The organism is Actinomadura rifamycini DSM 43936, assembly GCF_000425065.1.
Classification (GTDB): Bacteria; Actinomycetota; Actinomycetes; order Streptosporangiales; family Streptosporangiaceae; genus Spirillospora; species Spirillospora rifamycini.
The window spans coordinates 53939-111315 of the sequence record NZ_AULB01000024.1 but is presented as its reverse complement, the minus strand read 5'-3'; the positions used below and the strand labels follow the sequence as shown (position 1 = coordinate 111315).

Here is a 57377-nt window from a genome sequence, read left to right as displayed (position 1 = left end):
GCACACCGACGCCGTCCAGGCCGCCGGGACCCTCCCCGTGTCGTTCGCCGCGAGCGGCGTCCAGGCCCTCACCCTCACCGGCCACAAGCTCGGCGGCCCGCTCGGCGTCGGCGCGCTCCTGCTCGCCAAGCCCAAGGAGCCGCTGCACCTCGACCCCGTGCCCCTCCTGCACGGCGGCGGCCAGGAGCGCGACGTCCGCTCCGGCACCCTCGACACCCCCGCCATCGCCGGCTTCGCCGCCGCCGTCGAGGTCGCCGCGCGGCGCCGCGCCGCCGAGGCCGACCGCCTCGCCGCCCTCCGCGACCGCCTCATCGAGGCCGTCCGCGCGGCCGTCCCCGACGCGGTCCTGAACGGCGACCCCCGCGACCGCCTCCCCGGCAACGCGCACTTCTCCTTCCCCGGCTGCGAGGGCGACGCGCTGCTCATGCTGCTGGACGCCCGCGGCATCGCCTGCTCCACCGGTTCGGCGTGCTCGGCCGGCGTGTCGCAGCCCAGCCACGTCCTCACGGCGATGGGCGCCGGTCCCGAGCGCGCCCGCGGCTCGCTCCGCTTCACCCTCGGCCACACCTCCACCGAGGCCGACGTCAAGGCCCTCGCCGACGCCATCGGCCCCGCCGTCGAACGGGCCCGCCGGGCCGGCCTGACCTGACCGCCCGCACCTGACCCGGCCGCACCTGACCGGCCGCCGGGGACCGCCGCCCGACGGCGGCCTCCCGGCCCCGCCCGCCGTCGGGCCAGGTTTGAGCACCGCCTCCTCGGGGACGGCTTTGCCGTTCGTTGACCGAGGATTGCGAGGACCGAGAGCGATGGCGAGCGTGGCGGACGGCGGCGCGGTGCGGAACGCGGGACGCAGGGCGGCGGGACACCCGTGGTTCCACCGGCTGTCCCGGGTGGGGCTGGCGGCGCGCGGGTTCCTGTACGTGCTGATCGGGGTGCTGGCGCTCCAGATCGCGTTCGGGAACGGCGGCGAGGAGGCCGACCGGAGCGGCGCCCTGACGACCGTCGCCGACAAGCCGGGCGGGACGGTCGTGCTGTGGCTCATGACGGCCGGGTTCGCCGCCCTCGCGCTCTGGCAGTTCGCGGAGGCGCTGTACGGGCGCCCCGTCCCGGACGGACACAAGGCGCACGAGCGGCTCGGATCGGCCGGGCGCGGGCTCCTCTACGCGGCCGGGTTCGCGGCGATGCTCGGGTTCATGCTCGGGCACCAGGGCGCGTCGAGCGACCAGCAGTCCAGGACGTTCACGGCGCGGCTGATGGCGGAGCCGGGCGGGCGCTGGCTCGTCCTCGCGGTCGCCGCCGGGTTCGTCGGCGTCGGCGGGTACGTCCTGTACGCCGCCGCGCGCCGCAAGTTCCTGGACGAGCTCAAGGTCGGTCAGATGGGGCGGCGCGCGCGCCGCGCCGTCGAGCCGCTCGGGGCGGTCGGCAACGCGGCGCGGGGCCTGGTGATCGGCGCGGCCGGGGTGTTCCTCGGCTACGCGGCGGTCAGCTACGACCCGGGGAAGGCGCACGGGCTGGACGGCACGCTCCGCGAGTTCGCCGGGACGCCCGCCGGGGCGTGGGGGCTCGTCGCCGTCGCCCTCGGCGTGGTGGTCTTCGGCGTGTACTCGTGCTGCGAGGCGCGCTGGCGGAAGGTGGAGGCCGTCCGGCCCGGTCAGGGCCGGTAGGGGGCCAGCGCCTTCCAGCCGGGGTCGTTGGTCGAGGAGACCTTCGCCTTGCCCTCCGCCCAGCCCGCGGCGAGCTGGTCGAGGTCGCCGACGACGCCCGAGTCGGGGTCGGCGTACAGGTGGAAGACGCGCAGGCCGTCGCCCGTCTCCCGCACGGCCAGCACCGCCCGGTCGCCGAGCTTGGCGAGCTTCTTCTCGAACGCGTGCAGCGCCCCCGAGGACGGCTCGACCGGCAGCCGGTCGGGGTTGCTGTGCCGGTACGGGACGGTGATCGCGACGTGCAGGTCGCAGAGCGGGTAGTCCTGCCGGTGCAGGGGGAACCGCGCGCCGACCCGGGCGGGATGGCCGCGCGGCGTGCGGCCCTCGCCGCTCAGCCACGCGGGCTCGCCGAACGGCTCGGCGACCTGCTCGACGACCGCGCCGAGCATCGCGGGCGGCAGCGCGTCGATCGGCGCCTCCATCGCGATCGTCACCTCGCCGACCCAGCGGGCCACGTCGTCCTCGCCGAGCGCCCAGTCGAGGACGTGCGACGCGACCTGCCGCTGCTGCTCCTCGGGGACGAACAGGAAGTCGGGGTGGTACGCGGTGATGTGCACCTTCGCCCGTCCGGCGTCGGCCCGCATGCCGAGCCGCACGTACTCCAGGTCGAACTCGTGGTCGCCGAGGACGAGGTCCTGGGAGAGCATCTCCGGGTCGGCCTGGCGGGCGGGGTGGAAGCTCCAGTCGCCGGACGTCTTGGGCGCGGCCCGCACCCACCGCTCGGCGAGGCCGCGCAGTTCGGCGTCGCCGCCGCCGGTCAGCGTCAGCGAGGGCGCCCGGTCCTCGGCGCCGCCGATCTCCCACTGCAGCCCCGGGTGGATCCTGTGGACGCGGCGGGACAGCTCCTCGACGATGTCGGCCGACAGCCCCTCGCCCGGCGGCTCGCCCGGCTCCTGCTCGTCCGTCGGACCGGCCGCCAGCGACGACTCGATCGTCGGGCGCGCCTGGCCCCACCATTCCCAGAACTCGCCGACCGCGGGCGGTGCGGTGGCGGACGTGTCGCGCGGACGGCGGAAGATTCCCACCTGTACGTCTCTTCCTTGTCGTGGGGTGACGGGGTCCGGGCCTTCACGGAGCCCGCAGCGTAACCCTACGCGAGCCGCCGGACGATCCGTCGCCGCGTCCCCGCGGCGTCCTGTTCGTCCCGCGGCGCGCCCGTCCGCGCCGTTAACCCGATGTGGGCGGGGCCCCGCAGCGCGTACGCTCGAAGGACTATGACTCTGCGCGTACTCGCCGCCATGTCGGGCGGCGTCGACTCCGCCGTGGCCGCCGCCCGCGCCGCCGAGGCCGGGCACGACGTCACCGGCGTCCACATGGCCCTGTCCAGCAATCCGCAGTCGTACCGGACGGGCGCGCGCGGCTGCTGCACCCTGGAGGACTCCCGGGACGCCCGCCGCGCCGCCGACGTGATCGGCATCCCGTTCTACGTCTGGGACCTCGCGGAGCGCTTCCACGAGGACGTCGTCGAGGACTTCGTCAGCGAGTACGCCGCGGGCCGCACCCCGAACCCGTGCCTGCGCTGCAACGAGAAGATCAAGTTCGCCGCGCTGCTCGACCGCGCGACGGCCCTCGGCTTCGACGCCGTCTGCACCGGCCACTACGCCCGGCTGGAGGACGGCGTCCTGCGCCGCGGCGTCGACGCGGGCAAGGACCAGTCGTACGTCCTGGCCGTGTGCACGCCCGAGCAGCTCGCGCACGCGCTGTTCCCGCTGGGCGACACCGCGAAGGCCGACATCCGCCGCGAAGCCGAGCGGCGCGGCCTCCAGGTCGCCGACAAGCCCGACAGCCACGACATCTGCTTCATCGCCGACGGCGACACCCGCGGCTTCCTCGCCGAGCGCCTCGGCACCGCGAAGGGCCCGATCGTCGACGCCGACGGCAACGAGGTCGGCGAGCACGACGGCGCGTACGCGTACACGATCGGGCAGCGCAAGGGCCTGCGCATCGGCACCCCCGCGCCCGACGGGCGCCCCCGCTACGTCCTCGACATCTCGCCGGTCACGAACACCGTCACCGTCGGCCCCCGCGAGGCCCTCGACGTCCGCGAGATCACCGGCGAGCGCCCGATCTGGCTGAGCGAGCCCCCCGCCGGGCCGTTCGGCTGCCAGGTGCAGCTCCGCGCCCACGGCGAGGTCCACGACTGCACGGCCGAACTCGACGGCGACGTCCTGCGCGTCCGCCTCCGCGCCCCCGCGCGCGGCGTCGCGTCCGGCCAGGCCGCCGTCCTGTACGAGGGCGACCGGGTGCTGGCCTCCGCGACGATCGCCGAGACCGCCCGCGTCCCCGCCTGACCGCCCGTCCGCGGAAGCGGGGCCGCCGTCCCGGACGCCCGCGGCCGGTGGCGGCGGGACGCGCCGTCAGTACGATGCGGCTCTGGCGAGTCTCTGGAGGGTGCCGTGAAGTTCGGTGTGTCCACGTTCGTGACCGATGAGGGCATCGCGCCGGCGGCGCTCGGGCGGGCGCTGGAGGAGCGCGGGTTCGGGTCGCTGTTCCTGGCCGAGCACACGCACATCCCGGTGAAGCGGGAGTCGCCGTGGCCCGGCGGCGCCGAGCTGCCCCGCATCTACTACCGGACGCTCGACCCGTTCGTCGTCCTGTCGGCGGTCGCGAGCGTGACGGAGCGGCTGCGGCTCGGCACCGGGATCGCGCTGGTCGTCCAGCGGGACCCGATCATCCTGGCGAAGGAGGTCGCGTCCCTCGACCTGGTCTCCGGCGGGCGCGCGGTGCTCGGCGTCGGCGCGGGCTGGAACCGGGAGGAGATGCGCAACCACGGCACCGAGCCGAAGACCCGGATGCGGCTGCTGCGCGAGCGCGTGCTGGCCGTCAAGGAGCTGTGGACGAGCGAGGAGGCGGAGTTCCACGGCGAGTTCGTCGACTTCGACCCCGTGTTCAGCTACCCCAAGCCCGTCCAGGACCCGCACCCGCCCGTGCTGATCGGCGGCGCGGGCCCGACCACCTTCGACCGCGTCGCCGAGTTCGGCGACGGCTGGATGCCGATCTACGGACGCGGCACGGACGCCCTCGCCGCGCAGATCGCGGAGCTGCGGGAGCGCGCGGGACGGCGCGTGCCGGTCACGGTGTTCGCCGCGCCCGGCAAGCCCGAGGCCGTCGCGGCGCTCGCGGACGCCGGAGCGGACGAGGTGCTGTTCAACCTCAGGACCGAACCGGAGGACGAGACCCTCCGCCACCTCGACCGCCTCGCGCGCCTGCTGTGATCGCGCGCCGCTAGGCTTTGCCGCGTGAACGACTATCCGTGGGGGGTCGGGGCGGCGACCGGGGTGGGCTCGTATCCGGGCGACGATCCGGAGGAGGTCCTCCGGACCGTGCTCGGGGAGGTGCCCGAGCTGCCGCACCTGCCGGAACTGCCCGCGCGCGGCCCCGGCGCCGACATGGTCGGCCGGTCCGCCGGCCTGCTGGTGGACCTGCCGGTCCACCTCGAGCCGTCCGGGTGGCGGTTCTCCGACCGCCCCGGCCGCGACACCGTCCGCACCCGCGACCACCTGGCGCGCGACCTCGACGTGCTGGAGGAGGTCGCGGGGACGCACGACGGGCCGTTCAAGGTCCAGGTGTGCGGCCCGTGGACGCTGGCGAGCACCATCGAGCTGCGGCACGGCGACCGCGCGATCAAGGACCCGGGCGCCGTCCGCGACCTGGCCGCGTCGCTCGCCGAGGGCGTGGCGGCGCACGTCGCGGACGTCCGGCGGCGCCTGCCCGCGGCCCGCATCCTGCTCCAGCTGGACGAACCGGCCCTGCCGGCGGTGCTCGCGGGAACGGTCCCGACGGCGAGCGGGTTCGGGCGCCTGCGCGCGATCGAGGAGCCGGTCGCCGAGGACGTCCTGCGGCGGACGATCGACGCGGCCTGCGCCGACGGCGCCGCGTACCCGCTCGTCCACTGCTGCGCCCGGAACGTCCCGTACGGGCTGCTGCGCCGCGCGGGCGCGCAGGCGCTCTCGATCGACCTGCGGCACGTGCCGAGGCGCGACGACGACGCCGTGGGGGAGACGATCGACGCGGGCGTGGGCCTGCTCCTCGGCGCGGTCCCGGCGACCGACGCGGCCCTGCCGCCGCTGCGCGCGACGGCCGAGCCGGTCCGCGAGCTGTGGCGGCGGCTCGGGTTCCCGCCCGCGCGGCTGGCGCGCCAGGTCGTCGTCACGCCCGCCTGCGGGATGGCGGGAGCCTCGCCCCGGTACGTCCGGGAGGCCCTGAAACGCTGCCGCGACACGGCGCGGATGCTGTTCGAAGCCGCCTGACCGCCGCCCGGGGCATAGCCCTGCGGAGCGGAGGGCGGCGGTCAGGCCGCTTTTGCCGGGGGGTAGGGGTCGTCCCCCCACAGTGACCTCGAAGAGTAGGGCGCGCCCCCTGCCGGATTGTCGGTGGCAGCGGGGAAAATAGGGGCATGACCACGAGCGATGGTGTTCCCAGCGAGGCACGGCAGCGGCATCTGGAGCTGAGCGAGCGGATCGACGAGGGCAACTACCGCTACTACGTCCTCGACCGGCCCACGCTCTCCGACGCCGAGTACGACCGCATGATGCGGGAGCTGGGGGAGCTGGAGGAGCGGCACCCCGAACTGGTCACGCCCGACTCGCCCACCCAGAAGGTCGGCGCGCCGATCACCACCGACTTCGCGACCGTCGCGCATCTGGAGCGGATGCAGAGCCTCGACAACGCGATGAACGCCGACGAGCTGCTCGCCTGGGACGAGCGCGTCGTCAAGGAGGTCGGCGAGGTCGCGGGCTACCTGTGCGAGCTGAAGATCGACGGCCTGGCGATCGCGGTGACGTACGAGCGGGGGCGGTTCGCCCGCGCCGTCACCCGCGGCGACGGGCGCACCGGCGAGGACGTCACGCACAACGTGCGGACGATCGCCGACCTCCCGGGCCGCCTCGCGGGGGACGGCTGGCCGGACGTCCTGGAGGTCCGCGGCGAGGTCTTCCTGCCCGTCGAGGGGTTCGAGCAGGTCAACACGGCCCAGGTCGAGGCGGGCAAGGAGCCGTTCGCCAACCCGCGCAACGCGGCGGCCGGGTCGCTGCGGCAGAAGGACCCGCGGGTCACCGCGAAGCGGCCGCTCGGCATGCTGGTCCACGGGTTCGGCGCCTGGGAGGGCGGGACGCGGCCGCAGAGCCAGTCCGGGGCGTACGAGCTGATGCGCGCGTGGGGCCTGCCGGTCAGCGACCGGTACAAGGTCGTCGGCGGGATGGACGCCGTCCGCGAGTACATCGCCGAGTACGGCGAGCACCGGCACGACCCCGCGTACGAGATCGACGGGGTCGTGGTGAAGGTCGACCAGTTCGCGCTGCAGCGGCGGCTCGGCTCGACGAGCCGCGCGCCGCGCTGGGCGATCGCGTGGAAGTACCCGCCGCAGGAGGTCAACACCCGGCTCCTCGACATCAAGGTCGGCGTGGGCCGGACCGGCCGCGTCACCCCGTACGGGGTGATGGCCCCGGTGAAGGTCGCCGGGTCGACGGTCGAGCGGGCGACGCTGCACAACGCGGGTGAGGTCGTGCGCAAGGGCGTCCTGATCGGCGACACGGTCGTCCTGCGCAAGGCCGGGGACGTCATCCCGGAGATCGTCGCACCCGTCACGGCCCTGCGGGACGGCTCGGAGCGCGAGTTCGCCATGCCGACGCACTGCCCGGAGTGCGGCACCGAGCTGGCGTACGAGAAGGAGGGCGACGCCGACATCCGCTGCCCGAACGCCCGGTCGTGCCCCGCGCAGCTGCGGGAGCGGCTGTTCTTCGTCGCGAGCCGCAACGCGCTCGACATCGAGGCGCTCGGGTACGTCGCGGCGACCGCGCTGACGCAGCCGCTGGAGCCGGCCGACCCGCCGGTGAAGAACGAGGGCGACCTGTTCCACCTGACCGTGGACGAGCTGCTGCCGATCAAGAGCCTGGTGCTTGACCCCGACAGCGGCACCCCGAAGATCGATCCGAAGACGGGGGAGCGGAAGGAGGTCACGTTCTTCGCCAACAAGGAGGGGGAGCCGAAGAAGACGGTCGGCGTCCTCTTCGAGGAGCTGGAGAAGGCGAAGAAGCAGCCGCTGTGGCGGGTGCTGGTGGCCCTGTCGATCCGGCACGTCGGGCCGTCCGCCGCGCGCGACCTGGCCCGCGAGATGGGCTCGATCGACGCGATCGCGAACGCGACCGAGGAGGAGCTCGCGGCGGTCGACGGCGTCGGCCCGACGATCGCGGCGTCGATCACGTCCTGGTTCGCGGTCGACTGGCACCGCGAGATCGTCGACAAGTGGCGCGCGGCGGGCGTCCGGATGGAGGACGAGGGCGCCGCGGGCCCGCGCCCCCTGCAGGGCGTCACGGTGGTGATCACCGGTTCGCTGGAGGCGTACAGCCGCGACTCGGCGACCGAGGCGGTGCAGCGGCTCGGCGGCAAGGTGTCGGGGTCGGTGTCGAAGAAGACGGGGTTCGTGGTCGTCGGTGACAGCCCCGGGTCGAAGTATGACAAAGCGATGAAGCTCGGCGTGCCCGTCCTGGAGGAGGACGGCTTCCGGGTTCTCCTGGCGGACGGGCCGGAAGCGGCCAAAAAAGTCGCTGTCAGTGCGGAAGAGTGACGAAATGTGGTTGACCGGGGCCCACCAGCTTTGCGTTACTCAGGGGTACACTTTCACTACCCACCGGAGAGGGGCGGGCGCGACCCGGGCATAACGGAACGTACGCAACCGGTTTCGCGAAGTTCGTCGGAGGTCGTACTCTCCCTCTCATCACGACACACCTGAATCACCGGACGTATCACCCGGGGGTGTCCCCGCGGTACGGCACGTCCGGTTCCGGGGGACGTCCCCCGCGAATCCCCCCGAGGATGGTGATGAAGGACCCGAACAACACGCGGAACACGGCGCCGCGCCGCGGTTCCCCGTTGTGGATCTACATCGTCGTCGTCATCGTGCTGGGCATCGTGGCGGGCGGCTCCGCCTTCGCCGGGCTCACCGGTCCCGACCTGGACGCGCTCCTCGGCAACCCCGTCTTCTGGATCCTGGGCTGCTTCATCGTCTTCGGCGAGATGCGGCCGATCATCACCCCGGGCTCCACCGAGAACAACGGCGCCACGACCTCCACCACGTTCGCGTTCGCCGCGCTGCTGTACGCGGGCCTCCCGGTCGCCGCCGCCCTCCAGGCCGTCGCGGTCGTCACCTGCGGCATCTTCCGCGGCCGCACCACGCACCGGATCGCGTTCAACGTCGCCCAGTACACCCTCAGCCTCGGCGCCGCCCAGCTCGCGCTCGCCCTCACCGGCGACCTCGCGACCCCGTCCGCGCTCTGGGTGCCGGACGGCTCCGACCTGCCGGCCATCGCCCTCGCCGGGACCGTCTACTTCATCTGCAACGACACGCTCGTCGGCGCCGCCGTCGCCCTGCACGAGCGCGTCTCGCTGCTGAAGGCCATGCGGTTCGACTTCGGCTACCAGGTCCTGGTCCACCTCGCGCTGCTCGGCCTCGCCCCGCTGATGGTCGTCGCGATGGACCGCTCGGCCGCGTTCGTCCCGCTGATCGTGCTGCCGTTCATCGCCGTGTACCTGAACGCGTCCGTGTCCGTCCGGCGCGAGCACCAGGCCCTGCACGACGCGCTCACCGGGCTCCCGAACCGCAAGCTGCTGATCGTCCGCACCGAGGAGGCGCTCGCCGAGGCCCGCGGCGAGGACGCCCACCGGCACCTGCGCGGGCGCCGCCGCAAGACGGCCGAGCCGCCCCGCCGCGCCGGGCTGTTCCTGCTCGACCTCGACCGGTTCAAGGAGGTCAACGACACTCTCGGGCACCCCACCGGCGACCGCCTCCTGCAGCTCGTCGCGCACCGGCTCACCCACAGCGTCCGCCCCGGCGACCTCGTGGCCCGCCTCGGCGGCGACGAGTTCGCCGTGCTGCTGCCGACCGTGCGCGACGAGGACGCCGCCCGCGAGGTCGCCGCCCGCCTCCGCGCCGCGCTCAGCGAGCCCGTCCGGCTGGACGGCCTGTCGTTCGACCTCGAGGCCAGCGTCGGCATCGCGCTGTTCCCCGACCACGCCCCCGACTTCGAGCTCCTGCTGCAGCGCGCCGACGTCGCCATGTACAACGCGAAGGAGTCCCGCACCGGCGTCGAGGTGTACTCCCCGCAGAAGGACCGCAACTCCCCGGCGCGCCTCACCATGCTCGGCGACCTGCGCCGCGCCGTCGACCGCTCCGAGCTGGAGCTCTTCTACCAGCCGAAGGTCTCCCTCCGCGACGGCCAGCTCGTCGGCATGGAGGCGCTGCTGCGCTGGCGCCACCCCGAGCAGGGCCTCCTCGAACCCGAGGCTTTCCTGTCCGTCGCCGAGCAGACGTACCTGATGCGCTCCATCACCCACCACGTCGTCGAGGCCGCCCTCGCGCAGACCGCCGCCTGGTGGCGGGAGAACCTCGCCGTCCAGGTCGCGGTGAACGCCTCCGGCCGCGACCTCCTCGACACCGGCCTCACCGAGACCATCGAGGAGGGGCTGCTGGCCCGCGGGCTGCCCACCGCCGCGCTCCAGCTGGAGATCACCGAGCGGATCCTGATGAACGAGCCCGCGTACGCGTCCGACACCGTCGCCGCGCTCGCCGAACTCGGGATCCCGCTCAGCCTGGACGACTTCGGCACCGGCTACTCGTCCCTCGTGCGGCTCAAGCGGCTCCCCGTCGAGGAGATCAAGATCGACGCCTCGTTCGTCCGCCGGCTCACCGAGTCGTCCGACGACGCGGTGATCGTCCGCTCGATCGTGGACCTCGTCCGGACGCTCGGGCTGCGCTCCGTCGCCGAGGGCGTCGAGGACCCGCAGACCGCGAGCGCCCTCCGCGAGATGGGCTGCGACGCCGCGCAGGGCTGGCACTTCGGCCGCCCGATGGACGCCGAGACCGCCACCGAGTGGCTCCGCCGCCACATGGACCGCGCCCCCGAGCCCGCGGCGTGATCAGTAGCGGCGGGGCCCGTCCTCGTAGTAGCGCTCCTCGCGCACCGCGGGCGGGGGGGCGGCGGTCGACCGCGCGGCGCGCGGACGCGATGCGGACCAGGCCGATGACGAGGCCGATCAGGCCGCCGACCATGAGGATCACGCCGACCAGCCGGATGTCGACGCCGCTGAGGTCGAAGTCGACCGCGTAGGCCAGGACGGCCCCCACGATGATCAATGCGATGCTGCCGCCGATGGTCACGTCGGCTCCTCTCGTCGTCCAAGGGGGACCAACGAGAGATTCCCTCCAGGGGAGGTTGAAACGGCGCGCCGGGTCCCGCCAGCGCAATCCGGTCGGGCGGAGAGGGCCCGACCCATAGGATGGGACCCAACCCAATCGAATCCAGGAACGGTTTACTCATGTCCGCCATCACCCGTGACGAGGTGGCGCACCTCGCCCGGCTGTCCCGGCTGGCGCTCGGCGACGATGAGCTCGATCATCTCGCGGGCCAGCTCGACCAGATCATCTCCGCGGTATCGCGGGTGCAGGAGGTCGCGGCGGAGGACATCCCGCCGACCTCGCACGCGCTGCCGCTGACCAACGTCTACCGGGCCGACGAGGTCCGGCCCTCCCTGCCGCCGGAGCAGGCCCTCGCGGGCGCCCCGGCCGCCGAGGAGCAGCGCTTCCGGGTGCCGCGGATCCTGGGGGAGGAAGCCTGATGAGCGAGCTGGTCAGGAAGGGCGCCGCCGAACTCGGCGAGCTGATGGCCGCGGGGGAGGCGTCCGCCGTCGAGGTCGCCGAGGCGCACCTCGACCGCATCGCCGCCGTCGACGGGCGCGTGCACGCGTTCCTGCACGTCGACCGCGAGACGACCCTCGCGCAGGCCCGCGCGATCGACGAGCGCCGCGCGGCGGGGGAGGAGCTCGGCCCGCTGGCCGGCGTCCCGATCGCGCACAAGGACGTCTTCACCACCCGGGACATGCCCACCACCGCCGGGTCCCGGATCCTCGAGGGGTGGCGGCCGCCGTACGACGCGACCGTGACGGCCCGCCTGCGCGAGGCCGGGCTCGTCATCCTCGGCAAGACGAACATGGACGAGTTCGCCATGGGCTCGTCCACGGAGAACAGCGCCTACGGCGTCACCCGCAACCCGTGGGACCTCGAGCGCATCCCGGGCGGCTCGTCCGGCGGGTCGTCCGCGGCGGTCGCCGCCTACGAGGCCCCGCTGTCGACGGGCACCGACACCGGCGGCTCGATCCGGCAGCCCGCGGCGGTCACCGGCATCGTCGGCGCGAAGCCCACCTACGGCGGCTCGTCCCGGTACGGGCTCATCGCGTTCGCGTCGTCGCTCGACACGCCGGGCCCGTTCGCCCGCAACGTCCTCGACGCGGCGCTGCTGCACGAGGCGTTCAGCGGCCACGACCGGATGGACTCGACCTCGGTCGACCGCCCCGTCCCGCCCGTCGTCGAGGCGGCGCGCCGCGCGGACGTCAACGGCCTGCGCGTCGGCGTCGTGAAGGAGTTCGCCGGGGACGGCTACCAGCCCGGCGTCACGGCCCGGTTCGACGAGACCGTCGAGCTGCTGGAGTCGCTCGGCGCGAAGGTCGTCGAGGTCTCCTGCCCGAACTTCACGTACGCGCTGCCCGCGTACTACCTGATCGCCCCGTCGGAGTGCTCGTCCAACCTGGCCCGGTTCGACGCCATGCGCTACGGCCTGCGCGTCGGCGACGACGGCACCCGCAGCGCCGAGGAGGTCATGGCGCTGACCCGCGCCGAGGGCTTCGGGCCCGAGGTGAAGCGGCGGATCATGCTCGGCACGTACGCGCTGTCGTCCGGCTACTACGACGCCTACTACGGCAAGGCGCAGCAGGTCCGGACGCTCATCAAGCGCGACTTCGAGGCCGCGTTCGAGCAGGTCGACGTGCTGATCTCGCCGACCACGCCGACGACGGCGTTCCCGATCGGCGAGCGCGCCGACGACCCCATGGCCATGTACCTGGCCGACCTGTGCACGATCCCGTCGAACCTCGCCGGCAACGCCGCCGTCTCGGTGCCGTGCGGGCTGGCCGACGGCCTGCCGGTCGGCCTGCAGATCATGGCCCCGACCCTCGGCGACGACCGCGTCTACCGCGTCGGCGCCGCCGTCGAGCGCGCCCTCGAGGACCGCTGGGGCGGCCCGCTGCTCAAGCAGGCCCCGGAACTGGTGGAGGCAAAGTGACCACGGCGACCTTCATGCCCTACGAGGAAGCGCTCGCGAAGTACGAGCCGGTGCTCGGGATCGAGACGCACATCGAGCTGGGCACCGCGTCGAAGATGTTCTGCGGCTGCCCGACGGCGTTCGGGGCGGAGCCCAACACGCAGGTGTGCCCGGTGTGCCTCGGCCTGCCCGGCGCCCTGCCGGTGACGAACCACGCCGCGATCGAGGGCATCGTCAAGATCGGGCTCGCGCTGAACTGCGACATCGTGGAGTGGTGCCGGTTCGCCCGGAAGAACTACTTCTACCCGGACATGCCGAAGAACTTCCAGATCTCGCAGTACGACGAGCCGCTCTGCGTCGACGGCCACCTGGACGTCGAGGTCGAGGGCGAGACGTACCGCATCGAGATCGAGCGCGTCCACATGGAGGAGGACACCGGCAAGTCGCTGCACGTCGGCGGCAGCACGGGCCGCATCCACGGCGCCGAGTTCTCGCTCGTCGACTACAACCGCGCGGGCATCCCGCTGGTCGAGATCGTCACCAAGCCGATCGTCGCGACCGGCGACCGCGCGCCCCTCGTGGCCCGCGCGTACGCGACGGAGCTGCGCGAGCTCGTCCGCTCCCTGGGCGTCTCGGACGTCCGCATGGAGGAGGGCTCGATGCGCTGCGACGTCAACGTGTCGCTGATGCCGCGCGGCGCCGACGAGTGGGGCACCCGCACCGAGACGAAGAACGTCAACTCGCTGCGCTCGGTCGAGCGGGCCGTCCGGTCCGAGATCGAGCGGCAGGCGGGCGTCCTGTCCGAGGGCGGGCGGATCGTGCAGGAGACCCGCCACTTCCACGAGGACACGGGCGGCACCACCAGCGGGCGCAGCAAGGAGGAGGCGCAGGACTACCGGTACTTCCCCGAGCCCGACCTGGTGCCGATGGCGCCGTCGCGGGAGTGGGTCGAGGAGCTGCGCGCGTCGCTGCCCGAGCTGCCCGCCGCCCGCCGCGCCCGCATCCAGCGGGAGTGGAACCTGTCCGACCTCGAACTGCGGGACGTCGTCAACGCGGGGGCCGTCGACCTCATCGAGTCGACGATCGCCGCGGGCGCCGACGCCGCGGCCGCCCGCAAGTGGTGGATGAACGAGCTGTCCCGCCGCGCGACCGAGCAGGGCGTCGAACTGGCCGACCTGCCGATCACGCCGGAGCAGGTCGCGCGCGTCCAGGCGATGATCACCGCCGGCGAGCTGAACGACAAGCTGGCCCGGCAGGTCTTCACCGGCGTCCTCGCCGGCGAGGGCGCCCCCGACGAGGTCGTCGCGGCGCGGGGCCTCAAGATCGTCAGCGACGAGGGCGAGCTGAACTCGGTCATCGACCAGGTGATCGCGGACAACGCCGACGTCGCCGACAAGATCCGCGCGGGGAAGGTCGCCGCCGCCGGCGCGCTCGTCGGCGCCGTCATGAAGGCGACCCGCGGCCAGGCCGACGCGGGCCGCGCCCGCGAGCTGATCCTGGCGAAGCTGTCCTGACGCCCCGCCGCCCCGCGGCTCCGCGCCGCGGGGCGGCGGAAAACCGATGGCCCGCCCGGCACGCCGCCGGTTAGCGTCGCGCGTGTGATCCATCAGCACCCGCTGGCCTACCTGCTCGGCATCGAGGGCCTCGCCCTCCTGCGCGCGTTCACCGGCGAGCACGACCGCGCGTTCGTCGAGGCGCGCCTCGACGAGGTCCGGCGCCTGCTGGACGACCCGTCCCTGCGGCACGCCGTGGACGCCGAGCGCGTCGACGTCGTGGACGGCTACCGCTCCTGGGCGCCCGCCTACGACGAGGGCGCCAACGCCGCGTTCGACGTCGAGGCACCCGTCCTGGCGGAGATCCTGGACACGATCCCGCCGGGCGTCGCCCTCGACGCCGCCTGCGGCACCGGCCGCCACACCTCGCTCCTCGCCCGCCGCGGCCACCGCCCCATCGGCGTGGACGCGTCGCCGGACATGCTCGCCCGGGCCCGCGCCCGCGTCCCGGAAGCGCGCTTCGTCCGCGGCGACCTGCACCGCCTGCCGGTGCGGGACGCCTCGGTGGACCTGGTCGTGACCGGGCTCGCCCTCATGCACGTCCCGGACATCGCCCCGGTGCTGGCCGAGTTCGCGCGCGTGCTGCGTCCGGGCGGCGACCTGGTGGTCTCGGACGTGCACCCGGACCACGTCGCGCGGGGCTCGGTCCCGCCCGTCCGGGACGCCGAGGGCCGGCCCGGACGCCTGGTGGCGCACCGGCACACGGTGGGCGACCATGTCCGCGCCGCGCTCGGCGCGGGCCTGGAGGTCCGCCGCTGCGAGGAGCCCGTGCCGCCCGCCCCGCCGCGACCGGAGGGCCCGCCCCCGGCCGGTCCGGGCCCGTGGGACGTGTGGCCGTGGTCCCTCGCGCCGCTCGTCCCGGACGCCGCGGCCGCCGCGGCGGCCGGCGTCCCGGCGATCCTGCTCCTCCACCACCGCCGCCCCGCCTCCTGACGGTGCGGGACGGCCGCGGCCGCGGGATCGGCGGTTTCGGGCGGTGGATACCTCGGCGATGGGATCGTCCGCAATGGGGGTTCCGCGGATTATGGGAGTGGGACGGTGAGGATTCGGTCGTCCGAATCCGCGGGGTCGCCGCGACCGTCGCGGTTGCTCGTGGTGACCCAGAGGGTGCCGTCCGGGGCCCGGACGGCCGCCCGCAGGCGGCCGTACTCGCCCCGCAGGCGGGCGCGGGGCTCCCCGGCGCCGCCGTCCGCCAGCGGGACCTCCCAGAGGCGCTCGCCCGCGAGCGCGGCGGCCCACAGGGAGCCGTTCGCGTAGGCGAGGCCGGACGGGGACGCCTCGTCGGTCGTCCAGGTGACGAGGGGGTCGACGAACTCGTCGTCGGGCGAGCCCTCGCCCTCGACCTCGGGCCAGCCGTAGTTGCCGCCCTTCTCGATCAGGTTCACCTCGTCGAACTCGTTCTGGCCGAACTCGGTGGCGTAGAGGCGCTTCCGGTCGTCCCACGCGATGCCCTGCACGTTGCGGTGGCCGTAGGACCAGACGCGGTTGCCGAACGGGTTGCCGGGGGCCGGGGCGCCCTCGGGGGTGACGCGGAGGATCTTGCCGCCGAGGGAGTCGCGGTCCTGCGCGAGGGACGGGTCGCCGACCTCGCCGGTCGTGACGTAGAGCATGCCGTCGGGGCCGAACGCGAGGCGTCCGCCGTTGTGGTTCGAGCCCTTCGGGATGCCGGTGACGACCGGCTGCGGGTCGCCGAGCCGTCGTCCGTCGTAGGCGGCCCGGACGACGCGGTTGTCGTCGGCCGCGGTGTAGTACAGGTAGACGAGGCGGTCGTCGTCGAACGCGGGGGACACGGCGACGCCGAGCAGGCCGCCCTCGCCGAGCGGGTCGACGCCCGGGACCGTGGCGACGGCCGAGGTCTCGCCGGACGGGGCGACGCGCAGGAGCCGGGCGCTCTGCCGTTCGGTGACGAGGGCGTCGCCGCCGGGCAGGAACGCCACGGCCCACGGCACCTCGAGGTCCGTCGCCACGGGGCGGACGGACCCCGCCGGGGCGGACGGACCGGGCGGCGGGCTCGCGGAGCCGCCGGAGCCGCCGGAGCCGCCGCCCGAGGAGCAGGCGGCCAGGGCGAGCACGGTCGCCAGGACGGCCGCCGGGACGGTCGGGTGCTTGCGCATGATGGGCCTCCCGCGTCCCAGGATGGCACGACCGGGGCGAGCCGGACACGGAAATGGTCACTGTGCGTGATGCGGGGCATCGGTGACGATCGTGTTTCGGTCTCCTCAAACGTGTTCTTCACATGGTGCTTCGCCGCGCTTCGTCGCCGGGTGGACGCACTCCCTCAATCGCTCCGTGACCTACGGAACGTACATTGGGCGTCACGGTGATCCCGCATCGCAGCGACGGAGCTGATCTCCGGCCGGCGCAGCCGACACGCTCGCCGCCGGCCCCGCGCCGACCCTGCGCGGGGGCACGATCCTCGACCCTCCAGGCGTTATCGGGCCGGTGAGGGTGCGGACCCCGAATTCCCCGGCGCGCTGCGGTCGCGCGCCCGGACCGAGCGCTCCAGGCGGGGCGGGAAGGGACACGGCGCGATGAGCGGCGAGAACGCCACGCGGATGCCGCCGCGTGCCCTGCCGGTCGTCATCGCCGCGATCGTCGGCGTGCTGTACGCCGTCGGCTCGCTGGCGGGCTGGGGCGGCACGGCGTTCATCACGTGGGCCGAGGCGGGCGCGGCGGGCGCCGCGGCGGTCTCCCTGCTGGCGTCGGCCGGACGGCCCCGCGGCGGGGACGGCGACGGCGCGAGCGGCCTGCGGCGGCTGTCGGCGGGCGGGATCTGGCGGGCGTCCATGCGCTGGTACGGCATCGCCGCGTCGTGCTGGTTCCTCGGCGCGGTCGGCAGCGCCCTCGCCGACTACGCGAGCCGCAGCGCGCTGTCCCTGTCGGTACCGGACCTGTTCTACCTGCTCGCCGTGGTCGCGCTGGTCGTGGGGCTGGTCGTCCCGGTGAGCCCGCCGCGGGACGTGGGGACGTGGCTGCGGTACGCGGCCGACACGTACGTGTGCGTCTGCGGGCTGTTCGTCCTCGGCTGGGTCGCGGTCTTCAGCACCCTGTACCACCGGTCGGGGGAGACGCCGACCGAGTTCCTGCTCGAACTGCTGTACCCGCTGATCGACATCGCGCTGGTGTGCGGGGCGCTGCCGTTCGTGCTGGGGGCGGCGCGGGGGCACCGCCGGCCCGCCTGGATGGGGTACGGCGCGCTGGCGGCGTTCGCGATCGCCGACATCGTGACGACGTTCGTCCGGCTGCACGGCGGCGCGCCCGCCGAGGACCCCGCCGACATCCTGCGGCTCGCCGGGCTGCTGCTGCTGATGCTCGTCCCGTGGACGGAGCCGGTGCCGGAGCCGACCGACGACCTCCCACCGGACGCCGACGTGGCGCGGGCGGACGACTCCGGGGCGCGGCGCGGCCGGATGATCGGCCCCGGGATCGCCCCGGCGGCGGTCGCCGCGGCGGCCGCGCTGTTCATCGCGGGCCACACGCTGACCGGGCGGCACGGGATGGAGCCGGTCGTGCCGCTCGTGGCGGGGTCGGCGACGCTGGTGCTGCTGGCGCGGCTGGCGGCGCTGCTGCGCGAGAACGACCGGCTGCGCCGGGAGGTCGAGGCGGGCGAGCAGCACTTCCGCGCCCTGTCGGAGAGCATCGACGACGCCGTCCTGATCTGCGACCTGGACGCCACCGTGCAGTACGCGAGCGCGGGCGCCCTGCGGACGTACCACTACGGGGCCGACGAGCTGGTCGGCCGGCCGCTGCTCGACCTCGTCCACCCGGAGGACCTGCCGCGGCTGGAGGAGGTCTTCACCGAGTTCCTGGAGGCCGAGGACGGGTTCCTCGGCGAGGACGTCCTGCGCATCTCGTGCCGGGTCCGCGCGGCCGACGGCACGTGGCTGCCGACGGAGTCGACGGTGTCGCGCTACAGCGGCGGGTCGTCCGGGCGGCTGCTGGTGACGACCCGCGACCTCAGCGAGCAGGCGGCGCTGCAGCGGCAGGTCGCGCACCTGACGTTCCACGACGGCCTCACCGGGCTGCCGAACCGGTCGTTCTTCGAGGAGCGGACCCGGGAGCTGCTGTCCCGGCAGCGGTCCGGCGACAAGATCGCGGTGGTGTTCGTCGACCTGGACGGCTTCACCGACGTGAACGACTCGGCGGGGCACGCGGCGGGCGACCAGGTACTGGCGCAGGCCGCGCGGCGGCTGCGCGGCAACGTGCTGGCCGACGACACGGTGGCGCGCTGGGGCGGCGACGAGTTCGCGGTGCTGGTGCAGCTCCCGTCGGACGAGCGGGAGACGCAGGCGACCGTCGAGCTGGCGGGGCGGCTGCTGCGGGTGCTGTCGGCCGACCCGTACCAGGTCGGCGGCAAGCAGATCGCGCTGACCGCGAGCGTCGGGATCGCGTTCGCCGGGGACGACGAGCGGCCGCCCGGCCGCGGCGCCGACCCGGGGCGGCTCGTCCGGCGCAGCGCCGCGGACCTGCTGCGCAACGGCGACCTGGCGATGGCGCGCGCCAAGGAGATGGGCGGCGGCCGGGTCGAGGTGTACGCGCCGCACATGCACGCCGACGTCGTCCGGCGGCTGGAGCTGGGCAGCGACCTGCAGCGGGCGCTGGCCGAGGAGCAGTTCGCGGTGGAGTTCCAGCCGGTGGTGGACCTCGCGACGTCCCGGGTGACGGGCGTGGAGGCGCTGCTGCGCTGGTGGCGGGGGAGCGAGGCGGTGCCGCCGGAGGAGTTCATCGGCCCGGCCGAGGAGGCGGGGCTGATGCTGCCGCTCGGCGACTGGGTGCTGCGGGAGGCGTGCCGGGAGGTGGCCCGCTGGCGGGCGGACTCGTGGGACGTCGGCCTGTCGGTGAACTTCACCGCCCGGCAGATCGGCGCGCCCCGGTTCGTGGAGACGGTCGCGGCGGTGCTGGAGGAGTCGGGCCTGCCGCCGCACGCCCTCACGCTGGAGGTGCGGGAGGAGGTGCTGGTCGACGACGGGACGAACGTGGAGCGGCTGGAGGCGCTCCGCGACCTCGGCGTCCGGCTGGCGATCGACGACTTCGGCACCGGCTACGCGTCGCTGGCGTACCTCGGGCGGCTCCCGGTGGACGTCATCAAGATCGACCCGTCGTTCGTCGCGGGGCTCGGCACGGACGAGACGAGCACGCTGCTCACCCGCACGATCGTCCGGCTGGGCAGCGACCTCGGGCTGACGGTGGTGGCGGAGGGCATCGAGCGGCCCGAGCAGCTCGAGCTGCTGCGGGAGATGGGCTGCCCGCGCGGGCAGGGGTTCCTGGTGGCGCGGCCGATGGCGGCGGGGCGGGTCGAGTCGCTCGTCCGGACGAACCTGGCGGGCGGCGGGGACGACGTCAGCGGTGAGATCCCGCTGCCGCTGCCGGGGTGAACCCCGCCACATTCCGTCTCATATGGTGAGACAATGTGTTCACGGATTTGACCGGCGGGCGCACATCGGCGAAAGTGGGGCCCGTGCAGAGCATCTCCACCATCATCCTCGTAGTACTTGGTCGGCGCGCAGGCTGACCGAGTCCTAACGTCCTGCGCGCCTCCCCTCGACCGCCATACGGCGGCGGGGGTTTTTTGTTGCCCGGCGAGCCCAGTCTCTCTCCCCAAGGAACCGCAGATCATGACGACCGAACAGATGACGGGAGCCCAGGCGCTGGTGCGCGCACTGGAGAACGTCGGCGTCGACACCGTGTTCGGCATCCCGGGTGGCGCGATCCTCCCGGCCTACGACCCGCTCTTCGACTCCGCGAAGCTCCGCCACATCCTCGTCCGGCACGAGCAGGGCGCCGGACACGCCGCCCAGGGCTACGCGATGGTGACCGGCAAGGTGGGGGTCTGCATGGCCACCAGCGGGCCCGGCGCCACCAACCTCGTCACCGCGATCTCCGACGCCTACATGGACTCCGTGCCGATGGTGGCGATCACCGGACAGGTCGCGACGTCGCTGATCGGGACCGACGGGTTCCAGGAGGCCGACATCGCCGGCATCACGATGCCGATCACCAAGCACAACTTCCTGGTCACCGACGCCCGCGACATCGGCCGCACGATCGCCGAGGCGTTCCACATCGCGAGCACCGGCCGCCCCGGGCCCGTCCTGGTCGACATCGCGAAGGACGCGCTGCAGGCGACCGTCGGGTTCGAGTGGCCCGTCGCCCTCCAGCTCCCCGGGTACCGGCCCGTCACCCGGCCGCACTCCAAGCAGGTCCGCGAGGCGGCACGGCTGATCGTCGAGTCGAAGCGCCCGGTGCTGTACGTCGGCGGCGGCGTCCTGAAGGCGGGCGCGTCCGCCGAGCTGAAGGTGCTGACGGAGCTGACCGGCGCGCCGGTCGTCACCACGCTGATGGCGAAGGGCGCGCTGCCCGACAGCCACCCGCAGCACATGGGCATGCCCGGCATGCACGGCGGCGTCGGCGCCGTCGGCGCCCTGCAGCGCGCCGACCTGCTGGTCACCCTCGGCGCCCGCTTCGACGACCGCGTCACCGGCAAGCTCGACGGGTTCGCGCCGCACGCCAAGGTCGTCCACGCCGACATCGACCCCGCCGAGATCTCCAAGAACCGGCACGCCGACGTCCCGATCGTCGGGGACGCGCGCGAGGTCATCGCCGACCTGATCGTCGCCGTGCAGAACGAGCACGCGGCGGGCAAGACCGGCGACTACGCCGACTGGTGGCGGCAGCTCGACGCGTGGCGCGAGACCTACCCGCTCGGGTACGACGCCCCCGCGGACGGGTCGCTGTCGCCGCAGCAGGTCATCGAGCGGATCGGGCAGATGGTCGGGCCGGACGCCTACTACGTCGCGGGCGTCGGCCAGCACCAGATGTGGGCCGCGCAGTTCATCAAGTACGAGCGGCCCGGCGCCTTCCTCAACTCCGGCGGCGCGGGCACGATGGGCTACGCCGTCCCGGCCGCGATGGGCGCCAAGGTCGGCGCGCCCGACACGCAGGTGTGGGCGATCGACGGCGACGGCTGCTTCCAGATGACCAACCAGGAGCTCGCCACCTGCGCCATCGAGGGCATCCCCGTGAAGATCGCGGTGATCAACAACGGTAACCTCGGCATGGTCCGGCAGTGGCAGACGCTCTTCTACAACGAGCGCTACTCCAACACGAACCTGCACGCCGCGAAGCGGATTCCGGACTTCGTGAAGCTCGCGGAGGCGTACGGTTGCGTGGGGCTGCGCTGCGAGCGGGCGGAGGACGTCGACGCCGTCATCACCAAGGCGATGGAGATCAACGACGCGCCCGTCGTGATCGACTTCGTGGTGCACCAGGACGCCATGGTCTGGCCCATGGTCGCCGCCGGCACGACCAACGACGACATCAAGATCGCCAGGGACATGGCCCCCGACTGGGAGAACGGAGACTGACCCCGATGAGCCTGCACACCCTCTCGGTGCTGGTGGAGAACAAGCCCGGCATCCTCGCGCGGGTCGCGGCGCTGTTCTCCCGGCGCGGCTTCAACATCGAGTCGCTCGCGGTCGGCGTCACCGAGCACCCCGACATCTCCCGGATGACGATCGTCGTCAACGTCGAGAGCCTGCCGCTGGAGCAGGTCACCAAGCAGCTCAACAAGCTGATCAACGTGCTGAAGATCGTCGAGCTGGACCAGTCGGCGTCCGTCCAGCGCGAGCTCGTCCTGGTCAAGGTGCGCGCCGACGCCGAGACCCGGTCGCAGGTCCTGGAGACCGTGAACCTGTTCCGCGCCAAGGTCGTGGACGTCGCCCCGGACGCGGTGACGATCGAGGCCACCGGCAACCGCGACAAGCTCGACGCCTTCATCCGCGTCCTCGAGCCGTTCGGCATCAAGGAGCTGGTGCAGTCCGGCATGGTGGCCATCGGGCGCGGCGCGCGCTCCATCACCGACCGCTCGCTGCGGGCCATCGAGCGCAGCGCGTGACCATAGAAAACCGACACTCTGAAAGGCAGCAGCACTGTGGCTGAGATGTTCTACGACGACGCCGCCGACCTGAGCGTGATCCAGGGCCGGCACGTGGCGATCATCGGCTACGGCAGCCAGGGGCACGCGCACGCGCTCTCCCTGCGCGACTCCGGCGTCGACGTCCGGGTCGGGCTCCGCGAGGGGTCCCCCAGCCGGGAGAAGGCGGAGGCCGAGGGCCTGCGCGTCGTCACCCCGGCGGAGGCGGCCGAGGAGGCCGACCTCATCATGCTGCTGGCTCCCGACCACCACCACCGGGAGATCTTCGAGAAGGACATCAAGCCCGCGCTCGTCGAGGGCGACGCGCTGTTCTTCGGCCACGGCTTCAGCATCCGCTACGACCTGGTCCAGCCGCCGGAGGGCGTGGACGTGGCGATGGTCGCGCCGAAGGGCCCCGGCCACCTCGTCCGCCGCCAGTTCGTCGCGGGCCGCGGCGTCCCGGTGATCGTCGCGGTGGAGAAGGACGCGTCCGGCAACGCCTGGCCGCTGGCCCTCGCCTACGCCAAGGCCATCGGCGGCCTGCGCGCGGGCGGCATCAAGACGACCTTCACCGAGGAGACCGAGACCGACCTGTTCGGCGAGCAGGCCGTGCTGTGCGGCGGCGCGTCCGAGCTGGTGAAGGCCGGGTTCGAGGTGCTGACCGAGGCCGGCTACCAGCCGGAGGTCGCCTACTTCGAGGTCCTGCACGAGCTGAAGCTGATCGTCGACCTCATGTACGAGGGCGGCATCTCCAAGATGTACTGGTCGGTGTCCGACAACGCCGAGTACGGCGGCTACCGCAGCGGCCCGCGCGTGATCACGCCGGAGACCAAGGCCGCGATGAAGAAGATCCTCGGCGAGATCCAGTCCGGCGAGTACGCCAAGGAGCTGGTGGACGAGTTCGAGAGCGGCCAGAAGAAGTTCAGCGAGTACCGCGAGAAGATGGCCGAGCACCCGGTCGAGAAGACGGGCGCCGAGCTGCGCCCGATGATGAGCTGGCTGAACGACTGAGCCGGCCGGCCGGGCCGGCCGGTGCGGCCGCGCGGCCGCACCGGCGAACGACCGAGCCGACGCCCGGACGGTGGCGTCGGCTCGGTCTGTTCCGGGCCCGGCGCGTCTTCCGGGCGGGGCGGTGCGTCAGCGCAGCAGGCGCCGCAGCAGCCGGGTGACCGGCGACAGGTTCTCCTGATCGCGGCCGACCACCAGCGCGAGGTAGCCGCCGCGGGTGAAGTAGAGGGTGACGTCCTTCGCCCCGACCGCCCGCCGCTGCGGGCCCGTCCGGACGCCGTCGGGCCGGACGGCCCCGAACCGCGCCTCCCGCCGGACGCCGAGGGCCGTCGCCGCGATGTGCACGTCGTACCGTCCGGGCTCGATCGCGGCCGGGTCGGCGAGCAGCTCGAAACCGCCGGGGACGCCGGTCCGCGGGGCGGTGGGGAGGCGGTGCTCGCGGCCGGTGGTGCGCTCCCGCAGCAGGATCTCGGCGGACGAGCGGTCGGTCGCGACGCGCTGCAGCCGGGCGGCGCCGCGGAGCCGCACCCGGCGGCCCTGCCAGTCGGCGCCGTCGAGCCGGTGGTCGACGCCGACCTCGCCGGTGATGTCGACGTCCTGCCGGGGGACGCCGCGCAGGAACGGGTACATCGCGTAGATCCGGCCGCCGACCACCACCGCGCCCGCCGGGCCGCCCTCCACCTCGTCGCGGATCAGCCGCTCCAGTTCGTCGAGCAGGTCGTGCTGGACGCAGAACGCGCGCAGCCGCGCCGACGCGGGCAGCCCCGCGCGGACGACGTCGTCGAGCCCGTCCGGGCCGATCAACCGGCGGGTGCCCTCGACGAGCCGGGCGCGCTGCATGGGGTCGAGCTCCAGGAACCGGTGGTCGTACACGCGCAGGACATCGCGCAGGACGCTGATCGAGACATCGGTCGGGACGCTGATGCTGTCGGACGTCACGGTGCCCTCTCCTGATCGCCGGGAACTTCGGTCACGGTAAGCCACCGTTCGGTTTCGCACAGTAAAAATCTCAGGACCCTATCTCCCCGGATGCATACTCGGTATTGCCTAAGGCATACGCGGTATGCATACTTCGTAGGCATGTCGATCCGTCATGGCCTCCTGGCACTGCTGTCCCAGGGGCCCCGCTACGGCTACCAGCTGCGCACCGAGTTCGAGACGTCCACGGGCGCGACCTGGCCCCTCAACATCGGCCAGGTGTACTCCACCCTCTCCCGCCTGGAACGGGACGAGATGGTCACCCGCGTCGGCGCCGACGACGAGGGCCGGTTCGTCTACCGGATCACCCCGGCGGGCGCGGACGAGGTGCGGCGCTGGTTCGCCACTCCCGTCGCCCGCGCCGACCGGCCCCGCGACGAACTCGCGATCAAGCTGGCGATGGCCGTCACCGCGCCCGGCGTGGACGTCCGGGGGGTCGTGCAGGCCCAGCGCACCGCGACGCTGCGCTCGCTGCAGGACCTCACCCGCCTCAAGGCCGAGCCGCCCGCCGAGGACCCCGGCCAGAGCGACCACGCCTGGCGGCTCGTCCTCGAATCCATGATCTTCCAGGCGGAGGCGGAGGTCCGCTGGCTCGACCACTGCGAGGCGTACGTCGCCCGCGCCGTCCCGTCCGTCCCGCCCGCCGGGCCCGCCGAGCCCGCGCCGGACGCGGCCGACGCCGGCCCGTCCGTCCAGGGGAAGGCGCGCCGGTGAGCGTCCTGTCCATGCGGGGCGTGACCCGCGACCACGGGACGGGCGCCGCGCTCGTCCACGCGCTGGCCGACGTCGACCTGGACGTCGCCGAGGGCGAGTTCGTCGCGGTGATGGGCCCGTCCGGCTCCGGCAAGACGACCCTGCTCACGCTCGCGGGCGGGCTCGACGCGCCGAGCGCCGGGCAGATCCTCGTCGCGGGCGCCGACCTCGCCCGGCTGAAGGCGTCCGGACGGTCGGCGCTGCGCCGCCGCGGCATCGGGTACGTCTTCCAGAACCTCAACCTCATCCCCGGCCTCACCGCCGCCGAGAACGTCATGCTGCCCCGCGAACTGGACGGCGTCCGCACGCGCCGGGCCCGCGCGGAGGCCCGCGCCGCGCTGGCGGAGGTCGGCGTCACCGACCTCGCCGACCGGTACCCCGACGAGATGTCCGGCGGCCAGCAGCAGCGCGTCGCGATCGCCCGCGCGCTCGTCGGCGACCGGCGGCTCGTCCTGGCCGACGAGCCGACCGGCGCGCTCGACAGCCGCACCGGCGACGACGTCATGCGCGTCCTGCGGCAGCGCTGCGACGCGGGCGCGGCCTGCCTGATGGTCACCCACGAGTCGAGGCACGCCGCCTGGGCCGACCGGGTGGTGTTCCTGCGGGACGGCCGCGTCGTCGACGCCACGCCGTCCCGCGTCGGCCCCGAGTCCCTGCTGCGGGAGGTGCCGTGAGCCCGGTCAGGGCCGCGCTGCGCATCGCGTGGCGGGACGCGCTGCGCGCCAAGGGGCGTACGGCCCTCATCATGTGCATGGTCGGCCTGCCCGTCGCGGCCGTCGTGGCGCTCGGCGCGGTCTGGCAGACCTCGGGGTGGTCGCCGCGCGAGTCGCTGCCGCACGAACTCGGCACGGCCGACGCCCGCCTGGCCGGCGTCGCGCACGGGCCGGTCGAGCAGCACCCCCTCCTCCCCGATTACATGGTGAAGAAGAGGCAGGACGAGCCCGACACGGAGCGGAGCCGGACGACGGCGGAGATCACGCGCGCGGTCACCGCCGTGTACGGCCCGGACGCCCGGGTCCTGCCGATCGACCGCGCCTCGACGACCTGGCTCCGGACGCCGCGCGGCTTCCTGTTCACCGACCTCGTCCAGGTCGACCTGCGCGACCCCCTGGCCCGCGGGATCCTCGACGTCACCGCCGGACGGGCGCCCGGCGCGGCGGAGGAGGTCGCGCTCACGGAGGGGCTCGCGGACCGCTTCCCGCTCGGTTCGACCGTCCAGATCGACCGCGAGGGCACCGCGAAGCGCGTCGTCGGGCACGTGCGCGATCCCCGGTCGCCCGACCGGCGCGTCGCGGTCGTCCTGCCCGGCGCGGTCCCAGGCGCCGGGGAGGCGGGGACGGAGTGGCTGATCGGCACCGGCCGTCCGGTCACGTGGAAGGACGTCACCGGGTTCAACCGGGACGGCATCACGGTGCTGTCCCGCGCGGTGGTGGAGGACCCGCCGCCCGCGTCGGCGGTGTCGCCCGAACTCTCGGTCGACAGCAACATGGACGACCCCGCCACCATCGCGACCGTCGCGCTGGCCGTCGCGATGATCCTCCTCGAGATCGTCCTGCTGGCCGGCCCCGCGTTCGCCGTCGACGTCCGCCGGCGGCGGCGCCTGCTCGCGCTGCTCGCGGTCACCGGCGCCGGCCCCCGGCACCTGACGACCGTGGTCCTCGCGGGCGGGCTCGTGCTCGGCGGGGCGGGCGCGCTGGCCGGGACGCTGGTCGGCCTCGCCGTCACGGCGGCGGCCCGCGCGATCGTCAACGCGGCGGGCGGCACGGCGTGGGGCCCGTTCGAGGCGCCGTGGCCCGCGGTCGTGGCGACGGCGCTGCTCGGCGCCGCCAGCGGCCTGGTCGCCGCGTACGTCCCGGCCCGGCAGGCCGCCCGGATGGACGTCGTCGCCGCGCTCGCCGGCCGCCGCGACACGGGCGGCGCGCGGGGCCGCCGCGGCCGCCCGATCGCGGGCGCCGTCCTGGTGGGGGCCGGAGCGCTCGGCAGCCTGGTGGGGGAGCGGACGTTCGGCGAGTTCGGGGCGGCCTTCGGCGCGGCCGCCGTCATCATCGGCGGCGTCCTGCTCGTCCCCTGGCTGGTCGGGGCGACGGGCAGGGGCTCCGGCCGGCTGCCGGTGCCGCTGCGCCTCGCCGTCCGGGACGGCGCCCGCAACCGCGCCCGCACCGCGCCCGCCGTCGCCGCGATCATGGCGGCGGTGGCCGGGGCGACCGCACTGGCCGTGGGCAACGCCTCCGACCTGCGGCAGGAGCGGATGGACTACACGCCGCTCTTTCCGGTCGGCTCGACACTGGTCACGCCGCCCCGGGAACAGGGCGACGCCGTCCGGACCGCGGTCGAGCGCGAACTGCCCGGCGTCCCACTGGTCGAACTGCGGACCCTGCCCGACGACGACTCGGTCTGTCCCGGCGCCTCCGACTGTCCCTCGGTGTCGTTCCGGACGGACCCGGTCCCCGGTGAGCGGTCGCTCGCCATGGGGCCCGTCGTCGGCGGAGCCGCCGAGGCGCGGATGCTGCTCGGCCGGACCGACCCCCGGGTCGAGGCGGCGCTGGCCGCCGGGAAGATCGTGCTGTTCGCCGCCCGTCCGCCCTCGGACGGGACGACGACGGCCACCGTCTCGGTGTGGCGCGACGGCCGGAGCACGGTCCGCGAGAAGGTGCGGGACCTGCCGGCGACCGCCGTCACGGAGAAGGCGCCCGTCGACGCCCTGGTGCCGCCGGCCGCCGCCGAGCGGATCGGGCTCTCCCCGCGGCTCACGGCGTTCGGGATCGACCGGGCCCGCCACCGGGTGACCGAGGCGGAGCAGGGCCGGCTGGCCGAGGTGGTCGCGGGCCTGGGCAAGGGCGACGCGGCCATCCACGAGACGGGCAACGTCCGGGTCGAACGCGGATTCAACCGCTCCGACGAACCGGTGATGCTGGCGCTGGCCGCCGCGGCGGCCGTCCTCGCCCTCGGCGGGGCGCTGATCGCGACCGGCCTGTCGGCCGCCGACGCCCGGCCCGACCTCGCCGTCCTCGCCGCGGTCGGCGCCCGGCCGCGCACCCGGCGGCTGCTGGCGGCGGGCCAGGCGGCGTACATCGCCGTGCTCGGCTGCTGGCTCGGGATCGCCGCCGGTCTCGTCCCCGGCATCGCCGCGTCCCGCTCGCTCACCGACACCGGGGCGGCGCACGGTACCGTCCTCGCCGTCCCCTGGGCGCTGCTCGCCGCGATCGGCGTCGGCATCCCGGTGCTCGTGGCCGCCGTGGCGGGGCTGTGCACCCGCTCGAAGCTCCCCATGACGCGCGTCACGGGCGAGTAGCCGCGCCGAGCGAAGCCACGGGCCGGCGCTGCTGATAGCGTCCGGCTCGTGGCTGAGGGGGTTACGGCCGGCGGGGGAGCGGGCACCCTCGACCGTGCGCCGGCGGGCCGCGCCGGACGGGACGCGCGCCGCCGCTTCGCCGCGCGCGGGCGCCGCCTGCTCGCCCGCGCAGGCGCCCGCTCCGGCGTCCTCGCGACGGCGCTGGTCGCCGCGGCCGTGTACGCCGCGTACTCGCTGCTGCGCCTGCACGCCTTCCGCGCGAGCAGCTACGACCTGGTGATCTTCGACCAGGCGGTCCGCTCCTACAGCGGGTTCGGGCCGCCGGTCGCGCTCGTCAAGGGCGTCCACAACGGCTTCGGGCCCGACTTCTCCGTCCTCGGCGACCACTTCTCGCCGATCCTGGCCGTCCTCGCACCGCTCTACTGGATCCACGACGGCCCCGGCACGCTGCTCGTCGCGCAGGCCGTGCTGTTCGCCGCCGCGATCGTCCCGATCTGGCGGTTCACCGCGCGGCGGCTGGGCCCGGCCGCCGCCTACTGCGCGTCCGGCGCGTACGCGCTGTCGTGGCCGGTCGCCGAGGCGCTCGCGTTCGACTTCCACGAGGTCGCGTTCGTCCCGCTCCTGTCGGCGCTGCTCATCGAGCGGCACGACGCCGGACGGCGCGGGCAGGCGGCGGCCCTCGCGGTCCTCCTGCTGCCGGTCAAGGAGGACATGGGCCTCCTGCTCGCCGGGTTCGGCCTCTACCTGCTCACCCGCCCCGGCGAGCGCCGCTCCGGCGCCGTCCACATCGCGGCCGGGCTCGCCGCCACCTGGGCGGCCTCCCGGTTCCTCATCCCGGCGTTCGGCGGGGACGACGACTACTACTGGGCGTACGGCGCGCTCGGCCCCGACCTGCCGGGCGCCGCCGCGCACGCGCTCACGCACCCCTGGGACGCCCTGGCGCTGCTGGGCGACCCGCCCGCCAAACTCGTCATGATGCTGCTGCTCGCCGCGCCGCTGCTGCTGCTCCCGCTGGCGTCGCCGCTGACGCTCGCCGCGGTCCCGCTGCTCGCGGAGCGGATGCTGGCCTCCGGATTCGAGAACTGGTGGCAGACGCGGTACCACTACAACGCGTTCATCATCGCGGTCCTCGTCCTGGCGGCCGTGGACGGGGCGGTGCGGCTGCGCGACCGCTTCCGCGCCGCCCGCCGCGGGCCGCGCGCCCTCCCCGCCGCCGCCCTGCTGGCCGCCGCGGCCGCCACCGTCCCGTTCTTCGCGTTCGGCGAACTCGCCGACCCGTCCCTCTACCGGCGCGACGCGCGCGCACAGGCCGCGGCGGCCGCGGCGGCGCACGTCCCGTCCGGGGCCCTCGTCGAGGCGGCGAACAACGTCGGCCCGGCGCTCAGCGCCCGCGCGCACGTCCTGCTGCTGGACCGCTGGCCCCGCAACGCGCCGTGGGTCGTCGCCGACGTCGGGCGCCGGACGTTCCCGTTCCGCTCCGTGCACGACCAGCGCGTCCGCGTCCAGGGGCTGCTGCACCTCGGGTACCGGGAGGTCTTCCGGCGGGAGGGGTACGTCGTCCTGCACCATCCCGGCCGCCCGCCCACCGGCAATTTCGGACGGCCGTCCACGACATCGGGATGATCCTCCGGTCAGAATGACCGTGAAGGTGTCGGAAAGGTAAATCTGCCTATCATTTTCGCCAGGACTGCCTGATACTTGAGGAAGTCGTGACGGCCGCGTCCGGCGCGGGCGGCGCAGTCCGCGAAACCGCCGGTCACGCTGCCGGAGCGAGGGCAGGGGCGGAGCACGGAGCGAGGCCGGCGACGGTCCGCGGCAGGCGCGGAATTCCGCCACCGCGCGCCGATGCCGCGGGTGGGAAATACCCGGCCCGGAGAAGCGCGGCGCGGGGTGGGATATGTCGAGTGGTCACGGCGCGCGGCCCCCGGACGTCCGGCGCTTCGACACCTGCGGCCGGGCGTGGATCGCCGTCCTGCGGCACGTCTGGTCCGCCGGCGAGGCCGGCATGGCCGACCGCGGCCCCGTCATCGAGGGCCCGCCGCTGCTGTTCGAGATCGCCGCGCTGAGCCGCGACGACCCGATCCTGCGCGAGCACGGCGACCGCTCCCGCCTCGCCCGTCCCGCCGGGGAGGACGGCCGCCCCGGCGGGCGGGAGGGCGCGTCCGGCGGCGGGGCCCGCCCGGACGCCGATCAGATCCGCTGGGTCGTCGACCTGCTGCGCGCCCGCCCCTGGACCACCAGCGCCTGGATCTCGCTCGCGGCGCCCGGCGAGGCCGGCGCCCCGACCGCCCCGACCGCCCCGACCGCGCTGGCCTTCCGCATCCGCGGCTGCCTGCTCACCCTGACGGCGATGTTCCGCGCGCAGAACGTCCACCGCGCCTACCTCGCCTACCTCCCGCTGCGCGAGGTCCAGCTCCACGTCGCCGAACGGCTCGGGCTGCCGTCCGGCCCGCTCCGCGTCTTCGTCGACGTCCCGCACCTCGCCGTGGCGGACGCCGACCGCGTGGCCGCCATCCTCGCCTCTCAGCCCGAACCCAACGCGGCCTGACCCGTCCGGACCCGGCCTGACCCGTTCGGACCCGTCCGGACCCGGCCGGTCCTTGACCGACCCGGACAAAGGGGAGTTACCGGCGGGTGTTTCCCCGTGCGCGATGACCGGACGCGGCGAGGGATAGACTCGCCGACGGGGCGAGCGCACGACGAGGTGACTCGCGACTTCAGCTGCACGACCGCCCGCACATCCGACTTTCGAAGGACCGTTTCCCTTGAGCAAGCCCGTCGTCCTCGTCGCAGAAGAACTCTCTCCCGCCGGCATCGCCGTGCTGGAGTCCGACTTCGAGGTCCGCCACGTCGACGGAAGCGACCGCGAGCAGCTGCTGCCCGCGGTGGCCGACGTCGACGCGCTGATCGTCCGCAGCGCCACCAAGGTCACCGCGGAGGTGTTCGGGCACGCCGCGAAGCTGCGCGTCGTCGCCCGCGCCGGCGTCGGCCTCGACAACGTCGACGTCGAGGCCGCCACCAAGGCCGGCGTCATGGTCGTGAACGCGCCGACGTCCAACATCGTCACCGCCGCCGAGCACGCCATCGCGCTGCTGCTGGCCACCGCTCGGAACGTGCCACAGGGCCACGCCGCGCTCAAGCAGGGCGAGTGGAAGCGGTCCAAGTACACCGGCGTCGAACTGCAGGGCAAGATCGTCGGCGTCCTCGGCCTCGGCCGCATCGGCGTCCTCGTCGCCCAGCGCCTCGCCGCGTTCGACATGAACGTGATCGCGTTCGACCCGTACGTGCAGGCCGCCCGCGCCGCGCAGCTCGGCGTCAAGCTCGTCACCCTCGACGAGCTGCTCGCCGAGAGCGACTTCATCACCGTGCACCTGCCGAAGACCCCCGAGACCCTCGGGCTCATCGGCGACCGCGAGCTGCACCAGGTCAAGCCGAGCGTCCGCATCGTCAACGCGGCCCGCGGCGGGATCGTCGACGAGCAGGCCCTCGACCTCGCGATCAAGGACGGCCGCGTCGCCGCCGCCGGCCTCGACGTGTTCAGCAGCGAGCCCTGCACCGACAGCCCGCTGTTCCACCACGACAACGTCGTGGTCACCCCGCACCTCGGCGCCAGCACGCACGAGGCGCAGGAGAAGGCGGGCACGCAGGTCGCCCGCTCGGTGAAGCTCGCGCTGTCCGGCGAGTTCGTCCCGGACGCCGTCAACGTGCAGGGCGGCGCCGTCGCCGAGGACGTCAAGCCCGGCCTCCCGCTCGCCGAGAAGCTCGGCCGGATCTTCACCGCCCTCGCCGGCGGCGTCCCGGTCCGGCTCGACGTCGTCGTCCGCGGCGAGATCGCCGAGCACGACGTCAAGGTGCTCGAACTGGCCGCGCTCAAGGGCGTCTTCGTGGACGTCATCGAGGAGGCCGTCACGTTCGTGAACGCGCCCCTCCTGGCGCGCGACCGCGGCGTCGAGGTCACCCTCACCACCAGCGAGGACAGCCCCGACTGGCGCAACGTCGTGCAGGTGCGCGGCACCATGGCCGACGGCGCCGTCGTGTCGGTGTCCGGCACGCTCACCGGCCCCAAGCACGCCGAGCGGCTCATCGAGATCAACGGCTACAACATGGAGCTGGTCCCGACCGCGCACATGGCGTTCTTCTCCTACGAGGACCGCCCCGGCATCGTCGGCGCCGTCGGCAAGCTGCTGGGCGACGAGCAGGTCAACATCGCCGGCATGCAGGTCGGCCGGGACGAGAAGGGCGGCCGCGCGCTGATCGCCCTCACCGTCGACTCCGCCATCCCGGCGCAGCTCGTCGACGCCATCAAGGCCGAGGTCGGCGCCGACATGGGCCGCCGCGTCGACCTGGACGGCTGACCCCCGACCACCGCCGAGGGGCGGGCGCCCGGCACCGCGCCGGACGCCCGCCCCTCCGCCTTTGCGTCTCGCGTACTGAGATTTTCGGCCACCTGTCGGGACACCGCGCGGCGGTGCGGGTACCGTTGCAGGGAGTATGCGGCGCTTCGTGGTAACCCTTCGCTGCCGCAGCGGGGCCTGATCATCGGCGGGCCGGCCCGCTGCGGAGGCAGCCCACGGCCATGAGTCCGATGCCGCGCCGGACCGTGCGAACCACGGCCGCCGGCGGCCCGCACGCCGACCGCTCAGCGAAACCGGAGAACTCCCATGGACAGCACCACCGCGCCCGCCGCCCAGCCCGCCGCCGACGACGCCCGCGACGAGGCGGCCCGCGCCCTGCAGATCGCCCTGGACCGCCGCGACAACGGCGGCCACCCCACCCGCTGACCCGCGCCTCCGGCGCCTCCCGAGGTTGCCGGGCACCCGCGCGGGGCGGCAGGCTCGGGGCATGACGTCGAGTCCCCGCGCGGTCGCGGAGCCCGCCGAGCCGGACGAGGTCGCCGGCGTCCTGCGGGACGTCGCGCGCCTCGGCCCGTACTTCGAGATCCGCACCGACCCGGCGGAAGGGGCCGACCCCACGTGGCGGCCGTTCCCCGAGACCGACCGCGCGCGGCTCGCCGACCTGACCGCCCGGTACGCCGAACGGCTCGGCACCCCCGAGCACCGGGTGGCCGCGTCCGTCCTGTTCCAGGGGCTCGCGTCCCGGGTGTGGTCCCCGGCGGTCGCGGCGGCGGCGCGCGGCGTCGTGCCCGACCTCGCCGGGCTGCACTGGCGGTGGACGCCCGGCGCGCCCGTCGCCCTCCGGCTCGCCGCGCCCGCCGGGTGGCGCGCCGCCGGGACGGACGGCGCCGCACGGCTCGTCCACGACCAGGTCGTCGCCCGGACCCTCGCACCGCTCCGCGACGCGCTGGCGGGCGTCGTGCGGCTCGCCGACGGGCTCGTGTGGGGCAACGCCGCGTCGGCGCTCGCCGGGGGCCTGAGCGTCGGCCCGCGCGACGCCGCGCGGGCGGCGCTCGTCCGGGCGCTGCTGGCGCTCCCGCCGCTGGACGGCACCGGCGGGTTCGGCCCCGCGGGGTTCGTCCGGCGGAGCTGCTGCCTGTACTACCGGGTGCCCGGCGGCGGCATGTGCGGCGACTGCGCCCTGCTCGGGCGCTGACCGGCCGCCCGGCCCGGAGTGCCCGGAATGCGAGATGGAAGCCCATGCAGTGAGACGTTTGCAGTAGAGTGCGCGCATGGCATCGCGCAGCATCCGTCTGGCCGTCATCCCCGGTGACGGGATCGGCCCCGAGGTGGTCGCCGAGGGACTGAAGGTCCTCGAGGCGGTCGCGCCGTCCGGCGGCCTGAAGTTCGAGCAGACCACCTACGACCTGGGCGCCGCCCGCTGGCACCGGACGGGCGAGACGCTGCCCGACACGGTCCTCGGCGAGCTGCGGGAGCAGGAGGTCATCCTGCTCGGCGCCGTCGGCGACCCCAGCGTGCCGAGCGGCGTGCTGGAGCGCGGGCTCCTGCTGCGGACCCGGTTCGAGCTCGACCACTACGTCAACCTGCGCCCGGTCAAGCTGTTTCCGGGCGTCACGACGCCGCTCGCGGGCGTCGGGCCGGACGACATCGACATGGTCGTGGTCCGCGAGGGCACCGAGGGCCCGTACACGGGCGTCGGCGGCGTCCTGCGCAAGGGCACCCGGCACGAGGTCGCGACGCAGGAGAGCGTCAACACCGCCTTCGGTGTCGAGCGGGTGATCCGGTACGCGTTCGAGGTGGCCGCGTCGCGCCCGCGCAAGCACCTGACGCTCGTCCACAAGGACAACGTCCTCACCTTCGCCGGCGACCTCTACCAGCGGACGCTCAAGCGCGTCGGCGCGGAGTACCCGCAGGTCACGACCGCGTACACGCACGTGGACGCGGCCACGATGTTCTTCGTGAACGACCCGGGCCGGTTCGACGTCGTCGTCACCGACAACCTGTTCGGCGACATCATCACCGACATCGGCGCCGCCATCGCGGGCGGCATCGGCCTGGCCGCGTCCGGCAACGTCAACCCGGACCGGACGGCCCCGTCGATGTTCGAGCCCGTGCACGGCAGCGCCCCCGACATCGCGGGGCAGGGCAAGGCCGACCCGACCGCCACCATCCTGTCGGTCGCGATGCTGCTCGACCACGTCGGCGCCGGCGACGCCGCGCGCCGGGTCGAGCGGGCGGTGTCGGACGACCTGGGCGAGCGCGGCGCGCTCGGCGCCCGGTCGACCGCGCAGATCGGCGACGCGATCGCCAAGCGAGTATCCGGCTAGGGGCGCGCCTCCTGCCGGAACTGGGACACTCCGGGCGTGCCATGCGGCGCGCCCGGTTTTCCGTGTGCGCCGTTACCGAGGAGTCACCTCCACGAAGTACGACAATAAGGACTAAAGACGCCTATGCGGCGATGGGGCCGCACCGGCGATCCGCGAGAGGACAACCGCGATGAGCAGCAACCTGGACTTCGAGATCACGCTCACCGACCGGCCCGCGTCGGCCGCCGAGCGCGAGCGCGTCCTGGCCGACCCGGGCTTCGGCCGGTACTTCACCGACCACATGGTCACGATCCGCTACTCGGCGGACCGCGGCTGGTACGACGCGAAGCTCGAACCGTACGGGCCGATCCCGATGGACCCGGCGTGCCAGGTGTTCCACTACGCGCAGGAGCTCTTCGAGGGCCTCAAGGCGTACAAGCAGCCGGACGGCTCGATCGTCACGTTCCGCCCCTACATGAACGCCGCGCGGATGAACCGGTCCGCCAAGCGGATGGCGATGCCGCAGATCCCGGACGAGCTGTTCGTCCGCGCCTGCGAGCTCCTCGTCGGCACCGACCGCGCGTGGGTCCCGGACACCGAGGGGCACAGCCTCTACCTGCGCCCGTTCATGTTCGCCACCACCCGCGCCCTCGGCGTCAACAACCCGGCCAGCGAGTTCCTGTTCATGGTCATCGCCTCGCCGTCCGGGCTGTACTACCCGCGCGGCATCAAGCCCGTCTCGGTGTGGCTGTCGCAGGACTACACCCGCGCCGCCCCCGGCGGGACGGGCGAGGCGAAGTTCGGCGGCAACTACGCGGCGTCCTTCGCCGGGCAGGCCGAGGCCGTCGAGCAGGGCTGCGACCAGGTCGTCTGGCTCGACGCGGTGGAGCACCGCTGGGTCGAGGAGGTCGGCTCGATGAACCTCATGTTCGTCTACGGCTCCGGCTCGGACGCGCGCATCCTCACGCCCGCGCTCACCGGCACCCTGCTCGCCGGCATCACCCGCGACTCCATGCTCAAGCTCGCGCCCGACCTCGGCATCCAGGCCGAGGAAGGCAAGATCAGCATCGACGAGTGGCAGGCGGGCTGCGCGTCCGGCGAGATCACCGAGGTGTTCGGCTGCGGCACCGCCGCGATCATCAGCCCGGTCGGGCACGTCAAGGGCCACGACCGCGAGTGGACGATCGGCGACGGCGAGCCCGGCGAGATCTCGATGCGGCTCCGCGAGGAGCTCATCGGCATCCAGTACGGCACCCGCCCCGACCCGTACGGCTGGGTCCACAAGATCGTCTGATCCGGAGGCGCGCCGGGGCGGCTCCGGCCGTCCCGGCCGGCGCCGCGCGTCTCGGCATGTGGGATCACGTTCTCAGCATTGGGTCGGGTGTGGCACACTGGGTGCATCATGCGCCACAGCCTCGTGATTATCGGCTGGCGCGCCGGCATCTGACGGGACATCGCCGGCGCGCAGACCTCTCACGTCCGTGAGGGGTCTTTTTTGTGTCCTGGCGCCGATCCGCCCATATCTGGGGGTTTCCGAAACCATGCAAGCTGACGCTTTCCACGTCTACGACACCACGCTGCGCGACGGCTCGCAGCAGGAGGGGCTCAACCTCTCCGTGGCCGACAAGCTCGCCATCGCGCGGCACCTGGACGACCTGGGCATCGGCTTCATCGAGGGCGGCTGGCCGGGCGCCAACCCCAAGGACACCGAGTTCTTCAGGCGGGCTCAGACCGAGCTGGACCTGAAGCACGCGCGGCTCACCGCGTTCGGCGCGACCCGCCGGGCCGGGGTGAAGGCGGCCGACGACCCGCAGGTCGCCGCGCTGCGCGAATCCGGCGCGTCCGTCGTGACCCTGGTCGCCAAGAGTCACGACAGGCACGTCGAGCTGGCCCTCCGCACCAGCCTGGAGGAGAACCTCGCGATGATCCGCGACACGGTCTCCCACCTGCGTGCGGAGGGCCGACGCGTCTTCCTGGACGCCGAGCACTTCTTCGACGGCTACAAGGCGAACCGCGCGTACGCGCTGGAGGCCGTCCGCACCGCCGCCGAGGCCGGCGCGGACGTCGTCGCGCTGTGCGACACCAACGGCGGCATGCTGCCGGACGAGCTCGCCGACGTCGTCCACGAGGTCGTGTCCCTCGGCGTGCGGGTCGGCATCCACTGCCACGACGACTCGGGCTGCGCGGTCGCGAACTCGCTCGCCGCCGTGAAGGCCGGCGCGACGCACGTCCAGGGGTGCGCCAACGGGTACGGCGAGCGCAGCGGCAACGCGAACCTGTTCACCCTCGTCGGGAACCTCCAGCTCAAGCGGGGGATGAGCCTGGTGCGGGACGACCAGCTCGCCGAGATGACCCGGATCGCGCATGCGGTGTCCGAGGTCACGAACGTGACGCCGAGCTCGCAGCAGCCCTACGTGGGCCTGTCGGCGTTCGCGCACAAGGCGGGCCTGCACGCGTCCGCCGTCAAGGTCGACCCGGACCTGTACCAGCACATCGACCCGGCGGCCGTCGGCAACGACATGCGGATGCTCGTGTCCAGCATGGCCGGGCGCGCCTCGGTCGAGCTGAAGGGCCGCGAGCTCGGCTACGACCTGTCCGGCGACAAGGCGAAGGCCGTCGTCGACCGCGTCAAGGAGCTGGAGTCGACCGGCTACACCTACGAGGCCGCCGACGCCTCCTTCGAGCTCCTCCTGCGCGAGGAGCTGACGGGCGTCCGGCAGCGGCACTTCGAGGTCGAGTCGTGGCGGTCGATCGTGGAGCGCCGTCCGGACGGCTCCATGATCAGCGAGGCGACGGTGAAGCTGCACGCCAAGGGCGAGCGGATCATCGCGACCGGCGAGGGCAACGGCCCCGTCAACGCCCTCGACAACGCCCTGCGCATCGCGCTGGAGCGGCTGTACCCGGAGCTGGCGCGGCTGGAGCTCGTCGACTACAAGGTCCGCATCCTGGAGGGCGCCCACGGCACCGACGCCCGCACCCGGGTGCTGGTCGAGTCGGGCGACGGCACGCGCGAGTGGGGCACGGTCGGCGTCGAGGACAACGTCATCGCCGCGTCCTGGCAGGCCCTCGAGGAGGCCGTCACCTACTGCCTGCTGCACGCCGGCCACGAGGTCGGCTGACCGCCGGGCCCGCGGGTCGGGGATGATCGGGACATGAGCACCGACGTCAGCGACAACACCGCCGAGCAGCGCTACGACATCACCGTGGACGGCGCCCCCGCCGGCTTCGCCGAGTACGAACCGGGGGAGGGCGTCGTCATGTTCACGCACACCGAGATCGACCCGGCCTTCAAGGGGCGGGGCGTGGGCGGCGCGCTGGCCAGGGGAGCGCTCGACGACGTGCGGGCGCGGGGCCTGCGCGTCGTCCCGCTGTGCCCGTTCATCAAGGGGTGGATCGAGAAGCACCCCGACTACCAGGACCTCGTGGCCCGCTGACGTTCCGGCGGCGTCCGGCCGCCCGGGACGGACGCCGCCGGGCCGTTCAGGAGTCGGCGGGCTTCGGGGCGGCGCTCTGGACGACCTCGAAGCTCCACAGTTCGGCGCCCGCGGCGGCCGGGCCGCCGTGCCCGTGCCCGTGCCCGGCGGGGCGGTCCTTCGCGGCCTCGGCGTGGCCGCGCTGGAACGCCTGGCTCTCGGTCCAGCGCTGGAAGTCCTCCTCGCTGCGCCACTTCGTGTAGACCAGGTACCGGTCCTGGCCCTCGACGGGGCGCAGCAGCTCGAAGCCCTCGAACCCCTCGGCCGACTCCACCAGGCCGGCCCGGCCGGCGAACCGGCGCTCGATCTCCTCGCGCATCTCCGGGTTCACGGTCAGGACGTTGATCTTCACGACGGACACGCGGGTCTCCTTCGGCTCGGGTGCTTGCTCCCCCTGCATCGTCCTACATCGCCTGCGGCCACGACGCCCCGCCCTCCAGGGTGAGCCACGCCGACAGCCGCGCCTCCTTCACCCGGACCCGGACGCGCGCGTACCGGCCGGGGTCGACGAGACCCGGCCCCGAGCGGATCACCGAGTCGTAGACGAAGTCGGACGCCACGAACGCCAGGTCCGCGCCCGTCTCGGCGGCCCGGCGCTTCACCGCGGGGGCGTCCACGAGCCGCCGGGCGGTGATGATCGCGATGCCGGAGACGCCGCGGTCGCCGCGCTGCACCGGCCCCACGTGCAGCGCCGCGCGGAGCCGGAGCCGCGTCGCGTCCGCCGCGCGCCGGTTGTGCCGCCGCAGCGACGCCGCGAGGTGCGCGAGCATCGGGTCCACGACCCGCTCGGTCGGGATGGTCGGCGGGACCACGATCAGCGCGCCGTCCCCCCGGTCCTCCTGGTAGAGCCGGGAGAAGTCGATGCCGGACGCCGCGAACGCCGCGTCCAGCCGCTCGTACATCGCCTCCACCACCACGCGCCGGTCGGCGTCGGTGCGCCGCGGCGAGCCGAACCCGGTGATGTCGGTGACGAGCACCGAGCAGTTGCCGTTCGTCCAGTCCGGCGGGGCGGGCCCCCGGTCCTCGGTCTGCCGCCGGTACACCTGCCGTTCGAGGACGGCCCGGACCCGGGGGTGCTCGGCCAGGAACCCGGCGAACGCCTCGGCCGGGACCCGCAGCGCCGCCACGTCGCCCTCCGCGGTCACCGTGGCGGACCGGTCCCGGACGAGCAGCGCCGCCCGCTCGCCGACCAGTTCGCCCGGCCCGCGGAACGCCAGGATCCGCTGGTCGATCCCCTCCCGCACCCACACGCGCGTCCAGCCGTCGAGGATCACGATGGCCTCGTGGGCGGGCCCGCCCTCCTCGCACAGCGCGTCCTCCTTGCCGTAGACGTGCCCGCGCCCGCGGGCGAGCAGCGCGCGGCGCTCGTCCGGGGCCAGCGCGCCCCAGAACGTCGTCTCGGCGTAGCGGCCCCCGGCGGGTTCCATGGGCCGCGGGACGGCCACGATGTCGGTGCCCGGCGCGGGCTCGGGTTCGGGCGCCCCGGCCCGCAGGTACTGGACGACCGCGTTCGTCAGGGCGGCCGCCGGCAGCGACAGGAACGCCAGGACGCCCACGACCGCCGCGCCCGACGAGCCGTCCAGCCCGTACCCCAGCACGACCCCGAACAGCGTCACGGGCGTGGTCACCTGCGCGCTCAGCAGGCCCGGGCCCGCGCGTCCACCGTTTCGTCGAGTCCTCACGATGCTTCCTTCCCCAAGGAAGGCCCGGCCCGCTCCCGCCGGCTCCTCGGCACTCGTCGGATGCCCCACGTCCCACGCTCAGGCTAAGACGCGATGCAGTGAATCGCCATATGTTTGATGTACAAAAGGCGGTGAATGTTGGCTAACCTGATGGCGACAGTACGACGACGAGGGAGGGCGGCCGGGTTTCCGTGCGGCCGGGACAGGGCAAATCCCCCTGTACACCCTTTTCCGGGGCAGGGGACGGCTGGTCGAGGGCTGCACATCGGCCTGACGGCGTCCGGCCGAGCCCCCGGCGTCGGACGGAGCCGCCCCTCGCTCTCCGGATTGGAGATGAGCAGGTCATGAGCAACGCTCGAGCCGACGAGAACGCCCCCGAGGTCCGCGCGGAGGCGGTCCCGCAGGGCGAGCGGGTCACGATCAACCTCACCGGCAAGGCCGTCCAGGCCCTGCAGCGGCTCCAGGAGATGACCGGCTACAACAAGACCGACTGCATCAACCGGGCGCTGATCATCTCCGCCGAGATCGAGCGGATGTCGCGCGAGCCGGGCGCCGTCTACTGGCGCGAGACCCCCGACAGCGACCTGATGCTCGTCCGCTTCGTCTGACCCCCGCGCGCCCCGGCCGCCTCGGCACGGGGAAGGTCCTCAGGAGCCCTGCGGCTCCCGGGCGGCCTCGCGGATGCGCGGCGCGGCGGGCTCGGGGCCGATCGGCTTCTCGAACACCGCGCCCGACGGCGACCGGTCGCTGGTCGTCCGGGTCGCGATGTGCTGGAACCCCTGCTCCTTGTAGTAGCCGTGCAGTTCGCCGTTGTCCGACCAGACGTCGATCCTGATGAGCCGCGCGGTCGGCAGCATCGACCGCCCCTTGCGGCCCGCCCAGTCGATCAGTTCGGCGCCCAGCCCGGCGCCCGCGTGCCCGCGCTCGATGACGAGCCGGTGCAGGTAGACGGCGTCGATCTCGCGCTCGCGGGCGGTCCACAGCTCCTCGTGGCCGACCAGCCTGATGGTGACCGTGCCGATGGGTTCCGTGCCGATGGGGTTCCCGCCGAGGGGATCCGTGCCGAGGGGATCCGTGCCGGGGGCCTCCTCGAACAGCAGCCAGGTCTCGGCATTCAGCAGCCCCTCGTACACCCGTTCGCGGCGGCCGTCCGGGTTCGGCCACGGCCGGTTCCACTGGCGCGTCGCGGGCTTCTCCGCCCGGAGCCATGCCGCGGCCCCGTCGATGAGCCCGAGGACGACGTCGAGTTCGTCCGTGCGGGCGGGGCGGATGCGGTAGCTGGGAAGTGGGATCCGGCGGCGTTGACGGGTCCCGGTGTCAGTGTCCACGTGCTGCTGCGCTCCGAGAGTGAACCGCCCCCGTCGCCCGGGCCCGCCGGGAGCCGAGGCTGCCGGCGGACGGCCGGGGCACGGGAGGCGTGCGGTTGGGTGCGGGTGCCGGCGGGCCGGTCCGCGCGGCGCGTCAGCCGTCGTCGTCGTCCGGTGACACGATGCGCGACCCTCCCTGGCCGGGCCGCAGGAGGACGTCCTCGGGAACGTCTCCCGCGTTGTAGTGCAGGCGGGTCCGGTCCGCGGGCCAGACCGTCACGGTGAGACGGAAGGCCCGGCCGCTCTCCGAGTACGCCGTTCGGACGGTCTCGAAGACCACGTCGGCGGCCGAGTCGCCGAGGCTGAAGAAGTACTTCTCGTTCTCGTCCGGAACGCGCGCCCGGATCTCGTCGTGGAAGCCGACCTCGGTGTAGCCGAGGGTCTCCTTCAGGTAGGCGACCGCGCCCTCGGGGATGTTGCGCGGCTTGAGCAGCCGGGACGCCCCCGCGGTCGCGAACTCCAGCGGATAGAAGGACGTCTGCATCGCCCACGGGCGCCCGTCGAGGTGGAGGAGCTGGTGCCGGGAGATGAACTCGGTGTCCTCGTCCGTCTGCAGGTACCAGGAGATGACCTGCGACCCTTCCTGGATCTCCACCTTGACGGGAGAGACGGTCACCTTCCGGCCCGCGGGGATGAACGCGTCCCGGTTGTACCACTCGCCTTCCCCGCCGCCGGGCGCCAGGCCCAGCGCGGTGGCGGACAGGGTGACGTGGTCCGCCTGCGGGCGGTCGACGACGAACGTGCCCTTGCCCTGCTCGGAGCGGACGGCGCCCTGCCTCTGCAGCCAGGCCAGCGCCTCGCGGACGGTGTTGCGCGCGACGCCGTACTGCAGTTCGAGGTCCTTCTCCGGCGGCAGCCGCCGCCGCCCGCCGGCTCCGTCGCCGGGCGCGAGGTCGCCGCGCTCGATGCGCTGGAGCAGGTCGTCGGCGACGTCGCGCCACCGCGGAGGCGTCGTGCGGGCCATGGTTCCGCTCCTTCCGACCTGACGGCCTGCCGACGTCCGGCTACGAACCGGACATCAGGTACCGAACAAGCTCTTCCCCGCCCACATGTTTGCAACCTCTAAAAAGGGTAACACTGTTGGTGAAAGACTTGTTGGTACAAGTCAACGAGATGAGATCTCGGAGAAGCGTAGCAGGCGGCGGTGTCCCTGAAGAGACACCTCCCGAATGCGCGGAGAAGGAGGACAGCATGGCCGTCGTCTACCTATGGGTTCTCGTGCCGACGCTGCTGTTCGTGGCCATCACGCTCTATGTCGTGTTCGCCGGGTGGACCAGCAGGAACGTGGTCTTCCGCGCCGGCGGCTCCTCGCGCACGGCGCCCCTGGTCAACGTGGTGCGCCGGGACGAGCGCGAGCCGGAGCGCACCACGGCGTGACCGCCCGTCGAGGCGGGCGGGCCGCTCGGCCGAAGGAGAGTGCACAGTGGAAGAGAGCCGGTTCGGTGAGCTGCCGACCGCGCGGGCGCACCCGCGGCTGGTTCTGACGCCGGTGCGGGAGGCGGCGCCGTTCCCCGGGGCGTGCCCCGACGCGGCCGTCGGCGTCGTCCGTCCACTGCGCGTCGTGCCCCCGGCGGAACGGCGTTCCCGCAATTGGAGTTCGATCAGGGAAATGAGGCTTCCCGCCGCTTCGCGCGCGGTGCGCGAAAGGCGGGCCCTGGGGGTCTCGGTCGTGGTGGGGCCGGTCGTGGGCGCGACCGTCGTCATCGCGCCGAGAATGGTCGCCGCCGCGCGGCGATGGACGTCCCGCCGGTCGTCCCCGGCCGGGGGCGGCGGGCGGGGCGCGGCCCGGTAGGGGAGGGGGCGGGCGTCCTGGGTCGAGGCGCCCGCCGCCGGGTCGCCGGGCACGGAGAACGGCGGAGCGGAAAGGAGGTTCGGGGCCGAGGGGGTTGATTTGCGCTGCCCGCCGGGGGATATTTAGGTCACCAAATGGGACAAATCGGATTCCATCTCCCATACTTCGATTGAAGTCATACAGAGAGGGAGCTCCCAGTGACCGGCAACCTTCGACCCCTGCCTCACCCGGACCCCTTCGTCGACGTCACCCGCGGATACATCACCGCGGTCGCCGACGAACTCGCGGCCGGCGGCGTGCGGCTCGCCGACGTCTGGCTCGACCCGTCCGACCCCCGGGACGCGACCTTCGTCCTCGGGGAGCGGGCCCTCGTCTGGAACGAGACCGACGGCTTCGTGGTCGGCGACTTCGTCTCCGGCGCGCAAGGCGACCGCACCGTGCTGCGCGACCCCGTCCGGCTCGGCGGCGGAGTGCTGGCCGACCCGCGCGAGGTCGCCGGACGCCTGGCCGGCCCCGCCGGCGGCGCCCCCGTCCGGCTCCGCTCCTACGCCGACGGGCACGACGGCTTCGAAGACGCGCTCGCCCGCTACGGCGACCGCTGAGCCCGCCCCGCCGCGCGCGGCCGCCGTGTCCGCGGCCGCGCGCGGGACTTTCCGCCGGCACCGGCACGGGAAAGGAGGAGTTCCGGCGGAATCGGCGAAATCGGTGGCGGATTTCGGGTGCGGCGGTCACCATGGGACGAGCGCGGCACGCGCGGCGTTCCCGCATGCCGTTTCCAGCCCCCGAACACCGGAGTGATCGTATGCCTGTCCGACCCTGGAACCCCGAGGAACTCGGGCGTCCGACGGACGGAGGCCGGGTCGACGTGGCCTTCGGGCTGGGCCGGGTGTACGAGCTGGAGGGCGACCTCGAACGGGCCGCCGACTGGTACCGGCGGGCCGCCGAGTCCGGGCACCCCGGCGCGCCCCTGCGGCTCGGCGCCGTGCTCGGCCGGCTGGCCGACGCCCGGTCCGCCGACGCGTCCGACGAGTCCGCCGAGGACCTGCTCGCCGAGGCGAGCCGCTGGCTGAGCGGCGTGCAGGCCGCCACCACCCCGCACGCCATCGAACTGATCACCGACATGCTGAACCGGCACCAGCGCCAGGCCGCGCGGCGGGGACTGGAACCGACCGCGACGGGCTGAACCGCCCGCGCGGGACGAACCTCGCCGCCGTCCCGGCCGTCGGACTCCATGAGACCGACGACGGGAGAGCGATCGATGAGCGGCGACCCGACCCCGCGGCGCGACCGCCGGTCCATGCCCCCGGACCCCGCGGCCGCCACCGAACTCGCCGTCCCCGGTGCGGACCCGGCCGCCACCGACCCGGACCCGAACGCCACCGAACCCGACCCGCCCGCCGCGCCGGACGGCCCCGCCCCCGCCGACACCGCGCCGGACGTCCCGGACGAGCGCGGCACGGGCGACCCCGAGGACGTGCGGGTCGCGCCGCTGCACGCCCCGCCCGCCCGGCGCCGGCGGTCCGGCGGCACCGCCGAACTCCCCGACCCGGAGGCCCCCTCGGCCCCGCCCGCGCGCACGGCCGGCGGGAGCGTGCGGGGAGTGGCCTTCGCGCTGGGGACCGGCGTGCTCGTGGTCGCCGTGGCCCTCCTCGCGGTGTTCGCCCTCGGCGACGACGGGGAGCCGGACGCCGCCCCGGCCGAGACCCGCGCGGCGACGCCCCGGGCCGCCGCGCCCGAGGGGACGAGCGGCGGCGCGGCGCCCGCGCCGACGACCGTCCCGCCGTCCGCCGGGACGTCCCCGCCGCCCGCCGGGGCGTCCGGCGGGCCCGTCGCCGGGGCGGAGCCGCCGCCGGGGGGCGACGGCGTCACGTTCCAGGTCGTCGAGGACGGCCCCGGCTACTACGAAGGCTCGTTCGTCGTCACCAACCGCACCGGGCGGCCGCTGGCGTCGTGGCGGCTGACGTTCCTGGCGCCCGGCTCGGACGTCCGCAACGTGTGGGGCGGACGGCTGGTGCGGGGCGGCGAGCGGGCGGTGATCGAGAACGCGCCGGGGGCGGCGGCCGTCCCGCCGATGGGGACGGTGACGGTCCGGTTCGGCGCCGCGGGGGAGCCGGTGCCGCCCGCCGAGTGCGTCCTCAACGGCGCGGGGTGCGGCCTCTGACCGGGGTACTAGGCTCTCGACCATGCGTATCGCCAGGTTCTCCACCGACGAGGGCATGTCCTTCGGGGTGGTGGAGGAGAACACCGTCGCCGCCGTCGCGGCGCATCCGTTCGGGGAGCTCGCCTTCACCGGGCACCGGTACCCGCTCGCCGACGTCCGGCTGCTGGCCCCGATCCTGCCCAGCAAGGTCATCGCGATCGGCAAGAACTACGCCGAGCACGCCGCGGAGATGGGCGGGGAGGCCCCCGCCGAGCCGCTGATCTTCGCGAAGCCGTCGACGAGCGTGATCGGACCGGGCGAGGCGATCGCCTACCCGGAGAAGCTGTCCGAGCGGGTCGACCACGAGGGCGAGCTCGCGCTGGTGATCGGCCGGATGTGCCGGGAGGTGCCGGCGTCCCGGGCCGCCGAGGTGATCCTCGGCTACACCTGCGCGAACGACGTCACCGCCCGCGACCTGCAGGCCCGCGACGGCCAGTGGACGCGCGCGAAGGGGTTCGACACGTTCTGCCCGCTGGGCCCGTGGATCGAGACCGAGGTCGATCCGGCGGACCTGGCGATCAGCACGACCGTGAACGGCGAGGTCCGGCAGAGCGCCCGCACGTCGCAGCTCATCCACGACATCCCGAAGCTCGTCGAGTACGTCAGCCAAGTCATGACGCTGCTGCCGGGCGACGTCATCCTCACCGGCACCCCGGCGGGCGTGGGCCCGCTGGAGGTCGGCGACGAGGTCAGCGTGACCGTCGAGAACGTCGGGACCCTCACCAACCGGGTCATCGCCCGCGACTAGCCGGCCGGATCGCGGAAGGCGTCCGGGGAGCGTCCCGGGCGCCGGTCCGGGCCGTCCGGGACCGCGTTCGGGCTGGTCCCGTGCCCGCGCGACCCGGACGGCGGGCGGCTCGAACCGTCCGCGATGGAGACGCGCGGGCGACCGTCCGCTATTCGTTTTGGTCCAAGTCCCCGACTCCTGTATTCTCATCGAGGCGCGAGCGACCGGCCCGAAAGGCAGGAAGCCCGCGTACCTCTCTGGGGTATGGTGTAATCGGCAGCACGACTGATTCTGGTTCAGTTAGTCTAGGTTCGAGTCCTGGTACCCCAGCTGCGTCCGCGAAAGCGGACAGGCCCCCGTCGTCTAGTGGCCTAGGACGCCGCCCTCTCAAGGCGGTAACGGCGGTTCGAATCCGCTCGGGGGTACTGTCCGCGAAACCGCAGACCCACGGTCTGCGGTTTTTTCGTGTTCCCGGACCGGTGAGCGGGACGCGGACGGCGGCGCGCCCCGCGAGCGCCGTAGAGAAGAGAAATGACCTCCACGATGAGCGACCGCGAACAGATCATCGAGCGGCTCGCCGAGATGGCCGCCGCCCTCGACCGCCGCGACTGGGACGCCGTCGGCGCGATGTTCGTCCCGGACGCCACCGGCTACGGCCGCACCGGACGGGACACGATCGTCGCCCGGGTCCGCGCGCACCTCGGCGGCTGCGGGCCGTCGCAGCACCTCCTCGGCAACCACCGCGTCGAGATCCGCGGCGACGAGGCGCGCTCCCTCACCTACGCGCGCGTCCACCACCAGGGCGAGGGGGAGGCGGCGGGGCGCGCCTACGAGTGCTTCGGCGAGTACGAGGACCACTGGACCCGGACCCCGGACGGCTGGCGCATGACCTCCCGAACGTTCACGATCTCGCACGACCTCGGCGACTTCGGCGTCCTGCGTCCGGGCTGAGCACCCCGCCGCGGACCGTCATCCGCCCTTCCCCGGACGTGTGGCGAAATGCGCGGACCGGACACCGGAACCCGGTCATGCTGCGGGCATGAAACGTTCTGGAGGGACGGCGCGCCCGTCCCGCGTCCTCCTCGCCCGCCGCCCCGCCCGCGCCGCCGTGCTGCTCGCCGCGTGCGCCGCCGTCCTGCTCACGCTGACCGCGTGCGGCGAGACCGCCACCCGGCAGTCCTTCACCGACGAGCACGGCCGCGCCTGCGCCTACGTCCTCATCGAGGAGCCCGGCGGCGACAAGGACGTCGGCGACATCGACTGCGACTTCCCGCCCGGCCACGTCCCGAGCCCGGCCCCGACCGGGTAGAACGTCCAGGTCAGACCAACGTTTTACCCGAGCGTCGGGGTTCGGGTCGTTTGTCCTTCGTCGGTCGCGGTGACAGGTGGGGTGACGCCGCGCTCCCTGTGCGGACGACGGGACGGTCCGCACGCCAGGCGGGGAGCGGCCGACCGGAGCGAGAAGTGGTGACCATGGCCGAAACCAAGACGAAGGACGCGCCGGGTCTGATCGACGACCTTCCCCTCGACCAGTTCAAGGAGGCGAGCCAGGACCTCGCGCGCGCGGTGATGACGCGGGCGCTGGCGTCCGCCAACGACAGGATCCGCGACCTCACCGGACGGCTGAGCGAGAGCGCCGGGGACGGCGGCGGAGGCGGCGACGGAGACGGCGGCGGCGTCGGCAAGAAGATGCTCGCCGCCGGGGCGAAGGAGATCGCGGAGGGCAAGTCTCCGCTCCGTGCGGGGATGAGCGCCGGGATGACCGGAGCGAAGGAGAAGGTGAAGGGCGTCGCGGGCGGCCTGCTCGGCGGCGGCGACGGAGACGGCGGCGGCGGAGGCGGCAGCGAGAAAGAGGCCAAGGTCGTCAACATCGTCGAGGAGTTCGACGTCGGGCTGCCGCTGCGCACCACCTACGACCAGTGGACGCGGTTCGGCGACTACCCCTCGTTCACCAGCAAGGTCGAGAGCGTCGAGCAGGAGTCCGACGAGAAGCTCAACTGGCGTGCGCAGATCTTCCTCTCGCACCGGAGCTGGAAAGCGACGATCACCGAGCAGATCCCCGACACGCGGATCGTGTGGAAGTCCGAAGGCGCCAAGGGGTACGTCGACGGCGCCGTGACCTTCGCGGAGCTGACCCCCAACCTGACCCGCGTCCTGCTCGTCGCCGAGTACCACCCGGACGGCTTCTTCGAGAAGACCGCGAACCTCTGGCGCGCGCAGGGGCGCCGGCTGCGCCTCGAGTTCAAGCACATCAAGCGCCACATGATGACCCGCTCGGTCCTCGAACAGGACGACATCGAGGGCTGGCGCGGCGAGATCCGCGACGGCGAGGTCGTCAAGACCCACGAGGACGCCGTCAAGGAGGAGCAGGAAGCCCAGGAGAACCAGGACCAAGAGCAGAGCCAGGAACAGGACCAGGACCAGGAGCAAGACCAGGAGCAAGACCAGGACCAGGAGCAGGGTCAGAAGCAGGACGAGGGGCAAGAGCAGGAGCAGGAGCAAGAGCAGGACGCCGAGAAGGTCGAAGCGAAGAGCGGCGCCGGCTGACCGAGCGCGGACGAGGGGACCGGACCCATGGCAGACACCACGCCCGACGAGCGGTCGCGCGAGCGGGGGGAAGAACATGCCGGCGGCGCGCGCGACGTACCCGGGCCGGACCCCGACCGCCCCATCGAGCGGCGGCCGTCCAAGGGCGGGCCGGACGTGTATCTCAACGTCCCGCAGCTCAAGGTCGAGGAGATCTCCCTCGAGGTCGAGAACCTCGAGGCGCACGTGGCGCTCTCCGCACAGGTCCTCGACATGCTGAGGCTCAACGTCGGCGCCGACGTCGGCTTGGGCGCGGTCAAGCTCGACATCAAGGGCGTGGAGGCACAGGCGCTCCTGGAGGTCCGGCTCGACGAGGTGGCCGCCATCGTCGACCGCGTCCTCACCACCCTCGACCGCAACCCGCAGCTCCTCGAGCACATCGGCCGGGGCGTGGAGTCCATCGGGGCCGGTGCGGGCCGGGCCGTCGGCGAACTGGGCACGGGGGCCCGCGGCGCCGTCGAGCACGTCGGCCGGGGAGCGGGACACGCCGTCGAGGACGTCGGCGAGGGCGCCGGCGGCGCCGTCAAGGAGGTCGGCCGGGGCGCCGGGGGCGCGGTCCAGGACGTCGGCAAGGGGGCCGGCGGCGCCGTCCAGGACGTCGGCCGGGGCGCCGGGTCCGCCGTCGAGGACGTCGGCGAAGGCACCGGCGGCGCCGTGCAGGACGTCGGCCGCGGCGCCGGAGGCGCGGCCGAACAGGTCGGCAAGGGCGCTGGCGGCGCGGCCGAGCAGGTCGGCCAAGGGGCCGGTGGTGCGGCGGAGGCGGCCGGGCAGGGCGCCGGAGGCGCGGTACAAGACGTCGGCAAGGGGGCCGGTGGCGCGGCCGCAGCAGCTGGGCAAGGTGCCGGTGGTGCGGCGGAGGCGGCCGGTCAAGGCGCCGGGGGTGCGGCCGAGCAGGTCGGCCAGGGCGCTGGAGGCGCGGCCGAGGCGGCCGGGCAGGGGACCGGTGGTGCGGCGGAGCAGGTCGGCCGCGGGACGGGCGAGACCGCCCAGCAGGCCGGTGAAAGCGCGGGACGGGCTGCGGGAGAGGCCGGGGACACCGTCGAGAGCACGGCGGGACAGGCCGTGGAAGATGCCGAGGGCGGTCAGCCGCGCGGAACGCCGGACGAACAGCCGGACGAACAGCCGGACGAACAGCCGGACGAACAGCCGGACGAGAAGCAGGCAGGCGAGGCGAGCGAGGAACCGCGCGACGAGCCGCGCGACGAGCCGCGCGACGAGCCGAGCGATGAGTCGGGCGACGACCGGCCGGACGACCGGCCTGCCGACCAGACGGACGATCGGGAGTCGGGCGATCGGGAATCGGACGATCGGAAGTCGGGCGATCAGGCGGACCGGGGGTCGGATGACCAGGCGGAGGATCGGAAGTCGGGCGACCGGCCGTCCTCCGCGGACGGGGGAGACGGGAACAGCGGAAAGGGCGGGGAAGGCGCGGCGGACGACGCCACGGAGTTGCGAGGGGCGCTTCGGGAGACCGAGGAGTCCCTTCAGGAACTCGGGCGGGCGCTGATGCGCATGTTCTCCAAGCAGTCGAGCCGGTGACGGGGTGACGGACGATGGCCGGGAAGTATCCGGAGGACGAGGTCGCGGCGTCGGCGGCGATCCTCTTCCGGGCGACGGTCACGGCGGACGAGTTGCGCTTCGGGACGGTCCCGGACAGTTCGGTCGAGTTCACCGGGGACGCCGACGCCCGGTCATCCTCGGGCAGCGTCCGCACGGGCGTTCCGGACGAGGCGCGGTCGGGAACGACCTACCGCGACGTCCACATCGACTACGCGATCGCGGCGAAGCTCGCCCAGCGGGAACGGCCCGGGCCGCCGGAGTGATCCGCGTCGTTCGATCGGTGAGCTTGGAGGGGTTGTGAGGCAGGTCGTTACGCCGATGCTGTCGTACGAGGACGTGCGTGCGGCGCTCGTGTGGCTCGGTGACGCCTTCGGGTTCCGGGAGACCGGCCGGATCACGATGCCGGACGGGACGATCGGGCACGCGGAGATGGAGACGGAGGACGGCGGCGCGATCATGCTCGCGGAGCCGACGCCCGCGTACCGTTCGCCGCGCCGGCATGCCGAGGAGTGCGCGGAGGCCGCGGCGTGGTCGTCCGTCCCGTACGTGATCGACGGCGTTCACGTGTACGTGTCGGACATCGAGGCGCATTTCGAGCGGGCGCGGGGTGCCGGGGCGGTGATTCTCGCCGAGGTCGGCGACATCGCGGTGGACGGCCGGTACCGTGCGGCCGACCTCGAGGGCCACCGCTGGATGTTCGAGGACATCGCGGCGGGCTGACGGGTCAGACGCCGGAGCGCTCGGTGACGGCGCGCAGGCGGCGTTCGAGGTGGGCGCGGGCCGCGGCCGGGTCGTCGCCGGTGAGCGCGACGAGGGCGATCCCCGCGGTGATGATGACGTCGGCGAGTTCGTCCCGGACGTTGTCCGGGGTGCCGTGGACGCCCTTGCTCGGGTTCTGCCCGGTGACGCCGATGTACGCCTGGACGGCCTCGCCGTACTCCTCGGCGATCTTCAGGATGAGCGTCTGCTCGTCGACGCCGGGGAGGTAGCCGGTCCTGAGGCGGGCGAAGTCGTCCCACATGGCGCGTCCAGGTGTGTGCGGGGGTGTGACGTCGGCGATGCTAGCGGCACGGACCCGCGCGGGCCCCCGGTCGGCCGGTACGATGGTCGGATCACCCGTTTCAGCACGTCAGAGAGCCGCCATGTCGCAGTTGCCGGTCGTCAAGGTCCACGGAAACCGTAACGACATCCTCGTCGTCGACGGCGCCCCGGACGAGCTGTTCCCCGGCGGGGAGGCCGCCCGCGCGGTGCGGCGGCTGTGCGACCGCCCGGACGGGCTCGGCGCCGACGGCGTCTACTTCATCGTGGACGGCGGCGACGGCACGGCCCGCGCGTGGTTCTTCAACCCGGACGGCTCGGAGTCGCTGCTGTGCGGCAACGGGATGCGCGGCGCGGGGCGCCTGCTCCTCGACCGCCACGACGCCGGGGAGGTCGTGCTGCGCACCGGCCCGTACGACTTCACGGTCCGGGACGCGGGGACGACGCCGCACGGCGTGCGGCGGACGGCGGTGGAGCTGCCGCCGGTCGACTTCGCGCCCGCCGACCCGATCGTCGCCGGGGCCGCCGAACCGGTCGTCGACCGGGTGCTCGGCGCCTACCACGCGTCGCTGCCGGTCACGGCGGTGGCGGTGCCGAACTCGCACCTGGTCAGCGTCATCGGCGGCTACCGCGAGGACGAGCTGATCGAGACGGGCCTGCGGGTCGGGGACGCGCGCGGCGACTTCCCGCAGGGCGCGAACGTCAGCTTCGTCCTCCCGCTGGACGGGCGGGGCCCGGCCGACGTGTACGTGCAGACCTACGAGCGCGGCGCGGGGCTGACGCCGTCCTGCGGGTCGGGCGTGGCGGCGTCGCGCGCGGTGTGGTCGCGGCTCGGCCGGGTCGACCCGGACGTGCCCGTCCTGGTGCGGAACCCGGGCGGCCCGGCGCGGTCGTGGCTGCAGGAGGCCGACGGCCGCTGGCAGCCCGTCCTGGAGGGCAACGGCACGATCGTCTTCCGGGCGGAGGTCGACCGGGCGTCCCTGGCGGGCGACGGCCCGCTGTCGTTCGTGCAGGAGGACGACGAGGCGGAGCTGGCCGCGTTCGACGCCCTCTACCGGGAGAACCGCGAGATCCTCGCCGACGCCGGAGTGAAGCCCACCGCCTGACCCCGCGCCCGCTTCGCCCCTCACCGCGGGCGTCCGGCCCGGTTCAGCGGCGTGCGGCGGCCAGGTAGGCCGCCAGGACCGCGACCCCGGTGACCGCCTGGACCGCCAGGTACGGGCCGATCGCGGCCGGCGGGGCGCTCAGTGCGGCGAGCAGCGGCGCGCAGCCGAGGGCGGCGACGTCGAGCCCGGTCGCGGCCCACAGGACCGGGCCGGTGGGCACGGAGCCGAACGGCGTGTCGAGGGTCGGCATGGCGTGGTCGACGGGCCGCCGCCGCGCCATCCGCAGCGCCCCGGCCGCCAGCGCGGGCGCCGCCGCCGGGCCGAACGCCCACCAGGCCGTGCCGTCCGCGATGCTCGGCGCGGCGAGGGCGAGGGTGAGCCAGGCCCCGCCGAGCAGCAGGGGCAGCACCGACCGCGCGGCCAGCGCCGCGCGGGGCGCGACGCCGAGCGCGGGGCCCGCGGCGGACGCGAGCAGCGCGCACAGCAGGCCCGGACGGCGCGCCAGCCTGCGCCAGTCGATCCAGGCGAGGGCCGCGGGGCGGGCCGCCCGCGCGGGCCAGGGGCGGGACCGCAGCGTCCGCCCGCGCCAGTGGGCCTCCTCGGCGATCCACGTCAGCGCGGCCGGATCGAGGCCGACCGTCGCCGCGGTCACGTGCCCCGTGCGGGTGGACGCGTCCAGGATCGAGCGCGCGGGGACGCGGTCGAGCGCCCGCCACGCGAGCCGGAGCAGCAGCGCGGCCGCGACCGCGCCGGCCACCGCGAGGGCGGGGCCCGCCGCCGGCGTCGCGTCGGCGACGGCGGCGCGCACCTCGCGGCCGGGGCCGGCGCCGAGCAGCAGCGCGGCCGCGGCGGCGGCCGTCGACCCCGCGATCAGCGCCTGCAGCCCCGTGTCCCAGGGCGGCGACGCCTGGGCGAGCACGGCCGCCGCCGCCCCGCCGACGGTCGCCGCGACGGCCGGGAGCACCGCGCCGGCCAGTGCGGCGGGCGCGTCGCCGGGCAGGCCGAGGACCGCGAGGAGCGCGACGCCGAGCACCGCCCCGGCGGCGAGCGCGAGCACCAGCAGCGCCGCGGCGCTCCGGGCGAGCACGCCGCGGCGGGGGAGCGGCGAGAGCAGCAGCCACGACGCGTCGGCGGCCGGGAGCGCCACCGGACCGAACCTGCGGGCCAGCGTGAGGAACCCCGCGTAGGCCAGCGCGACCAGGGCGAGCCCGGCCCCCGCCTGGGACGGGTCCACGTCCCGCGCGGCGGACGGCAGCACGGAACCGAGGGACCCGCCGAGCAGCGCGGCCGCGAACAGGGCCACGGCCGCGCGCGTGTACCAGTCCGTCCAGCCGGCGGACGTCCGGCGGTGCGCCCGGAGGTACCCGCGGGCGGCGCGCACCCCGCTCATCCGGCGGCCTCCAGCCTCAGCCGGCGGGTGGACCAGGCGAGGTCGTCGTCGTGGGTCACCATCACCAGGGTGCCGCCCGCGACGGTGTACGCGACGAAGATCTCCTTGAGCCGGTCGCGGAAGTCGAGGTCGAGGCCGCGCTCCGGCTCGTCCAGCAGGAGCAGCCGGCTCGGCCGCACCAGCCCCATCGCCAGCGAGAGCCGCTGCCGCTGCCCGGCCGAGAGCCGCGCCGGTGCCGCGTCGTCCCGTCCGGTCAGGTCGAACAGCTCCAGCGCCGCGTCGGTGTCGAGCCGGACCTCGCCGTGCACGGCCCGCATCAGGTCGACGTGCTCGCGCACCGACAGCCACGGGTACCAGCTCGGTTCGTCCGCGATATGGACCACGTCGCGCCAGAACTCGGGCCCGTCCACCGGCGGCCGGCCGAAGACGGCCACCTCCCCGGCGGCGGGCCGCTGCAGGCCCGCCAGGCAGCGCAGCAGGGTCGACTTCCCGGCGCCGTTCGCCCCCATGATCGAGAGGAACTCGCCGGGCCGCACGTCCAGGTCGAAGCCGTCCAGGACCCGGACTCCGCCCAGCTCCACGTCGAGGCCGCGGACCGTTATGACCGTCTCTTCCACAACGAGATCCTACGTGCACCGCTTTGTCGTTGCTTGTCGTTAGCTTTCCCTGTCATGGTCGAGATTCCGGTCGAATGGCGCGAGCACCTCCATCCGCGGCGCGGCGGCGCCGCCGGGCCCGCGGCGGTCCCCGACGAGGACGCCGCGCGGCGGGCCCGCGAGGCGGAGCGCCGGGCCCGCCCGATCGCCGCGCAGATGGCGGAGCACGAACGCACCGACCCGGCGCTCGGCGAGGCCGTCGCGGCGCGGCTGGACGGCGCCCCCGACCCGGCGGGCGCGGCGGCGGTCGCGGCCGCCGCGGTGCGGTACCTCGGCGACGTCGACGCCCCCGCCTTCGTGGACGCCTGGACGCTCGACCACGGGCTCGCCTTCGCCGCGTGCGCCCTCACGGAGGCGTCGTCCATCGAGGCCGGCCCGGTGCCGGTGCGGGCGTCGTCCGGTTCCGGCGCCGTCCGGCTCGTCGCCCACGCCTCCATCGGGGACGCGCCCCGCGGGTGGGCCGGCGAGCTCCGGCGGACCACCGACGAGGACGCCTTCCCCCTGGGCCGGTGGATCGCCGACGACCGCGCGGCCAAGCGGCTCCGCGCGCTGCTGGCGGCGGCCCCCGAGGACGTGTACCGCGACGCCGTCGCCCGCGTGGCGGCGCACCGCGGCGACCCGCAGCGGCGCCGCACGGCGTCCTACCTCCTGCCGACGGAGACGCGCTGGGCGGACGAGGCGCTCGCCGAGAACGCCCACCGGCAGCCCCTCGGCCAGGACCACGTGCTCGCCTCGATGTCCACCGCCGCGCACGCCGCCCGGGTCACCTGGATGCCGGTGACGCCCGCCGTGGTCGGGACGCTGCTCGACGGGCTGGGCGCGGACGCCGTCCCGCTGCTCGACATCGCGCTGCGGCGCCGCCGCCGGCAGGGCGCCGACGACACCCGCCCGATCCTGGTGCGCGCGCTGCTGGAGACGCCGGACGAGCGGATCTTCCCCGCCCTGCTCGCCGGGATCGGCGAGCAGGGCGGGCCCGCGGCGCTGCTGGAGGCGGCCGACCGGTATCCGGCGCTCGCCGTCCGGGCGCTGGCGCCGCTGGCGGACGACGGCACGACCGACGGGCTGCGCGTGGCCGGGCTGCTGCGCGGGCTGCTGCACGCCGACCCCGCCCTGGTCGTCCCCGCGGTGGAGAAGCTGGCCCCGCCCCCGCCCGTCCCGGTCGCCGACGACGTGCCCGCCGCGCTCGCCGGCCGGGCCCGGCGCAGCGCGAAGACCGACTGGGCCGACCCGGCGCGGCTCCCGCGGATCCGCACCCGCGCCGGGGACCGGGCCCTGCCCGACTCCGCGACCCGGCGGCTGCTGGGCCTGCTCGCCGCGGGCGCCCCCGAGGTCGCCGACGTCCGCGAGCACTGCGACCGGCACTCGCTGGCCGAGTTCTCCTGGGCGGTGTTCCAGCGCTGGTACGCGTGCGGCGCGCCGACCAAGCACGCGTGGGCGCTGGCGCAGCTCGGCCTCATCGGGGACGACACGACGGTGCGGCGGATCAGCCCGCTGATCAAGCGCTGGCCGGGCGAGGGCGCCGCCTCCCGGGCGGCCGCCGCGCTGGACGTCCTCGCCGGCATCGGCTCCGACGTCGCCCTCACCCACCTGTTCGAGCTGACCCGCCGGGGCAAGTACAAGGGGCTCAAGGCCCGCGCGGCCCGGAAGATCGACGAGATCGCCGCCGCGCGCGGCATGACCGCCGAGGCCCTCGCCGACCGCGCCGTCCCGGACTTCGGCCTGGACGACCGGGGCGAGCTCGTCCTCGACTACGGTCCGCGCCGGTTCACCGTGACGTTCGACGAGCAGCTCGCCCCCCTCGTCGTCGAACCGGGCGGGAAGGCGCGCAAGAGCGCGCCGAAGCCCGGCCCGAAGGACGACCCGGCGCTCGCCCCCGCCGCGCACGCCCTGTTCACCGGCCTCAGGAAGGACCTGCGGACGATCGCCGGGCAGGAGATCGCGCGCCTCGAGACCGCGATGGTCGAGCGGCGGAGCTGGACGCCCGGCGACTTCCGCGCCCTGTTCGTCGAGCACCCGCTGCTCGGGCACATCGCCCGCCGGCTCGTGTGGATCACCGGCGGCGGCACCGCCTTCCGCGTCGCCGAGGACCGCACCTGCGCCGACGTCCGCGACGACCCGTTCGTCCCCGCGCCCGGCGACCGCGTCGGCATCGCCCACCCGGTCCTGCTGGACGATCTCGACGCCTGGGCCGACCTGTTCGCCGACTACGAGATCCTGCAGCCTTTCGACCAGCTCGGACGTCCCGTCCACCGGCTCACGGACGCCGAGCGCGCTTCGAGCGCCCTCACCCGGGTGGAGGGGCTCGTGCTGCCCTACGGGAAGGCGAAGGGGCACTCGCAGGGCCGCTGGAACGCGCCGTCCCCCGACGGCGACTCCTCGGGCGCCTGGATGGCCCGGCGCGACCCCGCGGGCCTGTACGTCGTCGCGAACCTGAGCCCCGGACTGGACGCGTACATGTACGGCGAGGGGCACGACCAGCGGATCCGCGCGCTGTGGGCGGGCCCCGCTCCGGCGGCCGAGCCGGCGGACGCCGTCCCCCTCGGCGAGGTCGACCCGGTCACGATGAGCGAGGCCGTCCACGACCTGACCCGCAGCGCTCTCTGAACCGGTTGGCCCAGACGGGTGGGCGGGACGTCCGGGCCGTCCGTCCGTCCGGGAGGGGCGGCTAGCCGGGTAGCGCGCCGTCCTGGGCGCGGGCCGCGCGTAGGGCGGCGCGCAGGACGGCGGGGGGCAGGAGCAGGACGGGGCCGTCCGGGTCCTTGCTGTCGCGGACACCGACGGCGCCGGGGAGCGCGGCCAGTTCGACGCAGTTGCCGTTCGCGCCGCTGCGGGAGCTCTTTCGCCAGGTCA

At 74.2% G+C, this 57377-nt stretch carries 51 protein-coding genes, 2 tRNA genes and 1 pseudogene (2 of these 54 running past the window's edge); 42 read left to right on the top strand and 12 right to left on the bottom strand.

What is annotated here, in order from left to right:
- On the top strand, positions 1–649 hold the 3' portion of the coding sequence (locus H505_RS0123165) for a cysteine desulfurase family protein (RefSeq protein WP_026403883.1). Its footprint begins 527 nt before the window's first position; the window shows 649 of its 1176 coding nt (coding positions 528–1176); its start codon lies off the left edge, out of view; its stop codon occupies positions 647–649.
- Positions 650–806: 157 nt separating this feature from the next.
- Entirely contained in the window at positions 807–1664 is an 858-nt protein-coding gene (locus H505_RS0123160) for a DUF1206 domain-containing protein (protein ID WP_026403882.1), read from the top strand.
- On the opposite strand, the gene H505_RS0123155 is transcribed toward H505_RS0123160, so the two are convergent.
- A complete protein-coding gene (locus H505_RS0123155; protein WP_026403881.1) occupies positions 1652–2728 on the bottom strand; it encodes a DUF695 domain-containing protein in 1077 nt (358 codons plus the stop codon). The two genes, H505_RS0123160 and H505_RS0123155, sit on opposite strands and share 13 nt — an antisense overlap.
- Positions 2729–2917: 189 nt before the next feature.
- Between H505_RS0123155 and mnmA the strand changes: the two genes are divergently transcribed.
- From mnmA to H505_RS0123130, 5 genes are all read left to right on the top strand, one after another.
- Positions 2918–3994: a tRNA 2-thiouridine(34) synthase MnmA gene (gene mnmA / locus H505_RS0123150; protein ID WP_026403880.1), complete on the top strand. Its 1077-nt coding sequence runs from the start codon at positions 2918–2920 to the stop codon at positions 3992–3994.
- A 105-nt stretch (positions 3995–4099) separates the two neighbouring features.
- On the top strand, positions 4100–4918 hold the full coding sequence (locus H505_RS0123145) for an LLM class F420-dependent oxidoreductase (RefSeq protein ID WP_026403879.1): 819 nt from the start codon (positions 4100–4102) through the stop codon (positions 4916–4918).
- Between the two features lie 24 nt (positions 4919–4942).
- Positions 4943–5953: a methionine synthase gene (locus H505_RS0123140; protein ID WP_026403878.1), complete on the top strand. Its 1011-nt coding sequence runs from the start codon at positions 4943–4945 to the stop codon at positions 5951–5953.
- 146 nt (positions 5954–6099) lie between these two features.
- Positions 6100–8268, top strand: coding sequence for an NAD-dependent DNA ligase LigA (gene ligA, locus H505_RS0123135; protein WP_026403877.1), 2169 nt, complete (start codon positions 6100–6102; stop codon positions 8266–8268).
- Between the two features lie 254 nt (positions 8269–8522).
- Positions 8523–10616 (top strand): putative bifunctional diguanylate cyclase/phosphodiesterase, encoded by a 2094-nt coding sequence (locus tag H505_RS0123130; protein WP_026403876.1) that lies wholly within the window; start codon positions 8523–8525, stop codon positions 10614–10616.
- Positions 10617–10746: 130 nt separating this feature from the next.
- On the opposite strand, the pseudogene H505_RS51875 reads toward H505_RS0123130, so the two are convergent.
- Positions 10747–10824: pseudogene (locus tag H505_RS51875) on the bottom strand (DUF6458 family protein); the annotation flags it as partial.
- Positions 10825–11015: 191 nt separating this feature from the next.
- Between H505_RS51875 and gatC the strand changes: the two are divergent.
- The 4 genes from gatC (at position 11016) to H505_RS0123110 (ending at position 15279) form a co-directional block, all read left to right on the top strand.
- Complete coding sequence (gene gatC, locus H505_RS0123125; RefSeq protein WP_026403875.1) at positions 11016–11315, top strand: Asp-tRNA(Asn)/Glu-tRNA(Gln) amidotransferase subunit GatC; 300 nt, start codon at positions 11016–11018, stop codon at positions 11313–11315.
- Positions 11315–12814 carry an Asp-tRNA(Asn)/Glu-tRNA(Gln) amidotransferase subunit GatA gene (gatA, locus tag H505_RS0123120; protein ID WP_034519394.1) on the top strand — a complete coding sequence of 500 codons (1500 nt, stop codon included), beginning with the start codon at positions 11315–11317 and terminating at the stop codon, positions 12812–12814. The genes gatC and gatA overlap by 1 nt, the downstream gene beginning before the upstream one ends.
- A complete protein-coding gene (gatB, locus tag H505_RS0123115) occupies positions 12811–14307 on the top strand; it encodes an Asp-tRNA(Asn)/Glu-tRNA(Gln) amidotransferase subunit GatB (RefSeq protein WP_267898538.1) in 1497 nt (498 codons plus the stop codon). Before gatA ends, gatB begins: the two co-directional genes overlap by 4 nt.
- Positions 14308–14391: 84 nt before the next feature.
- Positions 14392–15279 carry a class I SAM-dependent methyltransferase gene (locus tag H505_RS0123110; RefSeq protein ID WP_026403872.1) on the top strand — a complete coding sequence of 296 codons (888 nt, stop codon included), beginning with the start codon at positions 14392–14394 and terminating at the stop codon, positions 15277–15279.
- A gap of 89 nt (positions 15280–15368) precedes the next feature.
- Here the strand turns inward: H505_RS0123110 and H505_RS0123105 are convergent, their stop codons facing one another.
- Positions 15369–16460, bottom strand: a complete 1092-nt coding sequence (locus tag H505_RS0123105) for a PQQ-dependent sugar dehydrogenase (protein WP_026403871.1) — start codon at positions 16458–16460, stop codon at positions 15369–15371.
- A 417-nt stretch (positions 16461–16877) separates the two neighbouring features.
- Between H505_RS0123105 and H505_RS0123100 the strand changes: the two genes are divergently transcribed.
- The 4 genes from H505_RS0123100 (at position 16878) to ilvC (ending at position 23269) form a co-directional block, all read left to right on the top strand.
- Complete coding sequence (locus H505_RS0123100; protein WP_026403870.1) at positions 16878–19721, top strand: putative bifunctional diguanylate cyclase/phosphodiesterase; 2844 nt, start codon at positions 16878–16880, stop codon at positions 19719–19721.
- Positions 19722–19838: 117 nt separating this feature from the next.
- Positions 19839–21710: an acetolactate synthase large subunit gene (locus H505_RS0123095; protein WP_267898539.1), complete on the top strand. Its 1872-nt coding sequence runs from the start codon at positions 19839–19841 to the stop codon at positions 21708–21710.
- Between the two features lie 5 nt (positions 21711–21715).
- Positions 21716–22240, top strand: a complete 525-nt coding sequence (gene ilvN / locus H505_RS0123090) for an acetolactate synthase small subunit (protein ID WP_026403868.1) — start codon at positions 21716–21718, stop codon at positions 22238–22240.
- A 45-nt stretch (positions 22241–22285) separates the two neighbouring features.
- The gene (ilvC, locus tag H505_RS0123085) at positions 22286–23269 is read left to right on the top strand and encodes a ketol-acid reductoisomerase (protein ID WP_026403867.1); all 984 of its coding nucleotides are present in this window, start codon (positions 22286–22288) and stop codon (positions 23267–23269) included.
- Between the two features lie 126 nt (positions 23270–23395).
- On the opposite strand, the gene H505_RS43850 is transcribed toward ilvC, so the two are convergent.
- Positions 23396–24205 carry a hypothetical protein gene (locus H505_RS43850; RefSeq protein ID WP_233617550.1) on the bottom strand — a complete coding sequence of 270 codons (810 nt, stop codon included), beginning with the start codon at positions 24203–24205 and terminating at the stop codon, positions 23396–23398.
- Positions 24206–24346: 141 nt separating this feature from the next.
- Here H505_RS43850 and H505_RS0123075 point away from each other — a divergent pair, with 141 nt between their 5' ends.
- The 11 genes from H505_RS0123075 to H505_RS0123020 all read left to right on the top strand — a co-directional run bounded on the left by H505_RS0123075 (position 24347) and on the right by H505_RS0123020 (position 38384).
- A complete protein-coding gene (locus H505_RS0123075) occupies positions 24347–24958 on the top strand; it encodes a PadR family transcriptional regulator (RefSeq protein ID WP_026403866.1) in 612 nt (203 codons plus the stop codon).
- Positions 24955–25671 carry an ABC transporter ATP-binding protein gene (locus tag H505_RS0123070; RefSeq protein ID WP_026403865.1) on the top strand — a complete coding sequence of 239 codons (717 nt, stop codon included), beginning with the start codon at positions 24955–24957 and terminating at the stop codon, positions 25669–25671. The genes H505_RS0123075 and H505_RS0123070 overlap by 4 nt, the downstream gene beginning before the upstream one ends.
- On the top strand, positions 25668–28289 hold the full coding sequence (locus tag H505_RS43845) for an FtsX-like permease family protein (protein WP_034519391.1): 2622 nt from the start codon (positions 25668–25670) through the stop codon (positions 28287–28289). Before H505_RS0123070 ends, H505_RS43845 begins: the two co-directional genes overlap by 4 nt.
- A 48-nt stretch (positions 28290–28337) precedes the next feature.
- Positions 28338–29912, top strand: coding sequence for a DUF2079 domain-containing protein (locus H505_RS43840; RefSeq protein WP_051301068.1), 1575 nt, complete (start codon positions 28338–28340; stop codon positions 29910–29912).
- A gap of 274 nt (positions 29913–30186) precedes the next feature.
- Positions 30187–30837: a thymidylate synthase family protein gene (locus H505_RS0123055; RefSeq protein WP_245592609.1), complete on the top strand. Its 651-nt coding sequence runs from the start codon at positions 30187–30189 to the stop codon at positions 30835–30837.
- A 217-nt stretch (positions 30838–31054) separates the two neighbouring features.
- Positions 31055–32644, top strand: coding sequence for a phosphoglycerate dehydrogenase (gene serA, locus H505_RS0123050; protein WP_026403863.1), 1590 nt, complete (start codon positions 31055–31057; stop codon positions 32642–32644).
- A 487-nt stretch (positions 32645–33131) separates the two neighbouring features.
- Positions 33132–33839: a (2Fe-2S)-binding protein gene (locus H505_RS0123040; protein WP_026403862.1), complete on the top strand. Its 708-nt coding sequence runs from the start codon at positions 33132–33134 to the stop codon at positions 33837–33839.
- A gap of 76 nt (positions 33840–33915) precedes the next feature.
- The gene (locus tag H505_RS0123035) at positions 33916–34971 is read left to right on the top strand and encodes a 3-isopropylmalate dehydrogenase (protein WP_026403861.1); all 1056 of its coding nucleotides are present in this window, start codon (positions 33916–33918) and stop codon (positions 34969–34971) included.
- A 169-nt stretch (positions 34972–35140) separates the two neighbouring features.
- On the top strand, positions 35141–36244 hold the full coding sequence (locus H505_RS0123030) for a branched-chain amino acid aminotransferase (protein WP_026403860.1): 1104 nt from the start codon (positions 35141–35143) through the stop codon (positions 36242–36244).
- A 247-nt stretch (positions 36245–36491) separates the two neighbouring features.
- The gene (gene cimA / locus H505_RS0123025; RefSeq protein ID WP_026403859.1) at positions 36492–38069 is read left to right on the top strand and encodes a citramalate synthase; all 1578 of its coding nucleotides are present in this window, start codon (positions 36492–36494) and stop codon (positions 38067–38069) included.
- A gap of 33 nt (positions 38070–38102) precedes the next feature.
- Positions 38103–38384: a GNAT family N-acetyltransferase gene (locus H505_RS0123020; RefSeq protein ID WP_026403858.1), complete on the top strand. Its 282-nt coding sequence runs from the start codon at positions 38103–38105 to the stop codon at positions 38382–38384.
- A 46-nt stretch (positions 38385–38430) separates the two neighbouring features.
- Here H505_RS0123020 and H505_RS0123015 read toward each other — a convergent pair whose 3' ends face one another.
- Both H505_RS0123015 and H505_RS0123010 read right to left on the bottom strand, forming a co-directional pair.
- Positions 38431–38784, bottom strand: a complete 354-nt coding sequence (locus H505_RS0123015; RefSeq protein ID WP_026403857.1) for an antibiotic biosynthesis monooxygenase family protein — start codon at positions 38782–38784, stop codon at positions 38431–38433.
- Between the two features lie 43 nt (positions 38785–38827).
- Positions 38828–40105: a Crp/Fnr family transcriptional regulator gene (locus H505_RS0123010; RefSeq protein WP_157433096.1), complete on the bottom strand. Its 1278-nt coding sequence runs from the start codon at positions 40103–40105 to the stop codon at positions 38828–38830.
- A gap of 344 nt (positions 40106–40449) precedes the next feature.
- Here H505_RS0123010 and H505_RS43835 point away from each other — a divergent pair, with 344 nt between their 5' ends.
- Positions 40450–40713, top strand: coding sequence for a hypothetical protein (locus H505_RS43835; RefSeq protein ID WP_051301067.1), 264 nt, complete (start codon positions 40450–40452; stop codon positions 40711–40713).
- A 39-nt stretch (positions 40714–40752) separates the two neighbouring features.
- Here H505_RS43835 and H505_RS47990 read toward each other — a convergent pair whose 3' ends face one another.
- Both H505_RS47990 and H505_RS0122995 read right to left on the bottom strand, forming a co-directional pair.
- Positions 40753–41433 carry a GNAT family N-acetyltransferase gene (locus H505_RS47990; protein ID WP_051301066.1) on the bottom strand — a complete coding sequence of 227 codons (681 nt, stop codon included), beginning with the start codon at positions 41431–41433 and terminating at the stop codon, positions 40753–40755.
- Positions 41434–41566: 133 nt separating this feature from the next.
- Positions 41567–42436, bottom strand: a complete 870-nt coding sequence (locus H505_RS0122995) for a GntR family transcriptional regulator (protein ID WP_026403855.1) — start codon at positions 42434–42436, stop codon at positions 41567–41569.
- 227 nt (positions 42437–42663) lie between these two features.
- Between H505_RS0122995 and H505_RS0122990 the strand changes: the two genes are divergently transcribed.
- The 13 genes from H505_RS0122990 (at position 42664) to H505_RS43805 (ending at position 51057) form a co-directional block, all read left to right on the top strand.
- On the top strand, positions 42664–42849 hold the full coding sequence (locus tag H505_RS0122990) for a hypothetical protein (protein ID WP_026403854.1): 186 nt from the start codon (positions 42664–42666) through the stop codon (positions 42847–42849).
- Between the two features lie 612 nt (positions 42850–43461).
- On the top strand, positions 43462–43866 hold the full coding sequence (locus tag H505_RS43825) for a DUF6292 family protein (protein ID WP_034519387.1): 405 nt from the start codon (positions 43462–43464) through the stop codon (positions 43864–43866).
- Positions 43867–44066: 200 nt separating this feature from the next.
- Positions 44067–44447, top strand: coding sequence for an SEL1-like repeat protein (locus H505_RS0122975; RefSeq protein ID WP_026403852.1), 381 nt, complete (start codon positions 44067–44069; stop codon positions 44445–44447).
- A 75-nt stretch (positions 44448–44522) separates the two neighbouring features.
- Entirely contained in the window at positions 44523–45425 is a 903-nt protein-coding gene (locus tag H505_RS0122970; RefSeq protein WP_026403851.1) for a cellulose binding domain-containing protein, read from the top strand.
- Between the two features lie 22 nt (positions 45426–45447).
- Positions 45448–46212 carry a fumarylacetoacetate hydrolase family protein gene (locus H505_RS0122965; protein WP_026403850.1) on the top strand — a complete coding sequence of 255 codons (765 nt, stop codon included), beginning with the start codon at positions 45448–45450 and terminating at the stop codon, positions 46210–46212.
- 237 nt (positions 46213–46449) lie between these two features.
- Positions 46450–46521: transfer RNA gene (locus tag H505_RS0122960), tRNA-Gln, on the top strand.
- Positions 46522–46543: 22 nt separating this feature from the next.
- Positions 46544–46616 (top strand) — tRNA-Glu (locus H505_RS0122955).
- Between the two features lie 118 nt (positions 46617–46734).
- Positions 46735–47142 (top strand): nuclear transport factor 2 family protein, encoded by a 408-nt coding sequence (locus tag H505_RS0122950; RefSeq protein WP_051301065.1) that lies wholly within the window; start codon positions 46735–46737, stop codon positions 47140–47142.
- An 88-nt stretch (positions 47143–47230) separates the two neighbouring features.
- Positions 47231–47500 (top strand): hypothetical protein, encoded by a 270-nt coding sequence (locus H505_RS43820; protein WP_034519385.1) that lies wholly within the window; start codon positions 47231–47233, stop codon positions 47498–47500.
- Positions 47501–47664: 164 nt separating this feature from the next.
- Positions 47665–48738, top strand: a complete 1074-nt coding sequence (locus tag H505_RS43815; protein ID WP_157433095.1) for an SRPBCC family protein — start codon at positions 47665–47667, stop codon at positions 48736–48738.
- 27 nt (positions 48739–48765) lie between these two features.
- Positions 48766–50316: a hypothetical protein gene (locus H505_RS51115; RefSeq protein WP_051301063.1), complete on the top strand. Its 1551-nt coding sequence runs from the start codon at positions 48766–48768 to the stop codon at positions 50314–50316.
- A gap of 14 nt (positions 50317–50330) precedes the next feature.
- A complete protein-coding gene (locus tag H505_RS0122930; RefSeq protein ID WP_051301062.1) occupies positions 50331–50600 on the top strand; it encodes a hypothetical protein in 270 nt (89 codons plus the stop codon).
- 34 nt (positions 50601–50634) lie between these two features.
- Complete coding sequence (locus H505_RS43805; RefSeq protein WP_157433094.1) at positions 50635–51057, top strand: VOC family protein; 423 nt, start codon at positions 50635–50637, stop codon at positions 51055–51057.
- A 4-nt stretch (positions 51058–51061) separates the two neighbouring features.
- Here H505_RS43805 and H505_RS43800 read toward each other — a convergent pair whose 3' ends face one another.
- Positions 51062–51358 (bottom strand): MazG-like family protein, encoded by a 297-nt coding sequence (locus tag H505_RS43800; protein WP_051301060.1) that lies wholly within the window; start codon positions 51356–51358, stop codon positions 51062–51064.
- Positions 51359–51479: 121 nt separating this feature from the next.
- On the opposite strand from H505_RS43800, the gene dapF reads away from it, so the two are divergent.
- Positions 51480–52481, top strand: coding sequence for a diaminopimelate epimerase (dapF, locus tag H505_RS0122915; protein ID WP_026403846.1), 1002 nt, complete (start codon positions 51480–51482; stop codon positions 52479–52481).
- Positions 52482–52524: 43 nt separating this feature from the next.
- Here the strand turns inward: dapF and H505_RS0122910 are convergent, their stop codons facing one another.
- On the bottom strand, positions 52525–53871 hold the full coding sequence (locus H505_RS0122910; protein ID WP_026403845.1) for a DUF6297 family protein: 1347 nt from the start codon (positions 53869–53871) through the stop codon (positions 52525–52527).
- Positions 53868–54488: a heme ABC exporter ATP-binding protein CcmA gene (ccmA, locus tag H505_RS0122905; protein WP_026403844.1), complete on the bottom strand. Its 621-nt coding sequence runs from the start codon at positions 54486–54488 to the stop codon at positions 53868–53870. The genes H505_RS0122910 and ccmA overlap by 4 nt, the downstream gene beginning before the upstream one ends.
- A gap of 54 nt (positions 54489–54542) precedes the next feature.
- On the opposite strand from ccmA, the gene H505_RS0122900 reads away from it, so the two are divergent.
- Positions 54543–57131 (top strand): DUF4132 domain-containing protein, encoded by a 2589-nt coding sequence (locus H505_RS0122900; protein WP_026403843.1) that lies wholly within the window; start codon positions 54543–54545, stop codon positions 57129–57131.
- Positions 57132–57192: 61 nt separating this feature from the next.
- Here the strand turns inward: H505_RS0122900 and H505_RS0122895 are convergent, their stop codons facing one another.
- Positions 57193–57377: the 3' portion of a DUF397 domain-containing protein gene (locus H505_RS0122895; protein ID WP_425248267.1), read on the bottom strand. It continues 1 nt past the right edge of the window; the window shows 185 of its 186 coding nt (coding positions 2–186); the start codon is cut by the window's right edge — 2 of its three bases fall inside, at positions 57376–57377; its stop codon occupies positions 57193–57195.

Bases quoted from the DNA above. Each gene is read 5' to 3' on its own strand.
- H505_RS0123160 (WP_026403882.1), top strand. From the start codon at position 807: ATGGCGAGCGTGGCGGACGGCGGCGCGGTGCGGAACGCGGGACGCAGG.
- mnmA (WP_026403880.1), top strand. From the start codon at position 2,918: ATGACTCTGCGCGTACTCGCCGCCATGTCGGGCGGCGTCGACTCCGCC.
- ligA (WP_026403877.1), top strand. From the start codon at position 6,100: ATGACCACGAGCGATGGTGTTCCCAGCGAGGCACGGCAGCGGCATCTG.
- H505_RS0123130 (WP_026403876.1), top strand. From the start codon at position 8,523: ATGAAGGACCCGAACAACACGCGGAACACGGCGCCGCGCCGCGGTTCC.
- gatC (WP_026403875.1), top strand. From the start codon at position 11,016: ATGTCCGCCATCACCCGTGACGAGGTGGCGCACCTCGCCCGGCTGTCC.
- gatA (WP_034519394.1), top strand. From the start codon at position 11,315: ATGAGCGAGCTGGTCAGGAAGGGCGCCGCCGAACTCGGCGAGCTGATG.
- H505_RS0123105 (WP_026403871.1), bottom strand. From the start codon at position 16,460: ATGCGCAAGCACCCGACCGTCCCGGCGGCCGTCCTGGCGACCGTGCTC.
- H505_RS0123100 (WP_026403870.1), top strand. From the start codon at position 16,878: ATGAGCGGCGAGAACGCCACGCGGATGCCGCCGCGTGCCCTGCCGGTC.
- ilvN (WP_026403868.1), top strand. From the start codon at position 21,716: ATGAGCCTGCACACCCTCTCGGTGCTGGTGGAGAACAAGCCCGGCATC.
- ilvC (WP_026403867.1), top strand. From the start codon at position 22,286: ATGTTCTACGACGACGCCGCCGACCTGAGCGTGATCCAGGGCCGGCAC.
- H505_RS0123075 (WP_026403866.1), top strand. From the start codon at position 24,347: ATGTCGATCCGTCATGGCCTCCTGGCACTGCTGTCCCAGGGGCCCCGC.
- H505_RS0123055 (WP_245592609.1), top strand. From the start codon at position 30,187: ATGTCGAGTGGTCACGGCGCGCGGCCCCCGGACGTCCGGCGCTTCGAC.
- H505_RS0123040 (WP_026403862.1), top strand. From the start codon at position 33,132: ATGACGTCGAGTCCCCGCGCGGTCGCGGAGCCCGCCGAGCCGGACGAG.
- H505_RS0123035 (WP_026403861.1), top strand. From the start codon at position 33,916: ATGGCATCGCGCAGCATCCGTCTGGCCGTCATCCCCGGTGACGGGATC.
- H505_RS0123030 (WP_026403860.1), top strand. From the start codon at position 35,141: ATGAGCAGCAACCTGGACTTCGAGATCACGCTCACCGACCGGCCCGCG.
- cimA (WP_026403859.1), top strand. From the start codon at position 36,492: ATGCAAGCTGACGCTTTCCACGTCTACGACACCACGCTGCGCGACGGC.
- H505_RS0123020 (WP_026403858.1), top strand. From the start codon at position 38,103: ATGAGCACCGACGTCAGCGACAACACCGCCGAGCAGCGCTACGACATC.
- H505_RS43835 (WP_051301067.1), top strand. From the start codon at position 40,450: ATGAGCAACGCTCGAGCCGACGAGAACGCCCCCGAGGTCCGCGCGGAG.
- H505_RS0122995 (WP_026403855.1), bottom strand. From the start codon at position 42,436: ATGGCCCGCACGACGCCTCCGCGGTGGCGCGACGTCGCCGACGACCTG.
- H505_RS0122990 (WP_026403854.1), top strand. From the start codon at position 42,664: ATGGCCGTCGTCTACCTATGGGTTCTCGTGCCGACGCTGCTGTTCGTG.
- H505_RS0122975 (WP_026403852.1), top strand. From the start codon at position 44,067: ATGCCTGTCCGACCCTGGAACCCCGAGGAACTCGGGCGTCCGACGGAC.
- H505_RS0122970 (WP_026403851.1), top strand. From the start codon at position 44,523: ATGAGCGGCGACCCGACCCCGCGGCGCGACCGCCGGTCCATGCCCCCG.
- H505_RS0122965 (WP_026403850.1), top strand. From the start codon at position 45,448: ATGCGTATCGCCAGGTTCTCCACCGACGAGGGCATGTCCTTCGGGGTG.
- H505_RS0122950 (WP_051301065.1), top strand. From the start codon at position 46,735: ATGAGCGACCGCGAACAGATCATCGAGCGGCTCGCCGAGATGGCCGCC.
- H505_RS43820 (WP_034519385.1), top strand. From the start codon at position 47,231: ATGAAACGTTCTGGAGGGACGGCGCGCCCGTCCCGCGTCCTCCTCGCC.
- H505_RS43815 (WP_157433095.1), top strand. From the start codon at position 47,665: ATGGCCGAAACCAAGACGAAGGACGCGCCGGGTCTGATCGACGACCTT.
- H505_RS51115 (WP_051301063.1), top strand. From the start codon at position 48,766: ATGGCAGACACCACGCCCGACGAGCGGTCGCGCGAGCGGGGGGAAGAA.
- H505_RS0122930 (WP_051301062.1), top strand. From the start codon at position 50,331: ATGGCCGGGAAGTATCCGGAGGACGAGGTCGCGGCGTCGGCGGCGATC.
- H505_RS43800 (WP_051301060.1), bottom strand. From the start codon at position 51,358: ATGTGGGACGACTTCGCCCGCCTCAGGACCGGCTACCTCCCCGGCGTC.
- dapF (WP_026403846.1), top strand. From the start codon at position 51,480: ATGTCGCAGTTGCCGGTCGTCAAGGTCCACGGAAACCGTAACGACATC.
- H505_RS0122910 (WP_026403845.1), bottom strand. From the start codon at position 53,871: ATGAGCGGGGTGCGCGCCGCCCGCGGGTACCTCCGGGCGCACCGCCGG.
- H505_RS0122900 (WP_026403843.1), top strand. From the start codon at position 54,543: ATGGTCGAGATTCCGGTCGAATGGCGCGAGCACCTCCATCCGCGGCGC.